Source organism: Legionella steelei (assembly GCF_001468005.1).
In the GTDB taxonomy this organism is placed as follows: Bacteria; Pseudomonadota; Gammaproteobacteria; order Legionellales; family Legionellaceae; genus Legionella; species Legionella steelei.
The window spans coordinates 1-57,671 of the sequence record NZ_LNYY01000001.1; the positions used below are offsets into that span (position 1 = coordinate 1).

The following is a 57,671-nucleotide window of genomic DNA, read 5'->3' on the forward strand; positions in this document are numbered from 1 at the left end:
CATTCAATAACTTATCAGAAAATATGGATTTTCCTTAGCGTACGTTTTCGTACCATTGGACCTCAACCCCCTACTAAAGGTCCATTTTAACATGCTTAGATAAGATTAAGCGTTTATTATTGACTGATTTTGTATCTGACTCATTGAATTCAGTAAGCCCTTTATCAAACTAATCGTATAACAAATCATTATACGATTAGTAATTAACGCATAGATTCCCAATATGCCTATCCAGCACAACAGGATAATTTGTTAACATCTTTATCAAAAGATAATGCAGCAAGTTTTACACCCTCAACTCCGGTCAGATAAGGAAATAATGTATTTGCTAAATCTTTAATGGTAAATTGTGCTTTTAATGCAATAACAATAGTCTGTATTAAGTCACCTGCTTCAGGAGATAAAATATGGGCGCCTAGTAGCTTATCGGTTTTTTTATCAGCAACGAGCTTGATTAACCCTCTTGTGTCTCTAGCCACAAAAAAACGAGGAACATGCTCAAGACCAAGGACACTGACTTTTACTTCATAACCAGCCAATTTGGCACTTGCTTCTGTATAACCAACATCAGCCACTTGTGGATCAGTAAATATTACGGTAGGCATAGTTGAATTGTCATAGCAATGCTGATTACCCTCGAGTGCATTTAATGCAGCTAATTTAGCACCATATGCTGCCATATAAACAAACATATCAACCCCTGTTACATCACCGACAGCATAAATATGATCACGACTGCTTTGCATGTACTGATTCACTCGTATGCCACCATTGTCGGCTAAAATAATGTCTGATTCGTTTAACCCAAAACCTGAAGTATTTGGAGTACGGCCTGTTGCGATAAGGACTTGCTCTGCTTCAATAATGCGGGTATCGCCGTCCTTGTCATGGGTTAGACGAATATAACCATCAATTTCCTCTATTTTCTGATAACCTATGCCCTGACACACATCAATGCCTTCTTGCTGCAGATAATGCGTAAGAGCCATACTTATTTCTGGTTCACTAGTTGGAACAAGACGAGAGCGGCAACAAATGGTGACTTTAGTGCCTGCACGTGCAAACATCTGCCCTAATTCAACGCCAACGACCCCGCCACCAATCACTAATAATGATTTAGGTTGATTGTGTAAATCCAATGCTGTTGTACTTGTTAGATAAGGAATTTGATGTATACCATCGATAGGAGGTATGGATGCTGAAGCTCCAGTCGCAATGATAACCGATGTGGGGGTATAGAGCTGATTACCTACCATTACACCATGATTCACAATGCGCGCCTGCTCTTTTACATAATTAATATTTTTATAAGCTTGCAATACATCAACATACTTGGTTACCCTTAGTGTATCCACCAGTGCTTGTTTTTGTTGAATTAATTCATACCAGTTACTGAGTTTGCCACTTGCTTCAATGCCATCAAAACGCGAGGCCTGATTCGCTTGATGTATTGTTTCTGTTGCCCTAATCATGTTTTTTGAAGGGACGCAACCTACATTAACACAGGTTCCGCCAAGGATGCCATTATCAACCATAAGGACATGTGCACCTTCTTCTGCTGCTGTAATTGCAGCGGAAAACCCAGCCGATCCAGCTCCTATAACCAAAATATCGGGTGATGTATTGGCACTTCCTATTTCATCAGGACAACTGAGGTAATCAGACATATTGTTCTCCATCATTAGGGCTGGTTGTTATTTTTTATCGAAGAGGGGTAGCCAGCATTGGTCGTTGTAGTAATCAATGACTTAATTGTTACTTTAGTTGGATCATAAGTAATTGTGGCTGATTTAGTCTTAACTGATGTTTCAACCTTATATACACCTGGTAGCTTCCCAAGACTTTTTCGCACAGTATATGGACAAGTAGAACAAAACATTCCTGGAATATCAAGAGTCACAATGCTTGTTTTCAGATTACTGCTAACTGTAATTTCCTCAGCTGCTGTGGGTGCTTGCAAACTAGAGGCAAAAGTCGATACATTACCCAATATTACGGTAATTGCTAATACGATAAATGCATTGTTCATAAATATGTCTCCTAATCGTTATAATCGCTCTAAAATAATTGGCGCCAGATAAGGATAAAGCAGCACAAGCCCTATAATGATTAACGCAATCCAGAGCATTATTTTATTGATGCGATCTGAGGCTGACATCGCACAAAAAGTACCTTGTTTGCAATCGGAATGATTGGGTTTGCGATAAACTTTCCAAAATCCAAGTGCAATCAATAGAATAGCACTAGTTAAAAAATAGGGTTTATAGGACTCCATTGCCGTTAAACTACTTATCCAAGCTCCACTTATACCCAAACTAAACAATATTAAAGGCGCAATGCAACACAAAGTCGAAGCAATCGCCGCAGCGGTTCCCGAGAGCAATATCCATTTAATACTATTACGCTTTACATACTTTGCTTCATTCATCATGTATCTCCAGGCTATATAGTGAGACAAATAAAAAGCCGTTATTCTCCTTTTGAATCAATCATATCTAATAAAGGACATTCATTAGCCAACACATTGTTTCCACTAGCATTACAAGCCATTATTAAATCTTTGAGAGCTTTTTTAACAGTCCTAAGTTCCTTTTCTTTTTCTTCAATCAGGGCAATTTTTGCTTCGGCCTGTTTTCTCACATCAGAACACTTGGCTGTATCTGACAAACGAAGATCTAATAATTCCTTGATTTCTTTTAAAGTAAAATCAAGACGCTGTACTTGTCGAATAAACTTCAGTCGCTCCAAACTAGTCTCGCTATAAAGCCGGTATCCAGCTTTTGTTCGTCCCACCGGTAATAATATGCCGAGCACCTCATAATAGCGTATTGTATCTATGCCTACACCGCCATTTTTAGCTAGTTCACCAATGCTTAGCGAAACCATAACTCTCTCCATATAAATAGTCTAGACTCTAGAGTATACCCAAGGGTCAAGGGAATCATGATAGTATTTTGAAATAATATAATTATGCGATCAGACCAATGATGATAGATCAAAACAAAACTCGCACGGAGATTATGATTTCAGAAGGTTATAAGGTGAAAATGACAGGAATTATTCGTTAGATAATATTATGGTTTAGAGGCGAAATTGTAGTAAATTAAAGCAAAGTCGTATTTCCAGTTCGCATTAGTACTGAGTCTGTAATTTAAGCCGAAATTGGATGAAGTTTTAAAGAGAGACGCTTTACTTTTTGAAAATAAAGCGATACTTAATTCAGATAAACTAACTGCTGGGCAGCTCTTAGCCTCATATCGGTCTTAATACTTATGTCAAAAAACGAGAATTACGACAACCGGCTGTCTTAACCAACAATACTTAATTGTATGAGTAGGTTAGCATTATGAGTTCATTAGTTTAGGAATTAAGCGCACATAGAACAGTTCACTTATCAACTCCACAAGTGTCTGAGTGACAATGATTGCCGGCAGTATAGGAACAGCGCCTGGTATCGCAAAAGCAAGCGGTAGGACAACAAGAGAGTTGCGAGTACTTGCGCTGAATGCTACAGATCGGCTGGAAGGCACATCCAAGCGGAAGATTCGAGCGATAAACCATCCAGCCCAGGGAGCAATAATAGCAAAGGCAATGTAGATTGGAACTACTTTTAAAACTGAGTCTGCCTCAAGACCGAGCTGCGGTACCACCGACGTAATGACCACGAATAACACAAGAGCTGTCGCTGGTACGGGCAGCAATCCAAGTGCTATTAAAACCCGTTTGCCCATCGATTTTCGATTAGCCCACGCTTGTGTAAGTGCTGCGAGCACAAGCGGAATAGCAATTATCCATATAAAGGCTTCGACAAATGGGCCAGGTTGAACCAAGTGAGCAGCGCTTTCCTCAAGGAATAGTCCAAGATAGATAGGTAGAAGCAGCATCTGTAAGATAAGAAGCGCAGGTGTCGCCACCAAAAGTAGTCGAGCATCGGCGCGTCCAATATGCGCAAAAGTTACGACATAATCAATACACGGAGTGAGCAAAACTAATAGCACACCAAGTCGTACCATTGGATCGATGGGAAGAAATTGGACTAACGCCACTACAATTAACGGGACCACCATGAAGTTCACTAGAAATAGAACCATGAGGAAACGAAACTTCACTAATGCTTGCTTAAAGTCAGCAAGCGGCACTTGTAGAAACGTTACAAACAGCATCAGAGCTAATGCAAGGTTTACACTGCTCGCAAAAACTTTCGTGGCCGGCACGAGCAAAGCAATTATGATTGCTACAATAACTGTAGAAAAATAAATTATGATTTGCTTAGCCTCTAGTAATTCTCTTATTGATTGCATGTTCATTTTTGCCTTTAATCACGTTACGAGTAAATCCGAGAGATTTGAAAGTAAACCAGTTTAATCAATCCTACCCCGTATGATTTGCTTTATAAAACCAGTGTTGGCGCAACCACAATGCAATATTTACTAGTAAAATAAGAATCGGCACCTCAACAAGTGGGCCAATCACAGTTGTAAAAGCAATGGCGGAGTTAAGCCCAAAGGTGGCAATTGCAACAGCAATAGCCAATTCAAAATTATTACTGGCAGCAGTAAATGAAGCTGCTGTTGTTTTTTGATAGTTAGCCCCGATGAGCTTCCCCATCGCAAAACTGACAAAAAACATCACAACAAAATAAACAGCTAAAGGAAATGCAATTCGAATTACATCTAATGGAAGTTGCAATACCATCGCGCCTTTCAAAGAAAACATCGCCAGTATAGTAAACAATAGGGCTATTAGAGTAATGGGAGAAATTTTTGGTAAAAAATTAGTTTCATACCACATTATCCCTTTTCTCTTTATCAGTATAAAGCGAGTCAGAAATCCTGATAAAAAAGGAATTCCAAGATAAATGAAGACGCTTTCAGCAACAGTCATAAAATCGATATGAACCATTTGTCCCGTCATGCCAACAAGGGGTGGCAAAACGGTTAGAAAAAACCAGACATAGACACTAAAGAAAAGTAGCTGAAATATACTGTTAAACGCCACTAAAGCCGCAACATATTGATTATCGCCTTCAGCCAGCTGATTCCAGACAATTACCATGGCAATACATCGAGCCAAACCAATGAGAATGAGTCCAGTCATGTATTCGGGATATCCATGTAAGAATAAAACAGCAAGACCAAACATGAGAAATGGCCCGATAAGCCAGTTTTGAATTAAGGACAACAATAGAATTCGCCAATCTTTAAAGACCAGCGGTAATTCTTCATATTTTACCCGAGCCAGGGGTGGGTACATCATTAAAATCAAGCCAAGCGCAATAGGAATATTGGTGGAACCAATCGATAGGGAATTTAAAAATTGTGGCATGTCGGTTAAAATAGATCCGATAACAACGCCTAAACCCATAATCAGGAAAATCCATAACGTTAAATATCTATCTAAAAAAGAAAGGCGACGAGTGCTGCACGTGCTCATGACAACAGCTCCTTTTTTATTTGTTGTTTTAGTTGATTAAATACCGCTTCAAATGCTGTATTTATTTTCATCTTAGATCCTTCTGCTTTAGCAGGATCAGGAATACTCCAATGGAGTTTTTTTGGTTGACCAGGGAAAATAGGACAGCTTTCACTAGCTGCCTGGTCACAGACAGTAATGACTAAATCAATAGATTCTGAATTAAATTCATTCCAGGATTTACTGCGAGGTGTATTCGGTTTGATACCATGACGAGCAAGAGTTTCTATCGCTTTCGGATGTACGTTTCCAGTCGGGATGCTGCCTGCGCTAAAAGCCAGATAGCGGCCATTCGAGTAATAATTAGTTATTGCCTCAGCCATAATGGACCGACAAGAGTTACCTGTACAAAGAAATAATAATTTAATTGGCTCAGTACGTATCAATCACAACATCCGGTTGATTTTGATTGTACATCACAGCAAGAGGTTGATGTTTTTTTGGTGGACATTGAACACGAGCCTTCAGTTGTATTATCTCCAGAAAAAAATTGAGCATCCTCCATGGTATGATAGGCTTCCCATGCAATTCCGTTAGGGTCACTCACCCATGATTTTTGTGATTTGGCATAGCAACAGGTTGTTTCACCATCGCTATGGGTTGAAATATTAGCCTCTGAAAATTGGTTTCTCAGTGCATCTAATTCAGTGGCATCATCCACTTGAATTCCCAAGTGTTCCACGCCATGTTTTCCAGCACGAGTTGAAATGGCAAAATTAATACGCGGATCTTCCAGCATCCATTTGGCATAATCGGACTTAACTTTTACGGGATCTGCTCCAAATAGAGCATTGTAAAAACGGATACTATCAGCAAGGTTGTCAACATCAATATGAATATGAAAACGTTTCATGACTTACTCCTTTTAGAATTACAGCAATCATTTAATTTTATAACCAGACAATCGTCTGTCCCAGGTTGTTGAATTTGAACTTGTTGTTTACTGCAACAATCCTGAACCATGAAGGCGATAAAATCGCGCATTAACACAAAATTTGCAGAATAAAATACATAACGCCCTTGGCGATAGGACGTGACAATTCCGGCATTAGACAAATGGCTTAAGTGAAATGATAGGGTATTTTGTAAAATACCCAACTCATCCCCAATTGCACCAGCGGATAATCCGTTTGGCCCTGCTTGAACAAGTAGCCGAAACACTTGCAAGCGAGTTTCTTGAGAAAGGGCGTCAAATATTTTTAGTGAGTTTTTTATATCCATACTTCTAGAATAGTAGAAATATTTAATTTAGTCAATCTGCCATTTAAAGTCTGTCATTTAAAGTTTAAATTTTCCTGCCAAATAAAGATAAAACTTACAGGTTATCGAAGGAGTCTCTCTTGACGCTTTCGTATTTAGGTCTTAAAATCGATTAAATTATGATATTTTAAGACCTTAAAGGAAAAAATGGCAAAAGAAGGCAAGGCTCGGGTACTCACCGAGAGCGAATTTAAACGATTGCTCATTATGGCCAAAGACAGTCCATTTGCGCTGCGCAATGTCGCCATCATTTATTGCTCCTTTGGATTAGGTCTACGCGTCAAGGAAATTGCTGCCCTTAAAATCAGTGATGTATTCGATCATCACCTTAAAGTCATGGATGAAATTAATTTGTTACGCTCAATGACCAAAGGGGAGAAACAACGACATGCCTATGTGACGAATAAAAAAGTTGCCGCGGCGCTGCAAGACCATGTAGATGAGTTACAAATGCAAGAAAAAGAAGTACTCAATAAAAAAGGGTATCTTTTTAAAACCCAACGGGGCAATCGCTTTCAACCCGACGTGTTACAAAAATGGTTTCGCAAGCTTTATGACAAAACAGGATTGGTTGGTGCCAGCTCGCACTCCGGTCGACGCACCTTCATTACGCGTTTGATTGAACAAGGAGCCGACATTAAAGCGGTGTCTCGCCTTGCGGGTCATGCCAATATTTCCACGACCTCAGAATACGTGGAAGATAATCCAACCCGCTTAAAACGCATCGCCAGCCTTGGCTCTTTTTGATGCAGATGCCTTGGTTCACCTCTCCGTCTTTTCTGCATCTGATTCATTTTTACCCTATTGAAGTCTATCATGATGCACGTTTTGAAAAAGATACTCGCTATTATGTGATTCGTTTAAGCAAAGATTTATTAGAAGACTGGGTGATTACCTTAATCAATGGCCGCATTAAATCCAAACTAGGACAAAGCCGTACTCTCGCTTTTGCTAATTTTAACGAGGCTTTTGATTACTTTTTCCTACTAACCAAAGTGCGTCACCAACGCGGTTATCAGCTTAAAACATTTACCTGCGACAATCCCCTACTGTTGCACCTGCTGCCTTTTTCGGTGCTTACTGAGAACAACAAGAAGTTAGCAGATGCCAAAACGGTTAAAAATGAAAATCGACGCACGATGCAAAGCCCTGCTTCACTGGAAATCAGCAACTTATCCCAGGTAGCTTATCAGCAAATGGGCTTTTCATTTTAGCAACAACCAAGCCATATCTGTAAATAAGGCGATACTTCATAGTTATAGGCTGGTCTAAAAGTATAATATATATGCAGAACCCTATTAAACCGTATTTTACGCGATTTTGGCGATGATTGATTTCAGACTAACTTTACCATTAGCCTGGAGTTAATTATCGAATACAAGGAAAATTTAAAGGTCGATTTTTTTTAGTTGTTCCGAAAAAATAAAAATTGGATTACTCTGTAAAAAGAATCGATACCAAATATCATTTTCGATATGATATTTAGATATTTGCATAAGTTTCAGAGCCAGCGTTAGACGTACATATCCAAACTTCCAATCAATTATTTTTCATTAGCCTTATTAGAAATCGCTGACGAGCAAATTCAATAGATTGATGTAGCTTTTTTTCCAATTCTGCTTTGGGTGGTAATGTTGTAATATTATACTCAGCAACATGAATACCACTCTTATCCAACTCTAGTAGTTCGATTTGCTCGTACGTTTTTCCACTACATAATATGATACCTAGAGGTGGATTTTCACCTGGTTCTTGTTCATATTTTGCTAGCCAACGTAGATAAAGTTCCATTTGTCCTTTATAGGCTGCGTCGAATTCTGCGAAGATGCCTATTGTAAAATAGCAGATCAATATAGTAATCACGATTGTCTATTTGTATGCGTTTTTGTCTGACAATAAAGCTGAATCCAGAGCCTAATTCCAATAAAAAATGTTCGATCTTACATAAAAATGGCATCTTCCAAGTTTTTTTCAAGGTATCGATCTTTCATACCCAGAAAAGCAAGAATGTATGGATCTTTCAAGATTAGATCAGCTGATCTGTATCAGAATCACGCAAGACCTCAATTCCATGACGTATTAATTCTTCTGGTTTTTTGGAAAGTGCTGTGCGCTCAAATAACATGGATTGGATCTGTTTTTCTAATGTACGGGTACTCCATCGCCCAATGCGACACATTTCAGCGGATCTTTGATTGGAATTAATGACCTGAAGTGAGTCCAACTCAATTCTCGTCGCAGTACAGCGATAATCTTCTCATCAAGAAACATTTATGCAAAAACCCCAATTAGGAAATACTAATATCTTTTTAATAGTATGAATAAGAATCGGATTTTTTTGCTCAATTTACTCATTATGATCAGTATAATATAAGACTCATCTTACTCAGCAGGATATCTACATGTATTGCCCGCCATTAATATCAAGATTGGCTCCCGTGATAAACCCTGATTCAGCGGAAGACAAAAAAGCCACGGCATTGGCAATCTCTTGCGGCTTGCCTAAACGGCCTACTGGGATGTGAGCGATAATTGACTTTAATATATCTTCTCTCATGGCAGAAAGCATTGGCGTTTCAATGTAACCAGGCGAGATGGTATTCACAGTAATTCCTTTGCTTGCTACTTCCTGGGCTAAGCTCTTGCTAAAACCAAATAAAGCGGCTTTGGTAGCGGCGTAATTGCATTGACCAAATTGACCCTTGCGACCATTAATGGAAGAGATACTAATAATCCGCCCAGAGCCTTGATCAAGCATGGCAGGCAACACATTACGGGTCATATTAAAGACGCTGGTCAAATTAGCATCAATAACCTGCTGCCATTGCACCGAGGTCATTTTCTTTAGCGTCGTATCACAAGTAATGCCCGCATTATTTACCAATACATCGATACGTCCATAGCGCTCCATCAATAAATCAGTGAGTTTCTCACAATCAGCAAATTGAGTGGTATCACCGTAGAGAATATCTACATCAAAACCGGCTTCTTTCTGAGTGTCTTTCCATCGTTTTGCTTCGTCATGTTTGCCGTCCTTAAAATAACACGCAATGACTTGATAATCAGCTGCAAGACGTTGACATATTGCAGAACCTATCCCACCCGTACCTCCTGTTACAACTGCGGTCATTCGTTCCATAAACGACTCCTTCGTTTTGAATGTTTATTAATGTTTTTTGGATAAAAAAATAAATGAATCGTTAGATAACCTCAACTTCTTCCGCCTGTGGGCCTTTTTGTCCTTTGCCAATTTTAAATACAACACGGGCTCCTTCAGAAAGGTTTTTAAAGCCACTCCCTTGAATGGAACTGAAATGAACAAAATAATCTTTGCCACTACTCGCAATAAAGCCAAATCCTTTGTCTTTATTAAACCATTTCACCTTTCCACGTATTTTATCGGCCATATCGGTTATCCTAATGATAAGAAAATATAGTGTAGCACTTTTTTACCCTGTTGCCATATTAGTGCATCATTGTGGCAATACTTGAATAATGACTCTCTATTTGAGCATTTTAGGGTTGATTGTAATACACTTAAAAGAAAGGATTAAGCTGGCTTACTTTTAGGATCATCATATGGGTACAGTACAGGGCAAACATCTATTGTGGCGCGGATGAAATTGCCCATCAATCTGGCGATAATATAGAGTAATTATACATATGGATGCTCGCTTATGTTGAGAAAACCTCTGGGGGAAATTCATGGTGAAATCATAGATAATATAACGCATCAAGTGGTTAGGCAGTTTAAAAAACAATCGATAGAATAAAGAGTATTACTATGCGAATCCTCGGGACATTTAAAGTGATTATTGCTTTAGTTACATTAGTTAGTTCAATGCTTCTGTTTAGCTCTTGTGCCTCATCAACAGCAGCTGGCAGTTCACAAAATACCTCACAGACTGACAAAATTGGTTATGGAGGGCACTATGAATAGGCAAAAAGAAAAGTGTATTTGTTAATGAAAAAATATCCAGATTGAATCAACAATATTCCTGCATGATCATCATACGCAAAGAAAATCATGCTCACATACGTTAGAAATATAGTATGGTGTTAACCTTGTTCCAAATCATTTAAGCGCATTTGCGCATTAGCATTTCCTTGCTGAGCCGCTTTCCGAAGCCACTTCATTGACTCCGCATCATCTTTAGGAACACCTACCCCATCATGGTATACGGCCGCAAGGGCAAACTGTGCTTCGGGAAGTCCCTGTTCTGCTGCCATACGAAAATACTGAACTGCTTTAGAATTATCTTGAAGAGCTCCTTTGCCAGTGACGTATTTCACACCAAGATTGTATTGGGCAATGGAATCCCCTTGTTCAGCTGCTTTGTTAAACCACTTAACCGCATCAACATCACTTTGCTGAATACCTCGTCCGGTAGAGAGCATAATCGCAACGCTCCGTTGAGCCAAAACATTTCCTTGTTCAGCCGCTTTACTAAACCATTTCACTGCTTTCGCATCATTTTGCTCAATCCCTAAGCCTTCAGTATACCGTGTGCCTAAGTTAAATTGAGCCAAGGCCAACCCTTGTTGTGCTGCTTTATCAATCCATTGAGTTGCTTCAATGTCATTTCGCTGTACCCCTTTACCCTCTGCATACATGAAGCCAAGATGAAGTTGAGCCATTTTCTCTCCTTGCTCCGCTGCTTTATGAAACCATTCGAAGGCCTTGGTATCATTTTGTTGCCCCCCTTTTCCGTCAACATACAATGCAGCGAGGTTAAGCTGAGCAAAGGGATCCCCTTGGTTAGCCGCTTTGTTAAACCAATTAAAGGCTTCAGTATAATTTCGCTTTATCCCCTTACCCGTGCCATACATGAGACCTAGATTGCGTTGTGCCATCGGTAATCCTTGATGTGCGGCTTTACGAAACCACTTTACTGCGTCGCTTTCATTTTTTGATATGCCTTTTCCAATAACACACATCACACCAAGATTGTACTGAGCTATGACATCACCTTGTTCCGCTGCTTTACGAAAATATTGAGCGGCTTCACGATCATTTTGCGGAACTCCCTTGCCAAATGCGTACATAATGCCAAGGTTACGCTGCGCCACGGGTAAACCATGCTCGGCTGCTTGACGAAAACGCTTCACGGCCTCCTCGTCATTTTGCGGCACATTACTACCCACAGCATAAGCTACACCACGATCATTTAAAATTGAAAAATGATCATCTGAAGCCAAATCATCGGCAATAGGGTGTTGGGATGCAGTACTTGTTTCCGCATAAGTATTCGCTGGGAGAATTGATGTCATTAGTAATAAAACCAAATAAAAATAATGGGTTCGCATTTCATCTTGGCTCTTCTCATTAAGAGCATAAATTATATAATAAGTAGGGAAAAATTGCTCTACTCACCTGCTGAATTTTATCAAAACACACAGTAAACCATCTGTCTCATTGCATCACAGTTAAACGATGAGTTACTTCAATGTGAGTAACAAATTATCTCATTGCCAACGCCAATAGTCTCAATTGGTTTCTATAATGACGGGCTTTTCATAAACCGAATGAGTGATGGTATTTAATCGTTTGATTGTGGATAGTACGTGAGAAGGGCATCGATAGGCACTTCCTTCAATGGAATGTATTTCAATATCTGTATGCCGATTCGGACTCAACGTGTAGTATCTTTTAACCAAGGTTTGATGTTTTTCAAACACAACGACATTGGCATTGAATTTTTCCCCTTCATTTTTAAGAAAATTGACATCATCTTTTTTGAGATTTTTTTCCAATCCCCAGGTAAACTGAAGCTTCATACCATGCACGTCCTTACCCGATATTTTTCCCAGCAACTTACAATTTTTTGCAATTTGTGTGTTTTGACCGTAGATAATCGTAATGTTTTTCGCATCAGGTTCCAGAGGCCTTGGCATGCAACCCACCAGAATACTTAGTGCAAAAACAATCATTGAAAAAATAATTTGATTCATCAGTAATCCTTTATAAAGCCCAACCCAAATTCGCCACAAGTAAATAAGAGTCTTTTGTTTGATTCCCGTATAAATTTTGGGTAACAGGCAGTCCAACACCTAATTGAACAATTAGTTTTTTTGAAGAAACCCATAGCGAAGGCGTTACGTAGACTACATTTCCCCCTGAATTAAAATCGATACCTCCATTGATTTTATTTCGTTGTGAATATTGTCCATCCCTTAATGTTAATAAGGTGTCTTCCGAAACCACCCTGATAAAGAAATTGATTTCCAAACTTTGTGTCATTATGCCTTGTGGTTAATACTACCCCAGGTGATGCAAATGCGAACCAATCTACATACATACGAGATAGTGTACTCCCTATAAAAAAACTTGGCGACCCAAAACCCGTTGGCGGTTGCTTTTGAGCAGAGCCCGTAGGGAGTGTAAGATTTATCACAAAGGTTGCTTGCTCTACAAAAGAAGATGTTTTTTTGGTATAGAAAGCATCTTCAAGTTGCAGAAAGGCATCTTCAAATCCTGTAGATTTTTTTTCATTCTGCACATAACTCGCAGCCATCGGTGCATTAATAAAAATCGATAAATCATCGGTAATACCATACAAAATACTGGGCATCACGTCGACAAAATGTTTTTCTACTCCGGCAAAATCATCGGCAAATAGAAATAACAATGTCTCATTTTTTTCAATAATATTTTGGCCAAAGCTGACCAAGGGACCTGGTTGTTGCGATAAAGGCAATACAAAATTTCCAATCTTTGGTGGTTCATTGTCGGACTTTGTTTCTTTTTGAACTAAATGAGTACTGGCTCCATAAATAAATGACGAAAGGAACAAAGCCATTGTGAAAACCAATAATTTCATAAACCCATCCTAGGAGAAGTCCATAGCTTGGGAATAAATGCAGGCGTTATTTTCGCATACTGTGTGTATTCTTCCCCAAACTCCCTAAAAGTTTCCTGTTCTTCTTGATGCGCCAGTTTCACATACATCGTGACCAGGATAGGAAACATAATTAAGGTCAGAATGGTCGGCCATTGCACTAAAAAACCGACCATCACGAGGATAAAACCATCATATTGCGGATGGCGAATTTTAGCATAAAGTCCTGTTGTGGCTAATTGTTGTTTTTTCTGGGCGCGATAAAGAGTACCCCATGCTGAAGCAATTATCCAAAGACCACCAAGGATGAACACAAAACTTAAGATATGAAATACATCAAAGTGTGGATCCCCTTTCAAGCCGAAAAGAGTATGGAGTAAATGGCCGCTATCATGACCATATAAATTAATTCCAGGGTAATACCTGGTAAGCCATCCCGACAGCAAATAAATGGTTAAAGGAAAGCCATACATTTCGGTAAAATAAGCCACAACAAAGGCAGAAAAAGCCCCAAATGTGCGCCAATCACGCCCTGTTTTAAATTGGGTAAAGCTGTAAGCAAATAAAATGAAAATCGCCGAATTGACAATGACCAATAACCAGAAACCATAGGCATAAGAAGTATGTTCCATCATTATTACTCCTTGTTTTCGGAGGAATGATTATCCTCATCATCAGACTTTTGATGAGGAGGCTTGTCTCCATGCCCACCATGTCCTTTATGCATGAACAGATGCATTAGTGGGCAGAGTAAGATGATCAGCAAAAAAGGTGAGGCACCTAGAAAACTGGCAATATGAGCCCCATGCTCCGTAATGAGATAATATCCGATAATGACAATAATGATTAGCGCAATCACTCCAGGAGGAGTGCGCCAAAAGTGTTGCTCTTCTTGGGGCTTTTGTTGTGGGTGATGCTGATGTTCCGATGACATGATGTTCACTCCCTTATTGAATTAGTCTTTAATATTATAGCCGCCATCCACATAGATAATTTGGCCGGTAATGGCTCGGGATTGATTGGATACAAGAAAAGCAGTGGCCTCACCAATCGCATCTATAGTGACCAGCTGATGCAGAGGGGCTTCTTGGGCGGCTTTTTCCATCAAATTATCAAAATCTGCCAATCCTGATGCCGCACGCGTATTGATTGGGCCTGGGGATATGGCATTGACTCTAATTTGTTTACTGCCAAGTTCCATGGCCAGATAGCGTACCGTTGTCTCTAGCGCTGCTTTGACTGGGCCCATGAGATTGTAGTTTTTTACCACTTTGTCAGCACCATAATAACTCATGGTGATTATTGAGCCCCCATGAGTCATCAGCGGTTCAGCGGCCTTTACCAAGCGGATGAACGAATGACACGAGATGTCCATGGCAATCCCAAAGCCATCGCGTGAACAATCCACGACACGACCTTGTAAATCAGCCTTAGGCGCAAAAGCAATGGCATGAATCATAAAATCCAGAGTTCCCCAGTTAGTTTTGATGCGCTGAAACAAGGCTTCCAATTGTGAATCATCGGTGACATCAAGGGGCATAAAGATTGGACAAGGAAGTCTATTCACTAAGGGCTGCACGTAATGTTTTGTTTGCTCATTCTGATAGGTTATGGCCAATTCAGCGCCTGCTTCAGACAACACTTTAGCACATCCCCAAGCGATGGAATGTTCGTTCGCCACCCCAACAATCAATCCTTTTAAATGAGTAGTCATCGGTTGTGTTCCTTATTGCTTTCGAGAAGAGATAGGGTATGCATCGCCATAATCCATTCTTCATTCGCCGGGATGATGCGCATTTCAAATGGCTTAAGAAAGGCTAGATGGTGTAACACCTTATCACGCACAAAGACTGAGTTTTCACCAATCCCGCCAGTAAACACAATGCCATCAACACCACCCAATGCCACCGCCATCATCCCCATCAGTTGGGCAGTTCGCATACAAAAATAATCAAGTGCAAATCGTGCCTCAGGCTCGCTACTGTCTTGCAACAGACGGACATCCTGCGTCCAGTGCGATAACCCAAGAAGCCCTGATTTATGATAAAGAAGAGATTCTGTTTCCTGAAGCGATAGATGAAGCTCACGCAGCATATAAATCACCGCACCTGGGTCAAGACTGCCACAACGGGTGCCCATCGGTACGCCATCAAGGGCAGTCATGCCCATAGTCGTATCCACACTGATGCCATGATGCATAGCACAGAGACTTGCACCATTGCCAAGATGGGCTGCGATAATTCGCCCACGTGCTAATTTGGGTTCATTTTGCTGTAAGGTATGAGCAATCCATTCATATGAAAGACCATGAAAACCATAACGACGTATACCTTGGTCACGCAGGATTTGTGGTAAGGCATATTCTGTAAACAAAGGCTCGTGATGGGCATGAAATGCTGTATCAAAACACGCGATTTGCATGATATCTGGCCTAAGTTCGCTAATCATTTTAATTGCCGCAAGGTTATGCGGTTGATGCAAAGGAGCTAAGGGACATAATGCCTCCAGTTGGATCATCACGTCCGGGGTGATGCGCACACTGCTAGTGAAGTAAGTACCACCATGAACCACTCGATGAGCCACCGTACTCACATGCCAGCGTTGATTTTGCGCTTCCATCCAGTGCAGAATAAAACGCAAGGCACTTTCAGGCGTAGCGTCAGTAGAAAGTGCTGTGGTATCTGCATGATTCTGAGTAGTGTGCCTTTCATGGGTTACTGTAAAGAAGGGTTTGCTCCCTAAATCATACACTTTACCTTGAGCAAGAAGTGGTAGTGCTGGATCCCTAGAAAACACTTGAAATTTGACACTGGATGAGCCTGCATTAATCACTAAAATGCATTCTTTTGATTGCGTCATTTAATCTTCCCTGCCTTGCGTGCCGCGGCCAACTTGACGGCCAAGGCACAAGAGAAGAGCCTGGTTCGTAAGGAATCAGCGCGACTTACTAAAATGATGGGCACGCGCGCGCCTAAAACAATACCGGCAGCATCGGCATGTCCTAAGAACGTGAGCTGCTTTGCCAAAATATTACCCGATTCAATTTCAGGGACGAGCAAAATATCAGCATCCCCTGCAACCGCTGAAACAATGCCCTTATCCTCGGCAGCCTGCTTGCTGATGGCATTATCAAATGCCAGTGGACCATCGAGAATACCATCGGTGATTTGGCCGCGATCCGCCATTTTACACAAGATCGCGGCATCAACGGTCGCCTGCATTTTAGGATTAACCAACTCTACCGCGGCAAGGATAGCGACTTTGGGCTTTTTATCTTCACCGCATAAGACACGCCACAGATTAATCGCGTTTTGACAGATATCGGCCTTCTCACTCGTACTGGGAGCTATATTAATTGCCGCATCCGTAATAATGAGTGGTTTATGATAAGATGGGACATCCATGACATAGGCATGGCTAATCCGATATTGAGTACGCAGGTTGGATGTGGTCGGCACGATGGCGGCTAACAACTCATGGGTGGTCAAAGCACCTTTCATGATGGCATCAACTTCCCCAATTGCTGCTAACTCCACCGCTTTACTGGCTGCAGCATCACTGTGTTCTGTATCAATGAGCTCCCATTGAGTAATGTCAATTTTTGCCTCGGTGGCTGCTGATTTAATTTTTTCTTTTGGGCCAATTAAAACAGGAATCATGAGTTTGGCCTTCACCGCATCAGTCACTGCTTCCAGCACATTGGCCTTTACCGGATGAACCACAGCGGTACGAACCGGTGTCATGCACTGGCACGTTTGAATAATGGCCTGAAACCGGTCATGATTATGAATTTCGACCTGGGGTAGGCTCGCTCTAGGCACTCTTATTTTTTGCGTTGGGGCCAACACCGTAGCCAAGCCTTCGACCACGATTTCGCCACGCTGATTCACACCCTTACAGTCCAAGGTGACGATGGCTTGCTTCGCCCGTTTGTCACGCACCATGAGGGTGATGGTAATCGTATCGCCAATCCGTACTGGTTTCTTAAATTGGACATCTTGCTCGAGATAAATCGTTCCAGGTCCCGGTAAGATGGTTCCAAGCAATGCCGAAATCAGGGAACCCGACCACATACCATGACCCACAATACCATGAAAAATGTCGCTTTGAGCGAATTTGGGATCCATGTGCGCCGGATTCACATCACCGGACATGGCCGCAAAAAGCTCAATGTCCTCTTGAGTGAGTGTCCTGCTGAGACTCGCCTGCTGCCCAAGGGTGAGCTCATCAAAAGTGACATTCTCCAGAAATTCCTTATCCATCATTGTTCCTTTATTTCTGCATCACATAACTGCCAGGAGCTAAAGGCAGCGCGTTATCGATGGCAGGCGGGGAAATCCGCTTGGGGGTATCTTGCCGCACCAGCCAATTATGTAAAGCGTGCCACCAGGAATCTTCTCGCTTTTCTGCTTTATTTAACCAGCGAGAAGGACTTAAATAAGCGTCACCCTTTTTGCGTTCATGAATACGATAATAACATCCGGGACGACCTGGTTCGCTGACAACCCCCGCATTATGCCCACCACTGGTCAAAACAAAAGTGGTATCGCTATTGGTCATCAGATGAATTTTATACACTGATTGCCAAGGCGCCACGTGGTCTTTTTCAGTACCTACCGCAAAAATTGGCAATTGAATGTTTTCAGCAGCAACCGGCTCGCCTTCCACAGTGAAGCGTCCTTCAGCAAAATCATTGTTTAAGAAAAGCTGTTCAAGGTATTCACTATGCATTTTGTAAGGCATACGGGTGGCATCTGCGTTCCACGCGAGCAAATCAATGGTGCCGCGGCGCACCCCGTGCATGTAATCCTGAATCATTTTAGACCAAATCAAATCATAGGCACGCAACATCTGAAAGGAGCCCGCCATTTGTTTGGTATCAAGATAGCCTTGCTCCCACATCATGTTCTTGAGAAAAGCAACTTCACTGTCGGTGACAAAAAGCATCAATTCTCCCGCTTCGGTGAAATCACCTTGCGCAGCAAGTAACGTGAGACTGTTAAGACGATTATCCCCATCGCGTACCATCGCCGCGGCTGTAATCATTGCCAATGTGCCACCTAAACAGTAGCCCATCAGATTAATTTTTGTTTGCGGCAACAAAGCAGAAACCGCATTCATGGCCGCCATTGCCCCTTGTCGGTAATAATCATCCATCCCTAAATCACGATCGTCGCCATTGGGGTTACGCCATGAAATAATAAACACGGTGTGCCCCTGACCAACAAGCCATTTAACCAGTGAATTATTGGGGGATAAATCCAAAATATAATATTTCATAATCCATGCTGGAATTATTAACACCGGCTCTTTAAATACCGTTTTGGTTTGTGGCTCATATTGAATGAGTTCAATTAAATGATTCTGAAAGACCACACGTCCTGGAGTAATCGCTACACCCTTACCGGGTATAAACTCTTCCGCGCCCGCAGGTGGTGCACCGGTTAACCTATCGAGCATGTCCTGAATCGCTAGTTCAGTGCCATGAATCAAATTAAATCCATTGGAATGAATCGTTTCGTAGAACAAATCAGGGTTAGTCCAGACAAAATTAGAAGGAGAACATGCATCAAGGAATTGGCGTGCCCAAAAAGAAACGGTGCGTTCAACCGACTTAGGTAATCCTGGAACCTGGGTTGTGGCACGTCGCCACCAATCTTCAACTTGCAGAAATTGCTCAGCAAACAACCGCCAGGGCATGGCTTGCCAGCTTTCTTTATGAAAGCGAACGTCTTTACCCCCTGCAGCACGGTCCACGCAGAGCACATTATTAATGCAATCATGCGAATGCAAAGCTGGATAAAGTGCTAACTCCAATAAGAGTCCCGGTGACTGTTCCAATTGCACTAGCCAAGAAAAGAAGGCAATCCTCAGAGCTGCTGGGCTCATGCCTGCTGTTGCCTTACCCAGATTTGCCTGAAAAAATTGAGTGAGAAAGCTAAAAAAATGAGCGAGTTCATCTGAATCGCTAACCGAGCAACACGGCATAGAGGCATTTGATGACGTCAGTTCCTTCTGGGAAGTTGGTGTCTCATCGTTGGAACAGCATTTTTTCCTTGGTTCATTCATGTCGTATATCCGTCCTTGGTATAATTATGAATCAGGATTGTAGCCTGGGTGACTCAATTGGTTCCAGCGATTCGCTTCTAATTTCTGCTCACTAAAACAAAAAAACGTTTTCGCAAATTCAATGAATCCATTAGAATCATAGCATAATCATGATGCAATAAATTCTTCTGGACCCTTCTCCTTAGTATTTATATTTAATTTATGTCGTAAATTTACGTAACGCAATATTGCGACTCGCAAATTTACGAGTTATGACGAATTAAAAAAATAAGGCTGTTGATTTGACTTAGAGCCTTTGTGATTGCCTCGATTTATTATCCAGTAATTAAAGTGGCGTAACGCTGAAGTTGTAATGATTTGTATTTTATGTGAACCTAAAAATCCCCTCTAAAGCAAAAGACTGTTGATTGTGACTTGTTGTAATATCGTTTTTATTCAGAAAAGAACTGACGTTAGAAAAATCGCGTCGAGTTTCTGCACGAAACTCAAGATTTTTAATAGGAAAATAGCTCAATGTTACAGTGAGCTCATCCCAAGTTTGAGCGACTCCCGTGCGATAACCATTCCTATCAGAAAAAATTTCTCCTCGTAAGGAGGTTCGCCATTTCTGATTCAATTGATAATTCAGATATCCAGCAATGCCTTGCCAGACTGCTTCTGCTATAGTGCCATTTGGAAGCGCGGCTTTCGTTTGTAGCGCACCATCATAGTTAATTACAAAACTTAACTGTTCCGTGATTGTGAGCGTGGCAATCAAATCAATCAGAGAGCGCTGCCCTGTAAGACCGCTTGATGTCCTTTCAGCAACACGCTGTTGACCCGAATAAGCATAAGCTGCTAAAGAAAACTGGGGGTTAAACGTATATGAGGCGCCCAATTCAATGGTTTTCTGACGACTGGTATCACGAATATTGTCCCAACCATTATTGATACCGCCTACCAAGGTGAGTTGATTGTTTGGAATATAGGAAACTCTAAATCCCGTCACGGTAAAAGGTTCTGCATAACCCCAGAGAATAGAACGAGAAAAATTACTATCATTATAAGAAAAGATATTTTCAGCACCTGCTAATTCAATAAAACTTCCTCCCATGAAAGTCAAAGAACCGCTTGCATACTGCATATAAGCTTGTGGCATTGCAAAGGAACGAATATTCCAACCATAGGGTGCAAAAATATTGGGATCACTTCCTGCTACAGGCGTCATTAAACCACCAAACCCTTGTTGCGGTTGATACGCCAAGGTAATACCCACTTGTTGGAGTGTTAATCCATTCGGGTTGATGTCAAAGACGCGATCATAGGTGCCACTAGCAAACTTATTGCTGTTTTGAAGATAATTATAGGATCCATCAGCATAACCCGAGAATTTGAAGTCAGAAGGAGTTTTCGCTGTCGAAGGAGCGTGTTGCAGCTTGGCTAAGGCTATTCCGGGTACTAAAAAAATAAATAGGACTAAAGCCATTCGCTGATGCATAGTGAATCATCCTAGTTATGAAACACCAGGACCATTTGTTGGGAAGTGTTCTGGATATTCATCATTTACTCACCGGACTCCTTTATTTCAGTTATTTTTGATTCTTGCCATATTAAAAAAACAGCCGGAATCACAATAAGTGTGAGTAGGGTTGCGGTAATCATGCCACCGACCATGGGTGCAGCAATACGACGCATGACTTCAGAACCTGTGCCACCACCAATCATGATCGGCAATAAACCACCAATAATTGCAAGTACCGTCATCATCTTAGGCCTTAGACGAAGCAGTGCCCCTTCAATCACGGCACTGCGCACATTGGCTTTGGTGAGCGCACGTCCCTCTTGCTGGGCCAGTTGTTGCTGCTTTAGGAGTGCTTGGTCAAGATAAATAAGCATAATGACCCCTGTTTCAGCAGAAACACCGGCCAAAGCAATAAATCCCACGCCAACCGCAATCGATAGATAATATCCGAGTAAATAAATAAACCATACTCCACCCACGAGCGCTAAAGGTAAGGTGCCAAGAATTATGAATACTTCCGAAAAGCGACCAAAATTTAAGTAAAGTAAGACAATAATGATAAGCAGAGTCAGCGGGATAACAATCATAAGCCGTGCTTCAGCACGTTCCATATACTGGTATTGCCCTGACCATAATAAAGAATACCCAGGAGGCAATGAGATGTTCTGTTTCACTGCCTGTTGGGCTGCTTTCGTGTATGAGCCGAGATCGCGTCCTGCGATATCGACATAAACCCAACCTGCGGGACGCGTATTCTCCGTTTTAATCATATCCGGGCCATCGGTCACCGATAAAGTTGCAACGGCCTCTAAAGGAATATGGGCACCAGTGGGAGTCACAATAGGTAATTGGCGCAATTGCGCCACTGAATCACGCACAAACTGGGGATAACGCAAATTCACTGGATAGCGCTCAAGTCCTTCAACGGTCTGCGTGATGTTCATGCCGCCCACCGCATTTTCAATCATCTCTTGCACATCGCGGATGTTTAAGGCATAACGAGAGGCTTTGAGTCGGTCAATGTCCACATTCACGTAGCGAGCACTCACTACTCGTTCTGCAAACACCGATGCAGTACCCGGCAAAGGCTTTAGTACTTGTTCAATTTTCTCTCCTATCTCTTGAATGACTTTTAAATCGGGACCAATAATTTTAATTCCCAAAGGCGTTTTAATGCCGGTCGCTAACATATCAATCCGATTACGAATGGGCATGACCCAAACATTGGTCACACCGGGTATTTGCACATGTCTATCCAACTCGTCTCTAATTTTTTCAAAAGTCATTCCAGGCCGCCATTCACTTTGTGGTTTAAATTGAATGGTGGTCTCAATCATCGACATGGATGCCGGATCGGTTGCTGTTTCTGCATGCCCAATTTTCCCAAACGCTGATTTGACTTCGGGAACGGTAAGAATTAATTTATCGATCTGCTGGATTAATTGCTGCGCTTTACCCACTGCAATCGCTGGGAACGTCGTTGGCATATACAGCAAATCACCTTCATTTAAAGGCGGCATAAATTCAGAGCCTAAGCGGGTGACTGGCCAAAAGCCAATGAGTACAAGGACAAAGGCAATCGCTAAAATCGTCTTGGGCGCTTTAAGCACCGCATGAATAACCGGTTGATAAACCGCTTGCAAGGCACGATTTAAGGGATTTTCTGTTTCCGGTCGAATACGACCGCGAATCAGATAGCCCATCAGCACAGGAACTAAAGTAATCGACAAGGCTGCCGCACAGGCCATAGCATAGGTTTTGGTAAAGGCTAAGGGTGAAAAGAGACGACCTTCTTCGGCTTGTAACGTAAATATAGGCAGAAAACTAAACATGATAATCAGCAAAGAAAAAAAGAGCGAGGGCCCAACTTGCAAGGTGGCTTCTTGAATAATTTGCCAACGATTTTCTTTGGTCACTACAGTCTGCTCAAAATGCTTATGCACATTTTCAATCATAACAATGGCAGCATCGACCATCACCCCAATAGCAATAGCAATGCCCCCTAAAGACATGATGTTTGCCGTAATGCCTTGCCAATACATAATAATAAAGGAAGCCAAGATACCGATTGGCAAGGTAATCACAATGACTAAAGCAGAACGCAAATGAAATAAAAAAGCAAAACAAATCAAGGATACTAAGACGAATTCCTCAATCAATTTATCATTCAGGGTATTCACTGCGCGTTGAATCAGGCTTGAGCGATCATAGGTTTCAACAATGCTCACACCCGGTGGCAGACTGTCTTTTAACTCCGCCAATTTTGCCTTAACATTTTGTATGGTTTTCATGGCATTTTCACCAAAACGCATGATGATGACGCCACCCACCACTTCGCCTTTGCCATTGAGCTCTGCGATACCGCGACGATTTTCAGGACCCAGCCGCATGCTTGCCACATCGGATAAGAGGATGGGCGTTCCTTGCTTCGAAACACCTAAGGGAATGTTTTCAAAATCAGTAGTTTTTTTGAGATAGCCGCGAGCACGTATCATATAATCGGCTTCACCCATTTCAATGGTTGAGCCTCCTGCCTCTTGGTTGGCATCTCGAATGGCTGCAATCACTTGGGATAGGGTTAAATCAAAAGCACGTAATTTGCTGGGATCAAGAATCACTTCATAACGGCGCACCATCCCGCCAATCCGTGCCACTTCAGAGACGCCTGGTACTTTCTGTAACTGAAACTTTAAATACCAATCTTGCAGAGTTGTTAACTGGGATAAATCATGCTGGCCTGTCGTATCCACCAAGGCGTATTCATAAACCCACCCCACCCCTGTTGCATCGGGTCCTAATGCGGTACTTGCATTCGGTGGTAACCGATTGGCAACCTGGCTTAAGTACTCAAGGACTCGGGAACGCGCCCAATACAGATCGGTTCCGTCTTTGAAAATCAAATAAATATACGAATCATCAAAGGCAGACTGGCCTCGCACCGTCACCGCCCCAGGGACTGCAATCATCTTGGTGGTCAAAGGATAGGTGACTTGGTCTTCAACAATTTGCGGGGCTTGGCCAGGATAGGTTGATTTAATAATCACTTGCACATCCGATAAATCAGGAATGGCATCCAGCGGTGTTTGTTTCAGAATATAAAGGCCTGAAAGAATTAATAAAAGGGTTGCCAGCAGGATAAAAGGCCGATTCTGGATGGACCAGCGAATAATAGCCGCAATCATGGACGATGACTCCCTGCATGGATTTTAATGTGCATTCATTTTCCCTTTTTTGCTTTGCTTGTCATTCATGCGCTGTAAACTTGCTTTTAAACTGGCCTCCGAATCAATCAAAAACTCTCCTGAGCTAACCACGCAGTCTCCTTTTTTTAATCCCGATAAAATCTCTATTCGGTCACCTGATTCAATGCCGGTGACTACGGGTTGAACTTGGAAGCGACCTTCACTCAAAGCAACAATCACATGAGCCCCCTCACCCGTTTGAATGATGGCCTCTTTGGGAATGCTCAACACCTGTTCCAAGGGTGTCAGGGACAAGGTAACCAGGGCATACATGTTGGGTTTTAAGTGATTATCCGGATTATCAAAGCGTAAGCGCACTTTAAGGGTACGTGTTTTCAGATTGAGCTGAGGGTAAACGTAGTCAATCCTACCCTTCCAAGCTTTGCCAGGAAAAGCAGGGAATTGCGCTTCGGCCAATTGCCCTACTTTAAGCCATGAGGCTTGTTGCTCAAACACCTCCACAATAATCCAGATGGTTGATAAATCAATAATACTCATCATTTTCATTTCAGGCGTTATCCGCATGCCTTCGCGAACATTTAAGGTAGCCACAATGCCATTTTGCGGGCTATAGATATCCACAAGCTGACTTGCTTTGCGCGTTTTTTTTAACTGTTGAATTTGTGTTTCGGCCATGCCAAGGGAAATTAATTTTTGCTGCGAGGCATCAATCAGGGTCGACTCCTTGGTTTCCAGCGCAATTAAATATTCTTCTTCGGCATTGACCAGGGTTCGTGAATAAAGCTGCATGAGTAATTGGCCTTGGGTCACAGGAGCTTCGGTTGTTTTGACGACAAGGTTTCGAATCCAACCATCCACATAAGCATTAATGTTACTAATGAGATTTTCGTTCGAGGTCACATAACCCACGGTGTCGATTTTTCGGGCAAGCGTTCCTTTTCTGACAGGTGCGGTGCGTACCCCAAGATTATCCACAATCTCAGGGGCTATGCGTACGGTTATTTTGCCATTGGTTGTCGCCCCTTCATTATCGGAATAAACGGGGACCAGTTTCATCCCCATGGAAGAGAGGCCTGGTTTATTGTAGCGAATCATGGGATTCATGGGATCAATCCAATATACTGGCTTTCCCTTTTCATTGGTTGCGCTTTCTTGGCCAGCAGATTTTTCAGTAGAGAAAACACATTTTTTTACTAAAAAAATGACTGCCAGTAACACAATAAGGAGTGCGACTATTTTCAGCTTCATCCTGTTTTTCCTTCTAGGTAAAGTAGTGTTACCCGTGTTTTAAGCTGCTCAATTTCAACATTTAATTGCTCCAACTGGATATTGAGCTCTCCGCTGTAGGCACGCAACACCGTATTCATGTCCGTTGTGGCACTTTGGTACGCCAGCAAGGCTGCTTTGGCATTTTGCTTGGCTTCTGGCATCAGCTTCTGCGTAAATACTGCATCGCGTCGTACGAGCTGCTCCCAGGCAGCATATGAACTGATGAGCATTTCAATTAAATCGCGAAAGTGGGCATTTCTGTCCAAAAATGCAGATTCTAAATGAAGAAATTGTTCCCTTAGACGTGGTGTTTGGCGATGCTTGGGAAAAATGGGTAAATCAACGGTAACTTGCGCGGTCAACATGTTGGAACGGGGCGTCCCATCGGGCATGCGGCCTTGTCTGACGCCATAATTGACATCAAAAACCACTCCGGGTTTAAATTGCTCTTTTGCTAAAGCCACTGCTTCGCGATTAGCCTGAATGGAACCCAAATCCGCTTTTAATAAAGGATGACTTTTTATGTTAGTTTTCAATGTACTTAATGATGAGAGGTGGGGTAACTTAGGTAACTTAGCGGCCAGCGGACGTCTTGCCTCTTCTTGCCCTATCCAACGTCCGAGTTTTGCACGCACTTGTTCTATTTGCTGGGTGATTTGAACTTGTTGTTCGTCTAATTGGGATAGTTCTACTTCCACCTGCAGTACGTCCGATTGGGTAGCTATAGCTTGCGCATATTGCGATTTGGCGACTTTAAGTAAATACACAAACAAACGACGATTCGCCTGAACAATATGGGCTGCTTGCTGCCAATAGTACAATTCAAGCCAGGCCTCATGTGCTGTACGGGCTAGAGCCAGCTTTTGTTCTTGAAATCGCGCGCGATAGACCCCCGCCTCTGCTTTAGTCCTTCGAGACTTGATAGCTAAAGAATGTCCTGGCGGAAGACGTTGCTCTAGTCCACCCATGATCATCGTCATTTCATCTTGTGTAAAGCTGAAGTTGTTGGTAGGCACGTTAATAGTCCCTGCCATCAACTTCGGATCGGGTAATTGACGGTCCGCGATGGCTTTCTGATCTAAAGCTTCCGCCTCAGTACACAAACGTTTCAGTTCAGGAGAAAATAAAATGGCAAGCCGGCCTGCTTCGGAAAAAGAAAGGGGCGTTGATAGAGTAGTGGCGTACGTATTTAAATAAAATACAGAAAAAAGGACTACGGTGATGCCACCTAGCCTTTTCTTCAATGTAATGATTGATTGAACACATAACCCCATGAAGCAAATATCCCTATCACTTATGAACCACTTTAGTGTCGCTTGAGTTACCCGAATTTCCAAATTGGGATGGTGTTTTTATGGCGTGTCCACAAGCAGCCTAAAACATTTAAATGTCCGTTTGAGTATATCATTGTAAAGCAAGGTACGTAAAATGGATTGTTTATTTAGTGCCAATAAGCGCTTCCGCACTCAACATAATAATCTGAATTTCTTCCGTAATTTCTTCTTGACGCAGCAAATTAAGATATTCTTTTAATGAGTTCTTTTTACTTTCTAAACGATCTAACGAGCTATTCAAATGAAAGAGCCTTTGATGATTTTCTGCAAAAAACGATTGATAAAAAACCGAATAACACATAGCAAATAAGTAATGATCCACAAATTCAGCTAAAAATTGCTCATGGGCTAAATTGAGCAGAGGAGGAATAGAACCATGATTTGCATCGTTGGCGCAAAATTCTTTAAAAGGTTGCATTGTCTTGGCTTGAATTTGATTGTGTTCTTCCTCATTGAACAGAATGTCCCACTGCCAGGAATGCAAGGCGATATGTCTTTGGGAGGACACTTTCTCTAAAGTTTGTAACAAGTTTAAAATCACGGCTGGAATTTCTTCAATGGCATTAGGCCCATCGATTGTGGCCATGACTCGAGCATCATCCGCCATTTTTAAGGCAAGTTTACGCCCGACCACAATGAGTGCCGGGTTAAATTCAGCATCGCGCTCTTTTAAAGTATCTAATTGATGCATCACATTATCATTAAAACTGCCGCAAAAACCTCTTTCTGAGCCGATGAGAATATAAATCGCAGGATGAGCTTCTTGTTGATTCGTGGGAAAAATAGGATAAAAGCTTAAAAAATCACGGCTTACTTCACGAAGTGTTTGCATGACTTGTTCCTGCATGGCAAGAAACTTAGTGATTTTATTCATTTCAATGAAACATAGATTTTTCATGGCGGTCATGATGTCACCAATTTCTTCTAAGGTATGAAGGTGCTCTTTTAGTTTAGTTCGTTTCGTCATAAAATCTTCCGTGAGTTAAAGGACAGGTTATGCCTTACCCATTTAACCAGCTTTTTACGGCATTCTTCCATTGTTCTCGTGAGCTTCCTAAAGTCAAGTCGGTCTTTTTTAGTTCTTGTTCTATTTTTTTGAGAACAGGTGGAATCTCTTCTACATTCAATGGGTCCAATAAACCGTCGTTGTAGGCAATAAGCCAGGCTTGCTGAAACTCAATAGGCAGCGGTGATAGCCTGTCTTGCTTCAATATTTCTCTTAAAAGTCGTCCCTTTTGAATCTGCTTTTGCATTTTGGCATCCAGTCGTGCACCAAAGCGGGTAAAAATTTCTAAATCAAGAAATTGCATGTAATCCAGTTTCATTCTCCCGGCTTCTTTTTTAATTTGCGGATGCTGGGCTTTACCACCAACGCGTGAAACGGATTTGGTGATATCAATTGCTGGAAGAAAGCCTGAAGAAAAGAGTTTTTCATCAAAAAAGATTTGTCCATCGGTGATGGAGATGAGATTGGTCGGAATATACGTTGCAATTTCCCCTTCTTTGGTTTCAATAATCGGTAGTGTAGTCATACTGCCGCCACCCATTTCAGCAGACAAGCAAGTGGAGCGCTCTAACAAACGTGAATGAAGATAAAAAATATCCGCAGGAAAGGCTTCGCGTCCAGGAGGTCTGCGCAGTAAAAGGGAAAGCTCTCGATAACTGTTCGCATGGGCACTCAAATCATCATAAACCACTAGCGTATCTAAACCCTTGTTCATCCAGTGTTCGGCAATGGCGCAGCCCGCGAATGGGGCAAGATAGAGAAATCCTGGTAATGCCGTTGCTTGGGCCACCACAATGGTTGTATAGTCTAGGGCATTAGCCTCTTTTAATAATTGAATGGTATTGCTTACGGTCGAGCGCTTTTGGCCAATCAATACATAAACACAACGTACATTTTGATTTTTTTGGTTAATGACCACATCAATGGCCAGCGAACTTTTGCCAAGCCCATTATCCCCGATAATTAACTCCCGCTGCCCTTTACCCATGGGAATTAAATTATCAATAATTTTATTCCCTGTATAAAAGGGACGATTCACAAAATCACGATGAATGATGGGTGGGGACAACATATCCAGTAAACCCTGTTCCTCACATTGAGGCATTTCACCGCAATCTAACGGATTGCCTAAAGGGTCAATCACTCGCCCAAGCAGTTTATCGCCTACAGGGAGACTCAAGGCGCGCTTCAAATGAAACATGGCGGTGCCTGCTTTTAATTTTTTCGTTTGCACCAACATAATCGCGCCCACCAAATCTTCCATGAGATGAAAAACCATCGCGATACAACAACCATCGACTGAAATTAAAATTTCATCGATGGCAGCAGTGGGTAATCCCTTAATCCAAATAATGCCATCGCCTACCGAGACAACCTGTCCTTGCTCCGAGACTCTGATTTGAAATTGATAATCCTCAATACGCTGCCGCGTTTTATCAATCAACGAAGGACGATTAGACAAGTCCATTTTTTCTCTCCGTAAAGAATTTGAGTTCATCGCGAAGATTGGCCTGCAAAACCACTGAACCCATTTGAATGGTTAATCCTGCAAGCAAAGTCGGATTTTCAGTAAAACGTGCGCTAAGTTTTTGAGGCACGAATTGTTCCATGGCTTGTATGAGATGCTGCCGTTGCTGTTCCTTGATGGGAAAGGCACTTTGGATGCATACACTGTCTTCTTCAGAGACTGCACTCATCGATTGCCATTGTTTGATTGGGAAAGAAGCGAGGTCCTCAATGGTTTTTGCAATGATTTTCTCTTCAAGACGAGCATCAGCAAAGTCGATGACGAGTTTTGCGGCAAATTTACCCGCCAAAAGCAAGGCTTCTCGTTCCTTTTTTTCAATAAGTGCGGCGAGTTGTTGCTTCTCATGGGCAAAAACCTGCTCTTTTTCTTCACGTAATTGGTGTTCAAAACGAAGCTTTTCTTCCGCTTTCCATTGTTCCAGTTCTTCTTGCAAGGTACTTTGCAGTGTTGTTTTCTCTTGTTGCCAATCGGTGAGACGATGCTCATAGTTTATTTGTAACTGGGTGGCTTCATTGTGCAGAGTTTGAGCCGTTGTTAATTGTTCTTGCACCGTTTTTTTTCTCTCTACAATGGTTTTTTGGATGGGTGCATAAAGAAAATGCTTTAAAATCCAAATCAGGATTAGAAAATTAATGACTTCTAATGAAAACGTTGACCAAGACAGTTCCATTTATTTTATCCCTGCTGATTAACAAAATAAGACAATAATGGATTTCTAAAGAGAATAATCAATACAATCACCAAACAATAAATGGCTAACGATTCAATCATAGCCAAACCAATAAATAAGGTTCTGGTGATGGATTTTTCAGCCTCCGGTTGTCGTGCCAAAGCATCCAGTGCCTGACTAATCGCACGCCCCATAGCGAGCGCCGGACCTATGGTTCCGATGGCAATCGCGAGTGCTGCTATAACGGTTGATGCTAAACTAAACCAACTAATACCATTCATAATGATTCTCCTTGCTTCTTCAGCTCGTGTGATTGAATTCCCCCAGCAATATAAATTAAAGCGAGCATCCCAAAAATATACGCCTGGATAATGGCCTCAATAATATGCAACATGAGGATGGGGATAGGGGCTAAAAATCCGGCAATCATAAGTACAATCAATGCGGTTAATTGCAAGCTCATCACATTACCGAATAAGCGTACTGCCAAGGCCAACGTTCGAGAGACCTCACTGATTAAATGAAACGGCAACAAAAAAGGCGTGGGTTTAAGATAATGCTTTAAATAATCGCGTAGCCCTTCGGCACGAATGCCAAACCAATGCACTGATAAAAAAGTCAAAATTGCAAGGGAGGCCGTCACCGATAAATCAGCAGTCGGTGCATAAAATCCCGGAATCACCCCAATTAAGTTGGATGTAAGGATAAAAATCCACAAGGTGGCCACAAAAGGAAACACCAAATCCACATGGGCAGGCAGTACTTCTTTAATTGCATCATGCATGGTGCTCAAAATTCCTTCTAAAATAACCTGGCAAGTACCGGGTTGAAGGGATGGTTTTCGCGTTGAAACCCAGGCAAAAAGAAATAAAGCCAGCATAATAAGCCAGGTAGTCAATAGGCTTTGGCTGATGTTGATCCACCCTAGTGAAAATGCAAAGCGCGCTAAAAATCCTTCTGAGCCCACCGCTATTCCTTAATCAAAAGATATACATTAACTGCACCAACAATCACACCGACAAGGATTAAATTGATGGTCCAACTGATGGAAAACCCTTTTATTTTTTCATCGAGCCAAACCCCAAGATAGGCTCCGGCAATAATCGGTAATACAAAAACAAAGCCTAAGGTCCCTAAATAAACCGTTTGGGCTAATAAAGTGGATTTACTTTTTTTTGCCTGGTTCATTTTGTGAACACTTCGTTTCACCTGTTGTTCCAGTTCCTTCTTTGGATCTTTAAATGCCATAGCCATTCTGCCGTTTTAATTCCCATAAACGTTTTAACATTGCCTCATCCAAACGATGCAAGCTGTCTTTAATGCTCAAAAGATTTTCTTCTTCAAACTGTAATTCTTTCTCGAGTGCACTGTGTATGGCTTGATACTCTTTATGGCGCACATAATGGCGTGTCACAATGTAGAGTTGATTTTTATTAAAGTAAACCACCGCGCCGGGTACAGCTAAATAGTCCGTTTCGTTCTTTTCATCACGAAACCAGGCCAAACCAAATTTTAAGCAGGTCATCATGCGGGCATGATTGGCTAAAATCCCAAACTGCCCCGAAGCATCCTCACCCACAAAACTAACCACCGTATCGATTTGTTCATATTGAGTTGCACTTTGAAGATGAATTGTAAAAAATTCCATGTCAGTCGTGTGCTCCCTTATTCATGGCGCCCATCATGTAACACTCCTCTTCTGAAAATGCATCGTAATCGCCTTTGATGAACGCTTCGCAATCAGTCAAGGTTTGCTCTAATGCAACCGATTGCCCTTCAATACCGGTTTGTTGTTTGGTTACATGGAAAGGTTGCGTCAGGTAGCGTTGTAATTTACGCGCTCTTAACACAATATTGCGGTCTTGAGACGAAAGCTCTTCAATTCCCATCATGGAAATGATGTCTTCGAGTTCTTGATAACGTGCCAAATGTTCGCGTACGGCTTGCGCAATCGCATAATGGCGCTCGCCTAAAATCATTTTATCCATAAATTTACTTTTGGAAGCAAGTGCATCGATGGCAGGATAAATGCCTTTACCTGCTTGTGCGCGTGAGAGCACCACAATCGAATCCAAATGGGTCACGATGCCGGTCACTGCGGGGTCACTCATGTCATCGGCCGGAACATAAACGGCTTGCACGGAAGTAACAGCACCTTTCGGGGTTGAGGTAATCCGTTCTTCGAGTTCGGCAATCTCCGTCATTAAGGTCGGTTGATAGCCGACACTCGCCGACATTCTGCCTAAAAGTCCTGAAATTTCACTGCCTGCTTGCACAAAACGATAAACATTATCAATGAGAAAAAGCACTTCATGAGATAGTGTATCGCGAAGATATTCGGCATACGTTAATGCCGATAATCCCGTGCGAAAGCGTACACCAGGTGACTCATCCATTTGCCCAAATATCATTAGGGTCTTATCCATGACGCCTGCGGCTTGCATTTCGTGCCACAATTCATGACCTTCACGAATCCGCTCGCCAACCCCTGCAAAAACAGACGTTCCTTGGTGCAATTGAATGATGGCATGCATCAATTCCATCAGCAGGATGGTTTTTCCAACCCCGGCACCTCCAAACAACCCTGTTTTACTGCCCCTAACGAAGGGACAAAGTAAATCGATAACCTTAATGCCCGTCTCAAGAATACCTTCCTGGGTCGTTGTCATGTCAATCGAAGTGGGCTTGTTGAGAATGTCACGATATTCCTTAGTTTCTAAGGGCAAAGCCCCATCCAAAGGTTCGCCAAAAATATTTAAGAGTCGCCCAAGACAATTAGGAGAAACCGGAATTTGCAAAGGGGTGCCTTGATCATAAACAGCTAATCCCCGTTGTAGTCCTGTGGCGCGATGTAAGGTAATGGCTCTGGCATGATGTTGGTCCAGATGCTGACACACCTCAAGTACATAACTGTCTGTATCAGTGTAGGTTTTGAGCGACTGATATAATGGGGGTAACACATCACAAAATATTTTTACAACAGGTCCATTGACTTCGACAATAGTGCCTACGGGGTTTTTATTGTCTTTGGCAACTGCAGTATTATCCATAATTGTTCACTTTAGTTCGTGTCGCACCATGTTAAACATCAAACCTTTTCCCTAATGCAATTCCATGAAACAAAAAATACTTTACATAAGAGACTTTTAAAATAATTACTTTTGAAGACGATGGCTTAGATTTAAAAAACCATCTCTAGTGGCCCCCACCTCCATGCCCACCGTGTCCTCCATGCCCTCCACTGGTGCCACCATAACCTTCTTCGGTTGTCGCAGAATTTTGTTGGGTTTTGTGGCATGCGCTAAGTAGCGCAGATAGGCTGGCTAACATAACGAAAAGGAATACAACCATCCTTGTATTTTTCATTAATGACTCCAAATTATAGAAAATGCAGTACATCTAGCGATGCTTTTAAAACTCTATCATATATTTGAGACTTATCCCAACTGTTTAAAACACCCGTATTGATATTGATATTGATATTGATATTGATATTGATATTGATACGACCTTAGAACGCGGATAACACAATGTAAATGAAGAACTCTTGCTTTTTTAACACCAGTTTTTGTACCGCTTTTCCAAATTATCCAGCTTATAATGGTGCATCATCCAATTCTGGATTATTCGCAGCAAATAATCCTGTTATTTGTCCGGAGTTTGTTTTTAATGACAGCACAAGTGCTCTGTAGATGGCTTGTTAGCGTTTCTTGATTCTTTGATTATTAATTAATATCCCTTGAGAGGATTATCCCTGTTCGAAAAGCTGTTTGGAACGTTTAACGCCCGCCGGTCCCGCCAGGTCTTTTATTATGAACATTAAGATCATGAATATTAGGATTTTTAGTTTCTGAGCAAGAGTTTGCCAATAGCATAGATCCAAAGAGACAACAAACAGCAATAACTGTTTTAAATAATTTAATCATGATCATTAGCTTCCATGTTAATCAATCTTTAATGAACAGACTTCAAATTAACCAGTACTCTCATTAAATTTATAAATAAAAAAATGGTTTAAATTAGTATAGCTCAAAAAGATTTACTAAGCATGGTATTGTCAAGTTGAGTTATTATCAAATCTATCTATGTATGGCATTAGGCCTTCTTTTATACCAAGTCTAGTACCGCCATAATTCGATGTAAGTCAAACACCTTCATCAACCCCACTCTCGATATCAATTCCAGTAACTTCCACATGGCCGGCAAAATGCGTGAGGTTAGCCATGGAGTGATGATTGTTTATTTTTGTAAAAATACTCTTCCTGGTCCACAATAGAAACTATTGAATCATTCAAAGCCGGGTGAAGCATGGATAAGCATGATACCGAAGTCCCAGATCAAATCTGGCATGATCTTTTTTCTTACCCAATAGATTATTGGCAACGCTCTGCTTTGTTTTTTGATACTTTGCGTGAACGGGCCAACAACATGATGGAACATGAAAAACAAGGATTACCGCCGCTGTTAAATTTTAAATATGAATTAGTCATGGATGGAAGAACACTGGACCCCAAAACCAATTATGCGTTAATTAAAATCCTCGAAGTAGGTGACGTGTGTTTTGAAAAATGTTTCGATCCTACTTTGTCACCAGTGATTATCGTTGATCCCAGAGCAGGTCATGGGCCAGGTATTGGCGGCTTCAAACGTGACTCGGAAGTGGGCATTGCCATGCACAGTGGCCATGCAGTGTATTTCGTTATTTTTTATCCTGAGCCCATTCCTCACCAAAAGCTCGCCGAGGTCTTGACCACCCTGCGCCACTTTGTCGAAAAAGTGCAAGCCTTGCATGAAGATAAATCTCCTATTCTTTATGGTAATTGTCAAGCAGGTTGGATGCTTGCTCTATTAGCCTCAGATTGTGTGGGCTCGGTTGGCTTAACGGTCATGAATGGCTCCCCTGTTTCTTATTGGGCAAACAATGAAGAAGAAGCTAATCCCATGCAACTCTTAGGTGGACTTTTAGGAGGCGTATGGAGTGCGCGCTTTCTCTCTGATTTAAAGGATGGAACCTTTGATGGGGCCTGGTTGGTTTCCAATTTCGAGATTTTAAATCCGACCACGGCAATCTGGGATAAATATTATGGTTTATTTGATCAAATGGATGTGGAGCAGGAGCGATTTTTAGAATTTGAACGCTGGTGGAATGGTTTTTACCAATTTAGCCAAGAAGAAATTACAGCCACCGTGAATAATCTTTTTGTTGGCGATCAATTAGAACGTGGTGAAATGCTGATTCATCCAGGATGTGTTTACGATTTAAAACGCATTCAAAGCCCCATTGTTGTCTTTGCTTCCCAAGGCGATCAAATTACCCCACCACGGCAGGCCTTACACTGGATAAGAACGATTTATCCCACGACTCAAGCTTTGAAGAAGGCCAAACAGCGCATTGTTTACCTCCTTCATCCATCAGTTGGGCATTTAGGGATTTTTGTATCCGCCAAAGTCGTGCGCCTGCACCATCGCGCCATCTTAGAACACGGTACTGCTATTGAACAATTAAAGCCTGGACTCTATGAAATGGTGATTGTGAATCCAACGGGCGACCCGGATTGCAGCAAAGAGCAATATCATGTGCGTTTTGAGGAACGTGATATTACCGAGCTGTGCACGAGTAGTCCAACACAGCCTTTTGAAAAGGTTCGGCAAGTGTCTGAAGCCAATGATTTGCTGTATCAGTCTCTGATGCAACCATTGGTGCAGGGCATCAGCAATCCCTTTTTATCCTGGTGGCTTGAGAAAACCCATCCCATGCGCTGGAGTCGCTCTATTTTTTCTGAAAAAATAAATCCACTCATGAAGCCTATAGAATTATTGGGGCAATCCATTAAAGCAAATCGCCAAATAATCTCAGAGAGCAATTATTTTAAAAAAATAGAACATGAAATGGCTGAAACGATAAGGGATTCGTTGGAATCGGCCAGAACAATGCGTAATGAGTTCATGATTAGCTTATTTGACACGCTGTATAAGGACCACGATTAACCTATAGACAGTTAATTAATTGAGCGTATCACATCAAATTCATCATCTAAATCATGATTATTGTTTCGATGAATGGCTTCACGTGGATTCGCTTCATCAAGATAAACGTTATCTCTCTTTGTTTTTTCTTCACGTTCATTCTGTTTCAAACAATCCCTCACCTGAGTATTCATCACCATTACTTTTACTGATTCTCTGATTAAATTGACAACGATTGTGGACTTTATGCACTATTCATTAAAGAAAAATGAAAAAGGGATGCATCTGAAAAAGCAAAACCAGGGTGAGCGTCTCATTGCCTCACCCGCAGGCCTCTAATTCTATTTTTAAATACATCCAATGCTCTTTAATCTTAATAGAGAATTTATTCCCCTTTCATCATCGAGCATCCCATCATTCCATTGTCCATCATCATTTTTTGCCTATCCATCATCATTTGCATCATCGTTTGCATCATCTTCATGCGTTTTCCCATCATTTCCGGATTGGTTGCCGTCTCACCACCCATCTTTTGCATGATGTCCATGCCATGTTGTATCTCTGGCATTTGAGTTTTCAGTAATGCTTTCTTTTCTTCTGGTGTCTTAGCATTCATCAGTTGATCGTGCATCTCCTGCAATTTTTTCATTTCTTCTTGCATTTGTTGCATTGGCGCGGATTGCTGATCGTTATTTTGCATCGTATTGCCAGACGTAGTATTCATCATATCGTCCTCTGCATAGAGGGTTGGAGTCACCACGCTCAAAGTAGTCAAGATAATGAGTGCATTAAGTTTCAACATACAACCTCCTTGTTATTTTAGATAAGTAACCATACGTTACGTTCGAAAGTATATACCATTTTTCAAGGTATTGGTTCATTCAGATTAGGCAAAAACATAGCAATTATAAAAATTCAGAGTTATATTATACTGATGTATGGCTTCCTCTTCGGGTGTCACTAGAGACCATAATTAGCCCCAGGAAGATGAATCGATGATAACGACCCTCAGAACTCTTATATAAGCAATCAGGTTATGAGTAATGAGATGATGGAGCGCAACGGATATTATTAAATGAAATGGATGCCAAACGAAAAAGGTTTGCCCACATCGATGTCTCGAGGTAAAAAACGCGATGTACTTGAGTCGAATCGATTGCATGCGACCCTGCATAGCCCATGTATATTCGGTTGCCGAATAGCAATGAAGGTCACGTCACTCATAATGGTGATGATCATGGGGATAACGCCCTCGTCCGTATTCGCCCTGTCGCCAGCGGAACACGCAGCACACCATCAGAGCAGTAATAGCACCACGTCCACATTACCTCCCATTTCAACAACTCCGACTCCAACAAACGCAACGACGCAATCCTCAGAACATGCAGCGCATCATAAAGGTGGTGCTGGCGGAAATATGATGGCTCCGTCTTCCGCCAAGCCAGGCCCTGCTGGCTGTTGTGGGGAGATGGCAACTGGCGGAAAGCCCTTTTATGCTTCGCTGATGGATTTTCCAGAACTCACTGATGAAGCGCGCCAATACATCAGAAATGAGGCCGTAGCCCGTCTCGGTTTAGGCGTGCAAATCATCACCGCAATACAAACTGAGCTTCATCGTGCCTTATCAACCAATGATCCTGCGGCCGCGCAAACTGCTCTAAAACAGGTGCGCGAGGGACTATCATTTGCTGCCAGTGGAGCCAGTGCGCTACAGGCCTTAAATGAAACGCAACCACCACCTCAAATCGCGCTCACTTGGTTTAAGCGTGAAATGAATATTGAGGATAACATGGGTAATGAAATGAACGGCGGTTTTCGTGATCTCTCTTGGCTTCATTGGATGGTGATGTTCCTCTTGGTGGCTGCGCTGATGATGGCTCTTCTCGTTCAGCGGGCACGACATCGTCGGATTAACTCCCTGATTCAACGCCTAACACCTGGCAGTGAACCAGTAAAGCCTAGTACGAGTAACAGTCCTAAACCACCTGAATTGGAAGCATCTCCTCCAAAAACAGAGCCCCCTGCGCCCATACGGTGGTCAGGTATCTTACGCACCACGGCAATCTTCGATGAGACCCCAAACGTTAAAACCTTTCGGCTGATGGAGCCCAATCTTGGCCAAATACCGTTTACATTTTTGCCCGGACAGTACGCCACCATTACTTCAGTCATTAATGGCCAAAAAATACGTCGCTGCTATACTATCTCTTCATCGCCAACGCAACACGATTACATAGAGCTTACCGTGAAACGTGAGCAGTATGGAGTGGAATCGCGCCATCTTCACGATCACATCAACACCGGCGATTTGCTCGAGGTCTCTGCACCGGCCGGTGAGTTTTTCTTCACCGGTAAAGAAGCCAACGGCATCGTGCTCATCGCCGGTGGGGTGGGCATCACGCCCATGATGAGCGTCTTGCGCTACCTTACCGATCGCTCCTATCCCAAGGACATTCATCTGCTCTATGCTGCGAATTCACCCACTGATATCATCTTTCGTGAAGAATGCACCCATCTCGCACGTCGCCACCCGAATGTCAGTGTGGATGTGATTGTGCAAACCACCAATGGCGCTGACTGGACAGGTCCTGTGGGCTTCATCACGCCCGATTTTATCGAAAAGGCGATTCCAGACATCGTCCATCACCGGATCCATCTTTGCGGTCCCGTGCCGATGATGGATGCAGTCAAAGCAGCCCTTCTGCAACTTAAAATTCCATCTGAGCAAGTGAAGACAGAGCACTTCGCACCACCCAAAGGGGGGCCTGTATTTACTACTGAGCCACCTATTTTTTCCTCTACCGCAAAAACACCAGAAGCGCCAACGGACGTCTCACCGATGATGCCCCCTTCAGCGCATGCAACCATCAATTTTTCAAAGTCAAACAAATCAGGGCCACTCGCGCCCAATCAGTCGGTGCTTGAGGCGGCTGAGGCGCTCGGTGTTTTTATTGACTTTGAATGCCGAACAGGCATTTGCGGGCGCTGTAAAGTGCACCTTTTAGAGGGCTCAGTGAACATGGAGGTGGACGATGCATTGTCCACAGATGAAAAAGCGGCTGGCGTTATTCTTGCCTGCCAAGCGAAATCACCCAGCGATCTGGTAGTGGAGGCTTAATCCATGGCTACCGAAGCTGAGAAAGTCATCGTAGGCGGTCTTTTAAGCGCATTAGCACTGATGGTTCCGATGTTTCTTTTTCACGTGGCACCTCAGTTTCCGGGCAGCTTTATAGGTTTTCTATTTGGAGTTGCTGCAGCCACTTTATTTGTGCTACTCCTCGCTTATTCCCTCGTCAAACGATACCCTTGGATTAGAGAGCGCTTTAAAAGAATGATTTCAATAGGCACCGTTTTATCCTTCCACGTTTATGCAGGTACCCTTGGAGCACTTCTTGGGATTATTCATTCAGGACATAAATTTCAAAGCCCCTTAGGCATTACACTGATTATTCTGATGCTCACGGTGGTCGCCACAGGATTTGTAGGGCGATATTATCTGGCACAAATCGGACTTGAGTTGAGTGATAAGCAAAAAGAACTCACTATTCTGCGTAACCGTTACGACAGCCTTGTGCACAGTGCGCGCAATTTAGAAAATCAAGCGGTGGTTGACCCTTCCGGGATCGCCTTGACTCATTTGCTTGGAGCAATTTCAGACCTCGAGTTTTCCATTACCGCCCAAGACCTGCTGAAAAAAGCATTTGGGCGTTGGCTCATCGTGCACATTGTCACCGCTATAGCACTGTACGCGGCCTTAGCCTTGCACATTTGGAGTTCAATCTATTATGGCCTACGGTGGCTCCCATGAAATCTCTTGCCCTGGCAGGATTGTTTGTTGCACTCCTCATCATCATCTTCACTATCGTTGCCCCTTCCACTCAATCCAGTGGTGATGAGCTATCGGTCTGGAACGCTGCCGTCAATCCTGGTCCGCTTTCAGCAGCGCACACCTTCTTAAGCAATAAATGCGAAAGCTGCCATGCTCCCAACCGAGGAATTGTGGCGGAGAAATGCATCACGTGCCACGCTTCATCACCCGAACTGTTAATGAATCCTGTCGATTCGTTCCATGCACATCTAAGCGATTGTCGCGGCTGTCATGCGGAACATCAAGGAAACAAGGCGCGCCCCATCCACATGGATCATGGGCAGCTCGTGAAAATTTCTCTAAAATATGTATTGGAAACAGAAGGCCCTGCGCAGACCGACTCCCCTCATCCCACCCGATTAGACTGTCATTCTTGCCATGTTTTTCAGGATAAGCACCAAGAATATTTTGGCAAAGAATGCGCTACCTGCCATTCGGAAAAGAGCTGGAAGATTCCCGGCTACTTACATCCTAGTCCCACATCTACCAATTGCGTCGAATGCCATAAAGCACCACCAAGTCATCGCATGGAACACTTTGGGATGGTGGATCAGTCGGTTACTGGGGAAAAAGAAGCGCGTATTGACCAATGTTATCGGTGTCATCAAACGGACTCCTTCAACGATATAAAGGGCGTAGGCTGGTTTAAGATGCACTGACCTTGAGAATATCGTCTCTATTGATGGTCTATTGAATTTAAGAGACAATAGATAATTATAGGGAACCGAGGGGTATGACGCTTAAAGCCTCCTCGAGAAATCAATACTAGGGAGATTCCACCATGATAGAAATCCTACCCAATTGGCATCCTATCTTTGTTCATTTTACCGTGGCTTTATTTACCACCGCTTTTGGTTTCTACCTACTTGCTTATTTGGCTCCTTATATACGATACATTCCCGCAAAAATGGCTTTAGAATTTGAAGTGGTTAGCCGTTGGTGCTTATGGAGTGCTGCTGTTGTGACTGTATTGACCGTCCTAGCAGGTCTTTATGCCTACAATAGCGTCGCACATGATGAGGCAGGACATATGGCCATGACTGATCACCGTAATTGGGCCTTGTCTACGGCTTTTGTCATGGGGTTAGTTGCCATTTGGTCGGTATGGCGCTACGCCAAGCAGAAGACAGTGACCATCACGTACCTAATCGCCATGCTTCTGGTGCAAGGTTTACTACTCGCTACAGCATGGCGTGGCGGTGAGCTTGTTTATCGTCATGGGTTGGGCGTCATGTCATTACCCAAAGCAGAGGGAGAAAAGCAACATCATCATGAGGACAATATCATGATTGAAAGCCCTCTTAAGGCCCCGGCCAAAAAATAGAACGAGAAACCTAATCGAAATAGTAAGGGAGAATGGATTCGGTGAAAAAAATAATTACATTACTTTTTATCGTATTGTTTGTATCCAATGTGTTTGCTGCAAAGCGAGTAATCAATTTGGTCGTAGGATACAAAACAGTTTACTTTGCAGGGAAACCCCGAAAGGCCATTGCGGTGAATAATCAAATTCCCGCACCCACCTTGCATTTTAAAGAAGGGGATCAGGTTACCATCAATGTGACTAATCATCTTGATAAAGGAACGTCAATCCATTGGCATGGTCTTTTAGTTCCTTGGCAAATGGATGGTGTAGAAGAACTGAGTCAAAAAGAAATTCCCCCTGGTGGCGTTTTTCATTATCAATTCACCTTGGAACAAGCCGGCACTTATTGGTATCATGCCCATGCAGGCCTACAAGAACAACAAGGTTTATATGGCGCATTTCTCATCGATCCGCCTAAAGCACCTCATTATCATTATACTAAAGATTTTGTGGTTGTCTTATCCGACTGGATTAATACAAAACCAGAACGAGTTTTAGCGAACCTTAAAAAAGCTGGAAATTACTACGCTCCTCGTTTTCCCCTTCAACCTTCGCTGGTAAAATTTATTCATGATTATAAAAGAGGTTCTGTTGAAGAGCGGAAAAGTTTAATCGCAGATTACAAAATGATGCAGCAAATGCGTATGAGTATTTATGACATCAGTGATGTCGCCTATGATGCCTTTTTACTCAATGGCCAACCCAAAGCCAACCCTTGGACTGCCTTGGTCAAAAAAGGAGACATCGTCCGCTTACGCTTTATTGGCGCAGGCGGGGGCACCATTTTTCATGTAAAAATTCCTGGTACGACCCTGCAGATGGTCCATGTACAAGGTAATGATGTGAGCCCTTATACAATCGATGATTTTACAGTAGCGCCTGGGGAAACCTATGACGTATTGGTCAAAATTCAAAAAAATGCACCCTATATTATTTATGCCGAATCATTCGATACCGTGGGTGCTGCTTATGGGGCATTAGTCACTTCAGCCCATCAACCTGTTCATTACCGTGAAGTCACTCCATTCCCTGAACCATTACCTGTTACCAGAGAGATGATGGCATTGATGATGGGTAAGATGAACCAAGGCTCATTACCTATAACAATGAATCCATCGGGTATGACAAAAACAACACCCTACACCCATACTATGAAGACGAATTCCGACATGAAGATGAATTCCGACGCGAAGACAAATTCCGACATGAAGACAAATTCCGACATGAAGACAAATTCCGGCATGAAGACGAATTCCGACATGAAGACGAATTCCGACATGAAGATGAATTCAGACATGAAGATGAATTCAGACATGAAGATGAATTCCGACATGAAGATGAATTCCGACATGAAGATGAATTCAGACATGAAGATGAATTCAGACATGAAGATGAATTCAGACATGAAGATGAATTCAGGCAAGAAGATAGATTCAGGCATGAGGATGGATTCAGGCATGAGGATGGATTCAGGCATGAAGATGGATTCAGGCATGAAGATGGATTCAGGCATGAAGATGGATTCAGGCATGAAGATGGATCATGCTCAATCAATGAAGATGAGTATGCCCACTGAACCATCCATTATAGGCGACAAGCTGTCTCCTCCCAGCTCTTATTACAAAACCTCAATAGGAACAAAATATCAGCCGATGGTCCCAACGATTAAAACCAACGATCCGAATAAACCTGTGTTCAAGGTGATCAATATGGATTTGTTTGGCTACATGGATCAGTTCATTTGGTTTATAAACGGCGTGCCTGCTTATAAAGCACATCCAATCATTTTAGAACCTAATAAACGGTATCGTTTTGTGATCACCAATACATCAATGATGCATCATCCCATGCACATTCACGGCCATTGGTTTATTTTACGTAAGGGAAATGACGCTTATGATCCCTTGCTGCATACGATTGATGTTCCACCTGGAGCCACCATGACTGCAGATGTGGACACGGATGCAAGCGGTCAATGGTTTTTTCATTGCCATTTTCTCTACCACATGGTGGCGGGCATGTCGCGAATGTTTCAGTATTCTACCTTAATTGAAATCACCAAAGGGGAAAGGAAACCGCAAGACATTGTGAAACAAACCCCCTATTATAATCGTCCCATTGTAAGAGTCGATGAAGCAAGACCCATCGATCTCTCTCTGGCTAAGCATCCCATGGTACATCCTGCAGGATTATGGATGGCTTCACTCATCGATGTAGGAGCAGATCCCTTCCATAATGCGCAACGCCTCAACTATAGGGGATTATATGGACCTGATTACAATAAATTGCAGTTATTCGTCAATGATGCCGAACTGTATAAGGGAAATCTTGAAAATGCAGACATTGATATTTTTTACTGGCATTTAATCAGTCAATTTTGGGCGATTAAAGGTGGTGCCAATTACACCAATAAACCGGCGAATACGCCTTATTGGCAACCAGGAATTGGACTTGAAGGAATAATGCCTTATTTTATTGATACCAATCTTAGAGGCTATTACTATAATGGTAGTGCGAAATTAGATCTTGAGTTATCACGCGATACGCAAATCACTAATAATTTTCTCATCAGAGCAGGAATACGAAGCATCCTCGCTTCAAAAACGGTAACCCAAGCGGATATCGGCAGTGGGCTGAATCAAATGCGTTATATTGTACGACCTTATTACCGCTTAATGCCAGCCTTAGACCTGTTTGTTGAGTACGAACATGAGCATAGTTATGGGGCATTTAAGACCATTCAAGTCAATCAAGGGGAAGCACCGACCCAAGACACAGTAACCTTTGGCCTTGTCTTGTTACTTTAATGAAGGAGAGTGATAATAAACAATGACGATTCACGATTCCCTTACTTTTGTCTGCTCTCCTGACGAAGACAACTGTGCTATGTACATTCTGGAATGGCACAATGATGTCGCATAAGAGCAGTATGAATCGAGAGGCTCATACGGCTCTATGATAAGCTAAGAAGAAAGACCCTTGGCTTATCAGTTAATATCGTTAACACGATGAAGCACTTATTTTTTCACACTCTTGAGCGCAACGAATACTCGCATCAGCACACCATTTACAATGCTCCATGTGACTTGCACGTTCTCTGCACGCTTTAGCACAAAGGGCACAGATTTCTTGAACGTATTGCGATCCTCTGGCCATCATTTCAGCGGCTAGAGCACAGAATTGTGCGCAATCCTTCCTATCCACCTCAAAATGACCAACCCTATCCTTGTCTTTATCCTCATTGCGACAAGCTGTTCCGCAACATTCACATTGAGCAGCACAAGCCAAACAGGCTTCGATACACATTTGATATTGTTCATAAGCCATAATCATTTCCCTATTATATAGATAAGATTCCAATTCTAAATATAGTATAATTTTACTGTTTACAACGATAGGCTTTGCCCTCTAACCCATGTCGATCAACCAAGTGCGTTTTCGGATTGCCTGTAAATAGTGACTGATGTTGGGTAATCATAAGGGTATTTGCTCCTAAAAGAGCCGACTTATTTTTTAAAATATTGAGTTCATCTTGATACAAATGCTCATGGGATTGATACGATTGTGAAACTCCATTCACATCGTAAGCAGATATTTTGTCCAAATACTGACAACTTCGGCTGAGCTTACCTGCTTTGACTACTTTGATTTGAGCTCCTTCTGAAGTGAGCGCTACATTTTTACTACAACTTGAAAGCCCAACTAAGAGCGTAACTAATAGACAGTAGCTCGTCTTTTTTCTCATTTAATGCTCCTTGTTATTCTTTATTCTCTTCTAATTTAAAATGAGTGATACTCTAGGTGCACGCTCGCTAAAACCTACTCAGCTAATCATAAATCATGAATGCATCTCATGCGTCATGGTTAAAGGAGGCATAGCAACTCCTTTATAATGAACCAGGGTCATCATCCCACCTTCTTGATGATACAGCATATGACAATGCATCATCCAATTACCCGGATTATCCGTATCAAATTGCACCTTCACGGTGGAATGAGGCAAAACCAGTACGGTATCTTGGATGGCGCCGTTTTTAATGGCTTTTCCATCAATTTCAGTCACTTCAAACACATGACCATGTAAATGCATGGGATGAGCCATAGTGGTCTGATTGTGAAACACCATCTCTACCCGTTTATTGGAAGTTACTTGCAAAGGTTTTATATAAGGCCAAACTTGTTTATTAATGGACCACGAATAACCCATCATATCACCCTCCAGATTGACAACCAGCGTTTGCCCAGGATTTTGTGGTTTTAAGGGATTTACTGCCTTGAGCTTGAGTTCCTGGTCGTAATTGAGTGCACCCGCTGTTGAATCCGCTTGCTCTTTAAGGACAGGAATAGTTACTTTTGGTGTGGCAAGAATAAGGCCCGTTTGCATGGACGTGCCCTCACCTTGTGCAAGGATAGGATAAGCTTTTTCACCGACAGGAATTTTAACCAGTACATCCAGGCGTTGTCCTACTGGTAATTGAAACTGATTGGATTTCACAGGCTTAATCGGCTGACCATCAATGGCAATGGCCTCACCCTGTAACTGTCCCGTGTTGAGAAAAAAATTAGTCATCGCAGAGCCCGCTATAAAGCGCAAGCGTACGGTATCGCCAGGACGAACAGAGACGATTTCAGGATTTTTAAGGGTGCGGTAATTAGTAAGAAAGGCATCATAGGCCACATCATTTAAATCAAGCGATGCCTGCTTGCCATCCACGGAAGCCGTTCCTCCGCCATGGTGCATGTGCGCCATCTGACCGTGTTTTAATTCGGCAAAAATGAGCTCCGGTTTTTTATAACTAAAATCACCAATAAATAACGTGACGTCCTTAGAGCTTTGGACCTCATCCGGATCGGATATAATGAATGGAGCCGATAAAAACTGTTGGACTTGCAAGTCATGATGTGAATGCATCCAATAAGTCCCAGATTGTTTTAAAGGAAAATGATAATGGTATTCACCACCTGGCGGAATAGGAGCCTGAGTGATGTAAGGCACGCCATCTTGATCATTAGGAACAATCAAGCCATGCCAATGAACCGCCGTAGGTTTATCCGTCTGGTTTTTTACAATAGCGTCAAACATCTGTCCCTTTACTCCATGAAAACCCCAAGTCCCATCGGGCTGTTCTATTTTAAACAGTTCACTTGCTTTACCATTGATGGTGGTCGTGTATTTTTTGATAAGGAGTACGGTGGATTTCGCAGGTTGCGACACAGGCGCGTTAGCGCCTGCAATTAGATTATTTAAAGCTAAAACAGTGAACAATAAACTGCGAACAACTAACATCATAACAGCTTCCTGGATTAATTAGGGGCAACAGGAGTATACAGCGCGCGTAGCTGCGCTAACACCTTTTGTAATTTTTGCCAATTGGTTTGTGTGCCTTCTTTATCCTTGTTATCGCCTGTTTTGTCAAGACGAGTGGCCAATTGGTCAACATAGCTTAAATTGTTTTGCAGTGTTTTTTTCTGCTCCTCCGATAAGTCCTTGCTTAATGCAGGTAACGCGTTGACTAAATCACGAATGGCAAACGCATGTTCGTGTATGGAGGTCAGCTGATTATCGGTTATCGCCTTCTCGATGGACGCAGCATGCTTATCTACAGCCTGCCAAATGGCTGGAATGGTTTTAGGAATGACTTCAGTTTGCTCTTCAGTCGGGTTAGCAAATACCTGGGAGTAGCCACAAACCATCAAAACACTGGCTATAAGCCCCAACCAAAAGTGTTTTTTTTGTTTCAAAGTACGGTGCATCATGTTTTTTCTCCTTGAGTAGTTTCATTAAAAGCAGTACGTTTTTCTCGCCACACTTCGATGGCGTTATACACGGTAGGCACTACAAACATATTTAAGACCGTCGATGTAAATAATCCACCTAAAAGCACCTGAGCCAAAGGACGCTCCAATTCTTTACCTGCAGGTGAGCCCCATAATAGAGGAAATAACCCCAGTGCGGCCGTTGCGGCAGTCATTAATACCGGCACCAAGCGGTCCATAGTACCATCAAAAACCACTTGTTCTCGAGTTTTGCCCTGCAAGCGTAATTGATTGTAATGACTCACCAAAATGATTCCGTTTCTCGCAGCAATACCAAACAAAGTAATAAAGCCGATCATAGCCGCCACACTCATCTCACCGCTAACCACAAACAACGAAATGACCCCACCAATGAGTGCTAAAGGCAAATTAAACATCACCAATAACGCTTCTCTAAAGGTGCCAAAGGCTTTATGCAGTAAAATCAGCATGATAAAAATCACCAATCCACCAAAGGCCAAAATAACTTTGGACGCCTGTTGCTGGCTTTCAAACTGGCCACCGTATTGAATAAAATAACCGGTGGGGAGTTTAATTTTTTGTTGTACTCGCTGTTGCACCTCAGTAATCACACTGCCTAAATCGCGGCCCTGCACATTAAAGCCAATGACTAACAAACGTTGCACCTTCTCACGATTAATGGCAAAAGGTTGCGGTTTCAATTCAATCTCAGCCACGGCGCGCAGGGGTATTTGCGCCGTGCTGTTTTCCCCCACCCCATGCGCATCAATGAGCATGTTTTGAATGGCTTTAACGCTATCACGCCCTGGTTTATCCATCCGCAGATATAAATCAAAGGTTCGTTGTCCCTCTAAAACACTGGATACACTGACGCCATTCAGCAACACCTGCACGTCTTCAGAAATCTGCCCAACATTGACTCCATAACGCGCTGCTTTTTCGCGATCAAGCTTTATCACCAGCTGCGACACTTTAATCTGCTGCTCTTTATTTACATCCACCACCCCGGGTACTGATTTTAAAAGGGCCTCCATCGACTGCCCTAACTCATTGAGCGTGGATAAATTATCCCCAAAAATTTTAACGGCCACTTGAGCTCGAACGCCGGAAAGTACCTCATCCATGCGGTGGGCGATGAATTGGCCCACATTAAATACCGTGCCTGGAATATTGGCCAAATCCGCACGGATACGACGCAGCAGTTCATCCGGTGGCATGGATTTGTCTTTAGCAAAATCAAGGCGCACATCAAACTCACTGACATTAGGTGGCAAGGCATCCTCATCCAATTCACTGCGTCCTGCACGCTGCGCAATGGAAATCACTTGCGGGTAGCGAAGTAAAACCTTTTGCACCTGTTGGCCTAAACGCATGGATTCATCCAGTGAGGTTCCAGGCAAGGTACTCATTGCGACAATAAAGTTGCCCTCATGAAACTCCGGTAAAAAAGAAGTACCGAAAAAGGGAAGTAACGCCAAAGCAAAAATAAACGCAGACAGGGCCAGGGCGAGCACTATTTTGCAGTGCGATACGGACCATTGGAGTGCGTTTAAAAAATGTTTTTTTAGCCACAAGACAAAACGAGTTTCGGATTCAGCCTCGTGATTCGTTTCGCGCTCAGCAGTATAATGTCGCTCTTTTTGCGATAGGGCATGCAAACTGACTTCGGCATCGTGTTGTTTTTCTTGGCGATGTACCAGCATCAGGTAGCACAAAGCGGGTACCATGGTGATGGAGACCACCAGAGAACCTAATACGGAAGCAATGTAGGCAATGGCTAAAGGACTAAAAATGCGCTCAGCAATGCCTGACAAAAAGAAGATGGGTAAAAAGACGAGACTAATAATCATCGTGGCATAAACCACCGAGCTTCGAATTTCAAGTACTGCATCAAAAACCACTTCAATGGTGGGTAAGGGATGAGCTTCCTGTCGATTAATCCGTAAGCGATGCACTACGTTTTCAACCGTAATGATGCCGTCATCAACCACTTCGCCAATGGCAATCGCCATACCACCTAAGGTCATGGAATTAATGCCAATGCCAAAATAATGAAGGACTAAAATACCAACCACGAATGAAACCGGCATGGACAAAAAGGTAATAAAAGAAGCACGCCAATTCATCAAAAAGACAAAAAGAATCGCAATGACAATCACCGCACCTTCAAGCAGGGCCCGTGTTAAATTGTGAATAGCGGATTCAATAAAATTAGCCTGGCGAAATACATTGGTCATTAAGGTTACATCTGCAGGCAGTGCTCTTTTAATTTCTGCAAGTGCCTTTTCTACTTTAGCTGTAGTCGTGACCGTATCGGCCCCATAGGCTTTAGAGACGGTACCAATCACAGCATTTTGGATATTATAGCTCCCATCACCGCGTTTAATCTCACCACCAAAAGCAACGTGCGCAATATTATTAATGGTAATGGGTACACCATTACGAACAACAATCAACGTTTTTTTAATGTCTGCTAAGGATTGAATACGCCCCATGGTACCCACCACCATTTCAGTTCCTGCCTGATGCAAAAAAGCACCAGGCACATTTTGATTGGCAGAAGTCAAGGCTTGGCGTACCTCTTCCACGGTGATTCGATACGCTAACATGCGCTCGGGAATAAGACGGACCTGATATTGCTTGACCTCGCCACCAATAGATACCACAGAGGCCACGCCGCCTAGTGCCAGAATCCGTGGTCGAATAGTCCAGTCCGAAATAGTACGCAAGGTTTCAGGGCTTGCGGTATCACTGACCAAAGCGTATTTAACCAACCATCCCACGGCAGAGGTAACCGGTAACATCACCGGCGAACCAACCCCTGGTGGCAAGCGATTAGTTACTTGCTGAATGCGTTCATTCACCAATTGGCGATTACGGTAGATGTCGGTTTGGTCATCAAATACGACCGTGATAGTAGAAAGACCGACAGACGTTTTAGAACGTACACTATCCACCCCTGGCGTGCCGTTAATTGCACTTTCCAAAGGATAGGTAATTAAGGTTTCCACATCCTGGGTTGCCATACCTGGAGCTTGGGTTTGTACCACCACTTGCGGTGGGGCAAATTCAGGAAACACATCCACAGGCATTTGTTTTAAGGTATAGCCACCTAACAAACACAAAACCAAGGTGAGTGCCAAAATTAAAAGACGATTATGCAAAGACCAGGCAATGAGGTGCGTAAACATTAATGGGGCTCCTCATGACCTAATCGGGATTTGCCACCGCTAGTTAAGGATAAGGTATACAGTTCCTGATTGCCCTGGATGACCACCTCATCACCGGGTACAAGTCCTTCTTTTATTTCCGTATAACTGTCGTCACTGGCACCAACACGCACATTAACCCGCTCATAGTTATTGCCTGTGCGTACAAAGACAAACGAGACATTATCCACCTCAAGAATCGCGTTGCTTGGTACAGTCAGTGCCGCATTGGCATAGCGTAAAACAAGATTAGCCCGCACAAACATACCTGGCTTTAATACGTTGTCTTGATTATCCAAGCGGATTTGGACATTAACGGTACGCGTTAAAGGATCCAAATTGGGCTCAATGAGTGTCACTTTGCCTGGAAAAATCTGCTTGGGATAACTTAATGCATGAACATTAACCTTCTGCCCTACTTTAACGCGGCTTAAGTCTTCTTCATATACTTGCGCCACAACAAGCAACTGGTTCCGATTACTGACATGAAACAAAACGGTATTAGGCTCCACTGCCTGTCCCAAATTAACATTACGTGCATCAATAACCCCATCAATCGGGGATTTAACCGCCACACTAGGCGGTGGGTTGCCAATTAAACGCGATTGCACCGTAGCCAAAGCCTGGTCTTTAACTACTTTATCGCCTAAATTGGCATTAATGGCCGTCACAGCCCCACTGATTCGTACACTGACATCGGCTTGAGCATCGGGCAACAATTGAATTTGGCCATTAAGAGTCAGCAATTCTGCCATAGGACGAGGGGTCGCATCAGCCACCTCAATACCCAACATTTGAGTTTGCTCCTTGGTCAATTGTACAGGTCCTGCTTTTCCCCCCTCATTGACCTCAATTTCATCCCCATGTGCACTTACTGAAGGTGCATTTAAGAAGAGGAACAAAACAATCGCCCCACTCAGTCCTGTTTTAATCTTTTGTTGCCAAGTCATAACCATTGTCATTCCTCTGATAGGCTAAATATGAACACAGTCCCTTGGGTTGATCTGTACCCATTGCAGTACATAATGCAACATACACCTGAAAATATTTCTCTAATGTATTTAAATAAGCATTCTGTAAATCATTTTGTTGGCGCTGAATTTGCAATACATTTAACAGTGAAATTTGACCATTCTGATAGGCATCTTGTGCCAATTTTATATTCTCAATACTTAAACGAAGGGAGGTGTTTTTGGCCTGCACAAGACTGGCGTGCAAGGCTTTAAGTTGCGCATAATTGCTGGCTACTTCCGTTTCAATCGCAAGATTTAAAGCGCGTAACGCCATGAGGGCTTGGGTTCCTGTGGCGGCTGCCTCAAGGATTCGCCCCTGATTGGCATTTAACAAAGGCAGGGGAATGGAAAGAGTGATCCCTAAAGTGCGATCGGCTGGCTGTGGCGGTCCATTTTCTACAACAATCTTATCTTGTTGAACGCCAAGACCCAAAGTCCAATCGGCAAAGCGTTGGGCTTTCGCAAGACGCCTGTCGGCATTGGCTCTACCCACCGCCAACCAAAGACTTTGTCGGTCAGGGCGATGCTGTAAAGCAAAGGACTGCAACGTTTGAAGTTTAAGGAGCTTGAGGTGGATTGGTGTCTCTAATTGGATCCTCAACGGTTGATTGGCTTTCCGACCGAGTAATTGATTCAAGGTAGCATATTGACTGATGCGAAGGCTGTGCAAAAGATGCTTGTCTTGCTCAATGCGCTGGTATTCAATACGCGCCGAATTATCATCGAGCTTGGAAATTTCAGCAGCATGATAACGATCATGAATCACGTTCACTAACTCCCGATTAATACGCAGTAAATAATTGGCTTGTTGCAAGCGCTTCTCAGTAACCACAAGTGCATAAAAGGCAATAGCTACTTTAGCGCTTAACTGACGTTCCGCTTCTCGAATTTCAGCCCTGGCGCGTTCTACATCAATACGGGCTACCGTTTTTTGTTTGGCAATACGCCCAGAAATAGGAAACGCTTGGGTAAAGGCCGCGCTTCGAGAATATTCGCCTTCATTATTAAACAGTCTGTCGTCGTTATTCGACACATTAAAATTGGGGTTTGACCAAAGCCCTGCTTGCACTAATCGACCCGAGGCAATAGAGACATTGAAACGCGCTGCCCTTAAATCTTTGTTGTGGTCTATAGCCAGTTGGGTTAATTCCTTAAGGCTTACAGCAGGCTGAGCGCTCACAACAAAAGAGCAAAACAAAAGTATTAAAATGAGTAAACAACGCTCATTCACCCTGATTAAATGCTTCGCTTGCCCTAAAAAAATTCTTTTTAGGGGTAAGGAACAGGCTGGTATGAGTGGATAACCCCAAGAACCGTTCATACGTGTAACCACCGTAGGCGAAGCGCATTCCCAATGACGGATACCGAGCTCAATGACATGGCAGCAGCAGCAATAATTGGGCTTAAAAGCATCCCAGTCATAGGATACAAGACCCCTGCAGCAATGGGCACACCTAGTGCATTGTAAATAAATGCAAAAAACAGATTTTGGCGGATATTGCGCATCGTCGCTTGCGATAAACGCCTGGCCTTTAAAATGCCATTTAAATCACCACGCAATAAGGTAACCCCTGCACTTTCTATCGCCACATCCGTGCCCGTCCCCATGGCAATACCAATGTCTGCTTTGGCAAGTGCTGGCGCATCATTGACCCCGTCTCCTGCCATAGCAACAATACGACCTTTAGCCTTCAATTCACCCACAATACGACTTTTATCTTCAGGCATGACTTCAGCCATCACGTGTTTTATGCCCAATTTAGCGGCAACTGCTTCACCGGTTTTTTTACTGTCCCCAGTCAGCATAAAAATTTCAATCCCATCCTCCTGAAGTTCACGAATGGCATCGGGTGTTGTGGCTTTAATCGGGTCTTCGACAGCCAAAATCGCTGCCGCTTTACCGTCCACCGCCATGAACATCACCGTAGCTCCTTCGGCCCGTAGCTTATCAGCTTTTGCCACTAACAGATTACTGTGAACACCAAGCTCTTGCATCAACTTAGCATTGCCGATGCCAATGGAACGCCCCTCGATTATTCCTGTCACCCCTTTGCCCGTCGGCGCATTAAATTCTGAAACAGGAGCTAAAGTCAGCTTTTTCTCTTTTGTTGCGGCCACAATGGCATGGGCCAGCGGATGCTCACTGTTGTTTTCTAATGCCGCAGCCCAAGCCAATGCCTCATCTTCTTCAAACTCATCGGCCGTGATAATTTGTGTCAGCTTTGGATGTCCTTCAGTTAATGTACCCGTTTTATCAACCACTAAAGTATTCACTTTCTCCATGTGCTCCAACGCTTCTGCATTTTTTATCAGTACTCCATTTCTCGCCCCAAGTCCAACCCCGACCATAATAGACATCGGAGTGGCAAGGCCCAAGGCACAAGGACAGGCGATAATGAGCACCGAAACTGCCGCGATGAGCCCGTAGCTGAATGCGGGTTGCGGGCCATAGAGTACCCAGACACTAAAGGACACCACTGCAATCAAAATAACAATAGGCACAAACCAAGAAGACACAGTATCAGCCAAACGCTGGATTGGGGCGCGACTTCGTTGTGCCTCACTCACCATCTGTACAATGCGCGCCAGCATCGTGTCACTGCCAATATGCAAGGCTTTCATGACAAAACTACCGGTCTGATTTATTGTCGCACCAATGACTTTGCTACCCACATCCTTAGCTACAGGCATAGGTTCACCAGTAACCATCGATTCATCTACATGACTATGACCATCTTGTACTTCGCCATCAACCGGTATTTTCTCACCAGGCCGTACGCGCAGCAAATCCCCTTCCTGGACTGCATCAAGTGATACTTCCTCTTCGCTACCGTCTTCCCTCAAACGATGTGCACTCTCAGGGGCTAGTTTCAGTAAGGCACGAATCGCACTACCCGTTTGTTCGCGCGCTTTGAGCTCCAACACTTGTCCTAACAAAACCAAAGTAGTAATCACTGCAGCTGCTTCAAAGTAAACGGCCACCACGCCTTCTTTACGAAAGACTGCTGGGAATAATTGTGGGAATAAGGTGCCCACTAAGCTGTAAACCCAAGCTACACCGATACCCATGGCAATCAAAGTAAACATGTTCAGCCGCGTCTTTAGCGATTGAAATGCCCGCTCAAAGAAAGGCCAACCTCCCCACAAAACAACAGGAGTTGCCAGCACCATCTGCATCCACGTGGATTGACTTGCAGAGAGGTGAGATATTCTTCCATGCCCACTCATTTCTAGAATAAAAACGGGCAGTGTCAAAATGAGGGAGACCCAAAAACGACGGCGCATATCCCGATATTCAGGACTAATTTCCTCCATGATTGTCGCAGTAACTGGCTCCAGGGTCATGCCACAAATCGGGCAGTTACCTGGATGAGATTGGCGAATTTCTGGGTGCATGGGGCATGTGTACATCACCGCTTCACCTTCTTTGGAAGCAGCAGGCTTTCCTTGATGCGAGTCTTGCTTGGGATGACAACACGTATGCTTCTTTGCGCCTTCAGTGGGTTTTGCATTATCCTGTTCGTGTGGCATAGTTCACCTATTCGTATTTTTTGAGTAGTTCCATAATCTCATGGATGCGTTCCACCCTGAGTGATTCATCCTGACAGCAAGAAGCATCGGCAATGCACTCAATGATATGGGTTTCAAGCACACTAAGCTCTATGGATTTAATGGCGTTTCGAACAGCACGCAACTGAGACAAAATATCAACACAATACTGTTCCTGTTCAATCATGCGCTTAATACCTTGAAGCTGGCCCACAGCACGGTTGATGCAAGAACGCTCTTTGGTATGTGAAGAATGGTCTGGCATAGCTTAATATCCTTTAATAATTCCCACCGAAACATTCGCTAAACAGGAGTATCCAAACATGAATCATATGGCCGATTGAGCGAATGGATGCACTATTAAGAATTCTAAATAGTTCCCATTATGTATCGCTTCACCCAATCTCTGTCAAGTCATACCCTGGGGGGGTATAATGAATAACCCTTTGTTTCGATAATAGTTTATCCAGCATGAGCTTGTAACTTGCACTATACTCAATAAAAAAGGACTCATCATGATGAAATTAACGTTCCTAGGCGCCACAGAAACTGTAACGGGCTCTAAGTACTTAGTTGAGGCAGACCATAATAAAATCTTAGTGGATTGTGGGTTATTTCAAGGGTATAAGGAGCTTCGCCTTCGCAATTGGGCATCACTACCTATTAACCCCTCATCCATTAACGCAGTACTTCTTACTCATGCACACATCGATCACACCGGTTATTTACCCTTATTAGTAAAAAATGGCTTCTCTGGTCCTATTTACTGCACACCCGGTACCAAAGATTTATGTGCCATCCTTTTACCCGATAGTGGTCATTTGCAAGAAGAAGAGACCAAAAATGCCAACAAGTACGGCTATTCCAAACATCATCCGGCCCTACCTCTTTATACAATCCAGGATGCAGAAACGGCGTTAAAACAATTCCGAACCAAACTCTACGATACCCTTTTTGATCCTTTTAAAGACATGGAGGTTCAATTCATCCGTGCGGGTCATATTATTGGCTCATCCTTTGTTCGCATGAAGAACCATAATACGTCCCTTTTATTTACTGGCGACATGGGAAGGCCTCATGATTGTGTCATGCAAGCGCCAAGCCTCATTGAAGACATTGATTATCTGGTGATTGAATCAACCTATGGGAATCGCCTCCACGACAAGACTCCTCCTACAGAGCTTTTAAAAAACATCATTAATAAAACCGTGCGACGAGGGGGTTCCATCATTATTCCAGCCTTTGCCGTGGCGCGCGCCCAAAGCATACTCCATTACATCGCACTATTAAAACAAGAGCAATCCATCCCGGATATTCCTGTATATCTTGATAGCCCCATGGCCATCAATGCAACCCATATTCTGTGTCACCATCAAGAAGACCACCGTCTGTCGGAACAGGAATGTAAAAACCTGTGTGACACGGCAACCTACATCAGGACCCCTGAGGAATCCAAACAACTCGATAGCAATCAGTTTCCCAAAATCATCATTTCGGCCAGCGGTATGGCAACAGGAGGTCGTATTTTATTTCATTTAAAAGCCTATGCCCCTCACCATAAGAACACTATCCTTTTTGCCGGCTACCAAGCAGGTGGAACGCGTGGTGCCCGTATGATTCAAGGTGAGACGGAAATTAAAATACACGGGCAGATGGTTCCTGTTAAAGCACAGGTTGAATCCTTAAGTAACCTTTCTGCCCATGCAGATTACGAAGAGCTCCTGCACTGGTTAAGCCATTTTCGTAAACCACCTAAAAAAGTTTTTATTACCCATGGCGAACCTCAAGCGGCAACTTCATTACAGGCGAAAATAGAACAGCAATTTGGCTGGACCTGTGTGGTCCCTCACTACCAACAAACGGAAGAGCTCACGTGAACACCACTCATGCAGCATTAACACTTACCCATATAGGGATTAACTCGTCAAAAATGGCGATTATTTACATGCGCGAAGACTGTCACATCTGTCGCTCAGAAGGGTTTGTGGCCGAGGCCCGCGTAGAAGTCACACTTAATAACCAAACCATCATCGCCACCATCAATACCACTGAGGTAACATCCAATTTACTCAAACCCGGCGAAGCAAGCCTCTCGAGCTATGCTTGGGATTTGCTCTCAGCAAAGATAGGCGATAAAATTTCTATTGCCCACCCAAAGCCACTTGACTCATTAAGCTCTATTCGCTCCAAACTTTATGGGAATGAATTAAAAAAAGATGAAATTAACCACATTGTGGCGGATGTCGTGACAGGACAACTCTCCGATGTTCAGATTGCTATGTTTCTTGCAGGAAGTGCGGGAAGTCGATTGAACACCAATGAAATCCTTGATTTAACGAACGCCATGGTGCAAACCGGAAAGAAATTGCACTGGCCCTCACCGTTTATTGTGGATAAGCACTGTGTTGGTGGCTTACCCGGCAATCGCACTACCTTAATTGTAGTTCCTATAGTTGCAGCCTTTGGACTCATGATGCCTAAAACCTCCTCCAGAGCCATAACCTCACCCGCAGGAACAGCCGACACCATGGAGGTTTTTGCGCCCGTTAATTTAGACATCAAAACCATGCAAAAAGTCGTGGAGCAAGAACATGGGTGCATTGCTTGGGGTGGTGCCGTTGCTTTAAGCCCCGCGGATGATTTACTCATTCGCATTGAACGTTCCATCGATTTAGACAGCGAAGGACAAATGGTGGCTTCCATTCTCTCTAAAAAAATTGCCGCGGGCTCGACCCACATTGTCATTGACATTCCAATTGGTCCTACTGCA

55 protein-coding genes and 1 pseudogene (1 of these 56 running past the window's edge) are annotated in these 57,671 nt (G+C 43.0%); 10 read left to right on the forward strand and 46 right to left on the reverse strand.

From position 1 onward, the window contains the following. Positions 1-227: 227 nt before the first annotated feature. The 9 genes from merA to Lste_RS00045 form a co-directional block, all read right to left on the reverse strand. Entirely contained in the window at positions 228-1,667 is a 1,440-nt protein-coding gene (merA, locus tag Lste_RS00005; protein ID WP_058509053.1) for a mercury(II) reductase, read from the reverse strand. A 14-nt stretch (positions 1,668-1,681) separates the two neighbouring features. Next, entirely contained in the window at positions 1,682-2,029 is a 348-nt protein-coding gene (locus Lste_RS00010; RefSeq protein WP_058509054.1) for a cation transporter, read from the reverse strand. 18 nt (positions 2,030-2,047) lie between these two features. Beyond that, complete coding sequence (locus tag Lste_RS00015; RefSeq protein ID WP_068310821.1) at positions 2,048-2,431, reverse strand: mercuric transporter MerT family protein; 384 nt, start codon at positions 2,429-2,431, stop codon at positions 2,048-2,050. A gap of 38 nt (positions 2,432-2,469) precedes the next feature. Beyond that, positions 2,470-2,886 (reverse strand): heavy metal-responsive transcriptional regulator, encoded by a 417-nt coding sequence (locus Lste_RS00020; protein WP_058509056.1) that lies wholly within the window; start codon positions 2,884-2,886, stop codon positions 2,470-2,472. Positions 2,887-3,344: 458 nt separating this feature from the next. Beyond that, a complete protein-coding gene (locus Lste_RS00025; protein ID WP_202814154.1) occupies positions 3,345-4,307 on the reverse strand; it encodes an arsenic resistance protein in 963 nt (320 codons plus the stop codon). A 64-nt stretch (positions 4,308-4,371) separates the two neighbouring features. After that, positions 4,372-5,433, reverse strand: a complete 1,062-nt coding sequence (arsB, locus tag Lste_RS00030; RefSeq protein WP_058509058.1) for an ACR3 family arsenite efflux transporter — start codon at positions 5,431-5,433, stop codon at positions 4,372-4,374. Then, a complete protein-coding gene (locus Lste_RS00035; RefSeq protein ID WP_265703875.1) occupies positions 5,430-5,858 on the reverse strand; it encodes an arsenate reductase ArsC in 429 nt (142 codons plus the stop codon). Before Lste_RS00035 ends, arsB begins: the two co-directional genes overlap by 4 nt. Then, the gene (locus Lste_RS00040) at positions 5,855-6,325 is read right to left on the reverse strand and encodes an ArsI/CadI family heavy metal resistance metalloenzyme (protein ID WP_058509059.1); all 471 of its coding nucleotides are present in this window, start codon (positions 6,323-6,325) and stop codon (positions 5,855-5,857) included. Before Lste_RS00040 ends, Lste_RS00035 begins: the two co-directional genes overlap by 4 nt. Further along, positions 6,322-6,693: an ArsR/SmtB family transcription factor gene (locus tag Lste_RS00045; RefSeq protein WP_058509060.1), complete on the reverse strand. Its 372-nt coding sequence runs from the start codon at positions 6,691-6,693 to the stop codon at positions 6,322-6,324. The genes Lste_RS00040 and Lste_RS00045 overlap by 4 nt, the downstream gene beginning before the upstream one ends. A 186-nt stretch (positions 6,694-6,879) precedes the next feature. Here Lste_RS00045 and Lste_RS00050 point away from each other — a divergent pair, with 186 nt between their 5' ends. Together Lste_RS00050 and Lste_RS00055 are read left to right on the forward strand one after the other, a co-directional pair. Continuing rightward, a complete protein-coding gene (locus Lste_RS00050) occupies positions 6,880-7,479 on the forward strand; it encodes a tyrosine-type recombinase/integrase (RefSeq protein WP_058509061.1) in 600 nt (199 codons plus the stop codon). A 5-nt stretch (positions 7,480-7,484) separates the two neighbouring features. After that, a complete protein-coding gene (locus Lste_RS00055) occupies positions 7,485-7,946 on the forward strand; it encodes a hypothetical protein (protein WP_157070668.1) in 462 nt (153 codons plus the stop codon). Positions 7,947-8,271: 325 nt separating this feature from the next. Here the strand turns inward: Lste_RS00055 and Lste_RS19735 are convergent. The 26 genes and pseudogenes from Lste_RS19735 to Lste_RS19335 form a co-directional block, all read right to left on the reverse strand. After that, positions 8,272-8,689 (reverse strand): annotated as a pseudogene (locus Lste_RS19735) (PDDEXK nuclease domain-containing protein). Positions 8,690-8,758: 69 nt separating this feature from the next. After that, on the reverse strand, positions 8,759-8,956 hold the full coding sequence (locus Lste_RS19745) for a hypothetical protein (protein ID WP_237760389.1): 198 nt from the start codon (positions 8,954-8,956) through the stop codon (positions 8,759-8,761). A gap of 174 nt (positions 8,957-9,130) precedes the next feature. Continuing rightward, positions 9,131-9,871 carry an acetoacetyl-CoA reductase gene (phbB, locus tag Lste_RS00065; RefSeq protein WP_058509063.1) on the reverse strand — a complete coding sequence of 247 codons (741 nt, stop codon included), beginning with the start codon at positions 9,869-9,871 and terminating at the stop codon, positions 9,131-9,133. A gap of 61 nt (positions 9,872-9,932) precedes the next feature. Further along, entirely contained in the window at positions 9,933-10,139 is a 207-nt protein-coding gene (locus Lste_RS00070; protein ID WP_058509064.1) for a cold-shock protein, read from the reverse strand. A gap of 652 nt (positions 10,140-10,791) precedes the next feature. Continuing rightward, a complete protein-coding gene (locus Lste_RS00075; RefSeq protein ID WP_162264114.1) occupies positions 10,792-12,003 on the reverse strand; it encodes a tetratricopeptide repeat protein in 1,212 nt (403 codons plus the stop codon). Positions 12,004-12,219: 216 nt separating this feature from the next. Then, a complete protein-coding gene (locus tag Lste_RS00080; protein WP_058509066.1) occupies positions 12,220-12,684 on the reverse strand; it encodes a DUF4156 domain-containing protein in 465 nt (154 codons plus the stop codon). Positions 12,685-12,878: 194 nt separating this feature from the next. Further along, positions 12,879-13,553, reverse strand: coding sequence for a hypothetical protein (locus Lste_RS00085; RefSeq protein WP_058509067.1), 675 nt, complete (start codon positions 13,551-13,553; stop codon positions 12,879-12,881). Beyond that, positions 13,550-14,203 (reverse strand): methyltransferase family protein, encoded by a 654-nt coding sequence (locus Lste_RS00090; RefSeq protein ID WP_058509156.1) that lies wholly within the window; start codon positions 14,201-14,203, stop codon positions 13,550-13,552. The genes Lste_RS00085 and Lste_RS00090 overlap by 4 nt, the downstream gene beginning before the upstream one ends. Positions 14,204-14,208: 5 nt before the next feature. Next, complete coding sequence (locus Lste_RS00095) at positions 14,209-14,505, reverse strand: DUF2933 domain-containing protein (RefSeq protein WP_058509068.1); 297 nt, start codon at positions 14,503-14,505, stop codon at positions 14,209-14,211. Positions 14,506-14,526: 21 nt separating this feature from the next. Beyond that, positions 14,527-15,285 (reverse strand): enoyl-ACP reductase FabI, encoded by a 759-nt coding sequence (gene fabI / locus Lste_RS00100; RefSeq protein ID WP_058509069.1) that lies wholly within the window; start codon positions 15,283-15,285, stop codon positions 14,527-14,529. Then, on the reverse strand, positions 15,282-16,430 hold the full coding sequence (locus Lste_RS00105) for an acetate/propionate family kinase (RefSeq protein ID WP_058509070.1): 1,149 nt from the start codon (positions 16,428-16,430) through the stop codon (positions 15,282-15,284). Before Lste_RS00105 ends, fabI begins: the two co-directional genes overlap by 4 nt. Next, positions 16,427-17,833, reverse strand: a complete 1,407-nt coding sequence (locus tag Lste_RS00110; protein ID WP_058387909.1) for a bifunctional enoyl-CoA hydratase/phosphate acetyltransferase — start codon at positions 17,831-17,833, stop codon at positions 16,427-16,429. Before Lste_RS00110 ends, Lste_RS00105 begins: the two co-directional genes overlap by 4 nt. Positions 17,834-17,843: 10 nt before the next feature. Next, positions 17,844-19,640: a PHA/PHB synthase family protein gene (locus Lste_RS00115; protein ID WP_058509071.1), complete on the reverse strand. Its 1,797-nt coding sequence runs from the start codon at positions 19,638-19,640 to the stop codon at positions 17,844-17,846. A 364-nt stretch (positions 19,641-20,004) separates the two neighbouring features. Then, the gene (locus tag Lste_RS00120) at positions 20,005-21,117 is read right to left on the reverse strand and encodes an outer membrane beta-barrel protein (RefSeq protein WP_058387911.1); all 1,113 of its coding nucleotides are present in this window, start codon (positions 21,115-21,117) and stop codon (positions 20,005-20,007) included. Between the two features lie 65 nt (positions 21,118-21,182). Further along, on the reverse strand, positions 21,183-24,323 hold the full coding sequence (locus tag Lste_RS00125) for an efflux RND transporter permease subunit (protein WP_058387912.1): 3,141 nt from the start codon (positions 24,321-24,323) through the stop codon (positions 21,183-21,185). 24 nt (positions 24,324-24,347) lie between these two features. Then, entirely contained in the window at positions 24,348-25,592 is a 1,245-nt protein-coding gene (locus tag Lste_RS00130; protein WP_058387913.1) for an efflux RND transporter periplasmic adaptor subunit, read from the reverse strand. After that, positions 25,589-26,887 carry a TolC family protein gene (locus Lste_RS00135; RefSeq protein WP_058387914.1) on the reverse strand — a complete coding sequence of 433 codons (1,299 nt, stop codon included), beginning with the start codon at positions 26,885-26,887 and terminating at the stop codon, positions 25,589-25,591. The genes Lste_RS00130 and Lste_RS00135 overlap by 4 nt, the downstream gene beginning before the upstream one ends. Before the next feature lie 163 nt (positions 26,888-27,050). Next, positions 27,051-27,914, reverse strand: a complete 864-nt coding sequence (locus Lste_RS00140) for a F0F1 ATP synthase subunit gamma (protein WP_058387915.1) — start codon at positions 27,912-27,914, stop codon at positions 27,051-27,053. A gap of 34 nt (positions 27,915-27,948) precedes the next feature. Further along, complete coding sequence (locus tag Lste_RS00145) at positions 27,949-29,421, reverse strand: F0F1 ATP synthase subunit alpha (RefSeq protein WP_058387916.1); 1,473 nt, start codon at positions 29,419-29,421, stop codon at positions 27,949-27,951. After that, entirely contained in the window at positions 29,408-30,151 is a 744-nt protein-coding gene (locus tag Lste_RS00150; protein WP_058387917.1) for a F0F1 ATP synthase subunit delta, read from the reverse strand. The genes Lste_RS00145 and Lste_RS00150 overlap by 14 nt, the downstream gene beginning before the upstream one ends. A 5-nt stretch (positions 30,152-30,156) precedes the next feature. Next, positions 30,157-30,432 (reverse strand): F0F1 ATP synthase subunit C, encoded by a 276-nt coding sequence (locus Lste_RS00155; RefSeq protein WP_045097765.1) that lies wholly within the window; start codon positions 30,430-30,432, stop codon positions 30,157-30,159. Beyond that, the gene (locus Lste_RS00160) at positions 30,429-31,118 is read right to left on the reverse strand and encodes a F0F1 ATP synthase subunit A (protein ID WP_058387918.1); all 690 of its coding nucleotides are present in this window, start codon (positions 31,116-31,118) and stop codon (positions 30,429-30,431) included. The genes Lste_RS00155 and Lste_RS00160 overlap by 4 nt, the downstream gene beginning before the upstream one ends. 2 nt (positions 31,119-31,120) lie before the next feature. Continuing rightward, positions 31,121-31,399 carry an AtpZ/AtpI family protein gene (locus Lste_RS00165; RefSeq protein ID WP_045097937.1) on the reverse strand — a complete coding sequence of 93 codons (279 nt, stop codon included), beginning with the start codon at positions 31,397-31,399 and terminating at the stop codon, positions 31,121-31,123. Beyond that, complete coding sequence (locus Lste_RS00170) at positions 31,389-31,799, reverse strand: F0F1 ATP synthase subunit delta/epsilon (RefSeq protein WP_058387919.1); 411 nt, start codon at positions 31,797-31,799, stop codon at positions 31,389-31,391. The genes Lste_RS00165 and Lste_RS00170 overlap by 11 nt, the downstream gene beginning before the upstream one ends. Before the next feature lies 1 nt (position 31,800). Then, on the reverse strand, positions 31,801-33,201 hold the full coding sequence (atpD, locus tag Lste_RS00175) for a F0F1 ATP synthase subunit beta (protein ID WP_058387920.1): 1,401 nt from the start codon (positions 33,199-33,201) through the stop codon (positions 31,801-31,803). A gap of 145 nt (positions 33,202-33,346) precedes the next feature. Next, positions 33,347-33,517, reverse strand: coding sequence for a hypothetical protein (locus tag Lste_RS19335; RefSeq protein ID WP_167344181.1), 171 nt, complete (start codon positions 33,515-33,517; stop codon positions 33,347-33,349). Between the two features lie 942 nt (positions 33,518-34,459). Here Lste_RS19335 and Lste_RS00180 point away from each other — a divergent pair. Continuing rightward, entirely contained in the window at positions 34,460-36,139 is a 1,680-nt protein-coding gene (locus tag Lste_RS00180) for a DUF3141 domain-containing protein (protein ID WP_058387921.1), read from the forward strand. Between the two features lie 11 nt (positions 36,140-36,150). Here the strand turns inward: Lste_RS00180 and Lste_RS19020 are convergent, their stop codons facing one another. Both Lste_RS19020 and Lste_RS00185 read right to left on the reverse strand, forming a co-directional pair. After that, on the reverse strand, positions 36,151-36,288 hold the full coding sequence (locus tag Lste_RS19020; RefSeq protein ID WP_157070669.1) for a hypothetical protein: 138 nt from the start codon (positions 36,286-36,288) through the stop codon (positions 36,151-36,153). Between the two features lie 215 nt (positions 36,289-36,503). Then, a complete protein-coding gene (locus tag Lste_RS00185; protein WP_045097760.1) occupies positions 36,504-36,920 on the reverse strand; it encodes a hypothetical protein in 417 nt (138 codons plus the stop codon). Positions 36,921-37,193: 273 nt separating this feature from the next. On the opposite strand from Lste_RS00185, the gene Lste_RS00190 reads away from it, so the two are divergent. The 5 genes from Lste_RS00190 (at position 37,194) to Lste_RS18620 (ending at position 44,159) form a co-directional block, all read left to right on the forward strand. Next, entirely contained in the window at positions 37,194-39,236 is a 2,043-nt protein-coding gene (locus Lste_RS00190; RefSeq protein WP_237760390.1) for a 2Fe-2S iron-sulfur cluster-binding protein, read from the forward strand. A 3-nt stretch (positions 39,237-39,239) separates the two neighbouring features. Beyond that, the gene (locus Lste_RS00195; protein ID WP_058509072.1) at positions 39,240-39,926 is read left to right on the forward strand and encodes an iron reductase; all 687 of its coding nucleotides are present in this window, start codon (positions 39,240-39,242) and stop codon (positions 39,924-39,926) included. Positions 39,927-40,117: 191 nt separating this feature from the next. Further along, entirely contained in the window at positions 40,118-40,645 is a 528-nt protein-coding gene (locus Lste_RS00200; RefSeq protein ID WP_237760391.1) for a class III cytochrome C family protein, read from the forward strand. A gap of 122 nt (positions 40,646-40,767) precedes the next feature. Next, positions 40,768-41,310 (forward strand): DUF2231 domain-containing protein, encoded by a 543-nt coding sequence (locus Lste_RS00205; protein ID WP_068310826.1) that lies wholly within the window; start codon positions 40,768-40,770, stop codon positions 41,308-41,310. 32 nt (positions 41,311-41,342) lie between these two features. Next, positions 41,343-44,159 carry a multicopper oxidase domain-containing protein gene (locus Lste_RS18620; RefSeq protein ID WP_083503879.1) on the forward strand — a complete coding sequence of 939 codons (2,817 nt, stop codon included), beginning with the start codon at positions 41,343-41,345 and terminating at the stop codon, positions 44,157-44,159. 193 nt (positions 44,160-44,352) lie between these two features. Here the strand turns inward: Lste_RS18620 and Lste_RS00215 are convergent, their stop codons facing one another. The 9 genes from Lste_RS00215 to Lste_RS00255 form a co-directional block, all read right to left on the reverse strand. Further along, positions 44,353-44,679, reverse strand: coding sequence for a four-helix bundle copper-binding protein (locus Lste_RS00215; RefSeq protein ID WP_058509074.1), 327 nt, complete (start codon positions 44,677-44,679; stop codon positions 44,353-44,355). A 52-nt stretch (positions 44,680-44,731) separates the two neighbouring features. Next, positions 44,732-45,097: a DUF4156 domain-containing protein gene (locus tag Lste_RS00220; RefSeq protein ID WP_058387927.1), complete on the reverse strand. Its 366-nt coding sequence runs from the start codon at positions 45,095-45,097 to the stop codon at positions 44,732-44,734. Between the two features lie 93 nt (positions 45,098-45,190). Next, entirely contained in the window at positions 45,191-46,642 is a 1,452-nt protein-coding gene (locus Lste_RS00225) for a multicopper oxidase family protein (protein WP_237760392.1), read from the reverse strand. A gap of 14 nt (positions 46,643-46,656) precedes the next feature. Beyond that, positions 46,657-47,109: a hypothetical protein gene (locus Lste_RS00230; RefSeq protein WP_058509075.1), complete on the reverse strand. Its 453-nt coding sequence runs from the start codon at positions 47,107-47,109 to the stop codon at positions 46,657-46,659. Next, a complete protein-coding gene (locus Lste_RS00235) occupies positions 47,106-50,321 on the reverse strand; it encodes an efflux RND transporter permease subunit (protein WP_058509076.1) in 3,216 nt (1,071 codons plus the stop codon). The genes Lste_RS00230 and Lste_RS00235 overlap by 4 nt, the downstream gene beginning before the upstream one ends. After that, entirely contained in the window at positions 50,321-51,289 is a 969-nt protein-coding gene (locus Lste_RS00240; protein ID WP_058509159.1) for an efflux RND transporter periplasmic adaptor subunit, read from the reverse strand. The genes Lste_RS00235 and Lste_RS00240 overlap by 1 nt, the downstream gene beginning before the upstream one ends. Further along, positions 51,267-52,673: a TolC family protein gene (locus tag Lste_RS00245; RefSeq protein ID WP_083503880.1), complete on the reverse strand. Its 1,407-nt coding sequence runs from the start codon at positions 52,671-52,673 to the stop codon at positions 51,267-51,269. Before Lste_RS00245 ends, Lste_RS00240 begins: the two co-directional genes overlap by 23 nt. Beyond that, entirely contained in the window at positions 52,670-54,883 is a 2,214-nt protein-coding gene (locus tag Lste_RS00250; protein WP_058509077.1) for a copper-transporting P-type ATPase, read from the reverse strand. Before Lste_RS00250 ends, Lste_RS00245 begins: the two co-directional genes overlap by 4 nt. A 7-nt stretch (positions 54,884-54,890) precedes the next feature. Next, positions 54,891-55,166: a metal-sensitive transcriptional regulator gene (locus Lste_RS00255; protein WP_058509078.1), complete on the reverse strand. Its 276-nt coding sequence runs from the start codon at positions 55,164-55,166 to the stop codon at positions 54,891-54,893. A gap of 253 nt (positions 55,167-55,419) precedes the next feature. Here Lste_RS00255 and Lste_RS00260 point away from each other — a divergent pair, with 253 nt between their 5' ends. Both Lste_RS00260 and Lste_RS00265 read left to right on the forward strand, forming a co-directional pair. Further along, positions 55,420-56,778 carry an MBL fold metallo-hydrolase RNA specificity domain-containing protein gene (locus tag Lste_RS00260; RefSeq protein WP_058509161.1) on the forward strand — a complete coding sequence of 453 codons (1,359 nt, stop codon included), beginning with the start codon at positions 55,420-55,422 and terminating at the stop codon, positions 56,776-56,778. Further along, on the forward strand, positions 56,775-57,671 hold the 5' portion of the coding sequence (locus tag Lste_RS00265) for a thymidine phosphorylase family protein (RefSeq protein WP_058509079.1). It continues 621 nt past the right edge of the window; 897 of the gene's 1,518 nt are visible here — the first part of the coding sequence; it begins with the start codon at positions 56,775-56,777; its stop codon lies off the right edge, out of view. The genes Lste_RS00260 and Lste_RS00265 overlap by 4 nt, the downstream gene beginning before the upstream one ends.

What these genes read in the sequence shown, in the direction of transcription:
- Lste_RS00190 (WP_237760390.1), top strand. Translation starts at nt 37,194, where the DNA reads ATGAAATGGATGCCAAACGAAAAAGGTTTGCCCACATCGATGTCTCGA.
- Lste_RS00145 (WP_058387916.1), bottom strand. Translation starts at nt 29,421, where the DNA reads ATGGACTTGTCTAATCGTCCTTCGTTGATTGATAAAACGCGGCAGCGT.
- Lste_RS00050 (WP_058509061.1), top strand. Translation starts at nt 6,880, where the DNA reads ATGGCAAAAGAAGGCAAGGCTCGGGTACTCACCGAGAGCGAATTTAAA.
- Lste_RS00110 (WP_058387909.1), bottom strand. Translation starts at nt 17,833, where the DNA reads ATGGATAAGGAATTTCTGGAGAATGTCACTTTTGATGAGCTCACCCTT.
- Lste_RS00180 (WP_058387921.1), top strand. Translation starts at nt 34,460, where the DNA reads ATGGATAAGCATGATACCGAAGTCCCAGATCAAATCTGGCATGATCTT.
- Lste_RS00195 (WP_058509072.1), top strand. Translation starts at nt 39,240, where the DNA reads ATGGCTACCGAAGCTGAGAAAGTCATCGTAGGCGGTCTTTTAAGCGCA.
- Lste_RS00085 (WP_058509067.1), bottom strand. Translation starts at nt 13,553, where the DNA reads ATGAAATTATTGGTTTTCACAATGGCTTTGTTCCTTTCGTCATTTATT.
- Lste_RS00170 (WP_058387919.1), bottom strand. Translation starts at nt 31,799, where the DNA reads ATGGAATTTTTTACAATTCATCTTCAAAGTGCAACTCAATATGAACAA.
- Lste_RS00095 (WP_058509068.1), bottom strand. Translation starts at nt 14,505, where the DNA reads ATGTCATCGGAACATCAGCATCACCCACAACAAAAGCCCCAAGAAGAG.
- Lste_RS00255 (WP_058509078.1), bottom strand. Translation starts at nt 55,166, where the DNA reads ATGCCAGACCATTCTTCACATACCAAAGAGCGTTCTTGCATCAACCGT.
- Lste_RS00155 (WP_045097765.1), bottom strand. Translation starts at nt 30,432, where the DNA reads ATGAATGGTATTAGTTGGTTTAGTTTAGCATCAACCGTTATAGCAGCA.
- Lste_RS00215 (WP_058509074.1), bottom strand. Translation starts at nt 44,679, where the DNA reads ATGGCTTATGAACAATATCAAATGTGTATCGAAGCCTGTTTGGCTTGT.
- Lste_RS00020 (WP_058509056.1), bottom strand. Translation starts at nt 2,886, where the DNA reads ATGGTTTCGCTAAGCATTGGTGAACTAGCTAAAAATGGCGGTGTAGGC.
- Lste_RS00015 (WP_068310821.1), bottom strand. Translation starts at nt 2,431, where the DNA reads ATGATGAATGAAGCAAAGTATGTAAAGCGTAATAGTATTAAATGGATA.
- Lste_RS18620 (WP_083503879.1), top strand. Translation starts at nt 41,343, where the DNA reads ATGGATTCGGTGAAAAAAATAATTACATTACTTTTTATCGTATTGTTT.
- Lste_RS00010 (WP_058509054.1), bottom strand. Translation starts at nt 2,029, where the DNA reads ATGAACAATGCATTTATCGTATTAGCAATTACCGTAATATTGGGTAAT.
- Lste_RS00125 (WP_058387912.1), bottom strand. Translation starts at nt 24,323, where the DNA reads ATGATTGCGGCTATTATTCGCTGGTCCATCCAGAATCGGCCTTTTATC.
- Lste_RS00045 (WP_058509060.1), bottom strand. Translation starts at nt 6,693, where the DNA reads ATGGATATAAAAAACTCACTAAAAATATTTGACGCCCTTTCTCAAGAA.
- Lste_RS00230 (WP_058509075.1), bottom strand. Translation starts at nt 47,109, where the DNA reads ATGATGCACCGTACTTTGAAACAAAAAAAACACTTTTGGTTGGGGCTT.
- Lste_RS00090 (WP_058509156.1), bottom strand. Translation starts at nt 14,203, where the DNA reads ATGGAACATACTTCTTATGCCTATGGTTTCTGGTTATTGGTCATTGTC.
- Lste_RS00140 (WP_058387915.1), bottom strand. Translation starts at nt 27,914, where the DNA reads ATGACGAAACGAACTAAACTAAAAGAGCACCTTCATACCTTAGAAGAA.
- Lste_RS00025 (WP_202814154.1), bottom strand. Translation starts at nt 4,307, where the DNA reads ATGAACATGCAATCAATAAGAGAATTACTAGAGGCTAAGCAAATCATA.
- Lste_RS00135 (WP_058387914.1), bottom strand. Translation starts at nt 26,887, where the DNA reads ATGGGGTTATGTGTTCAATCAATCATTACATTGAAGAAAAGGCTAGGT.
- Lste_RS00185 (WP_045097760.1), bottom strand. Translation starts at nt 36,920, where the DNA reads ATGTTGAAACTTAATGCACTCATTATCTTGACTACTTTGAGCGTGGTG.
- Lste_RS00040 (WP_058509059.1), bottom strand. Translation starts at nt 6,325, where the DNA reads ATGAAACGTTTTCATATTCATATTGATGTTGACAACCTTGCTGATAGT.
- atpD (WP_058387920.1), bottom strand. Translation starts at nt 33,201, where the DNA reads ATGGATAATACTGCAGTTGCCAAAGACAATAAAAACCCCGTAGGCACT.
- fabI (WP_058509069.1), bottom strand. Translation starts at nt 15,285, where the DNA reads ATGACTACTCATTTAAAAGGATTGATTGTTGGGGTGGCGAACGAACAT.
- Lste_RS00070 (WP_058509064.1), bottom strand. Translation starts at nt 10,139, where the DNA reads ATGGCCGATAAAATACGTGGAAAGGTGAAATGGTTTAATAAAGACAAA.
- Lste_RS00250 (WP_058509077.1), bottom strand. Translation starts at nt 54,883, where the DNA reads ATGCCACACGAACAGGATAATGCAAAACCCACTGAAGGCGCAAAGAAG.
- Lste_RS00055 (WP_157070668.1), top strand. Translation starts at nt 7,485, where the DNA reads ATGCCTTGGTTCACCTCTCCGTCTTTTCTGCATCTGATTCATTTTTAC.
- Lste_RS00245 (WP_083503880.1), bottom strand. Translation starts at nt 52,673, where the DNA reads ATGAACGGTTCTTGGGGTTATCCACTCATACCAGCCTGTTCCTTACCC.
- Lste_RS19335 (WP_167344181.1), bottom strand. Translation starts at nt 33,517, where the DNA reads ATGAAAAATACAAGGATGGTTGTATTCCTTTTCGTTATGTTAGCCAGC.
- Lste_RS00220 (WP_058387927.1), bottom strand. Translation starts at nt 45,097, where the DNA reads ATGAGAAAAAAGACGAGCTACTGTCTATTAGTTACGCTCTTAGTTGGG.
- Lste_RS00120 (WP_058387911.1), bottom strand. Translation starts at nt 21,117, where the DNA reads ATGCATCAGCGAATGGCTTTAGTCCTATTTATTTTTTTAGTACCCGGA.
- Lste_RS00225 (WP_237760392.1), bottom strand. Translation starts at nt 46,642, where the DNA reads ATGATGTTAGTTGTTCGCAGTTTATTGTTCACTGTTTTAGCTTTAAAT.
- Lste_RS00205 (WP_068310826.1), top strand. Translation starts at nt 40,768, where the DNA reads ATGATAGAAATCCTACCCAATTGGCATCCTATCTTTGTTCATTTTACC.
- Lste_RS00130 (WP_058387913.1), bottom strand. Translation starts at nt 25,592, where the DNA reads ATGAAGCTGAAAATAGTCGCACTCCTTATTGTGTTACTGGCAGTCATT.
- Lste_RS00080 (WP_058509066.1), bottom strand. Translation starts at nt 12,684, where the DNA reads ATGAATCAAATTATTTTTTCAATGATTGTTTTTGCACTAAGTATTCTG.
- Lste_RS00235 (WP_058509076.1), bottom strand. Translation starts at nt 50,321, where the DNA reads ATGTTTACGCACCTCATTGCCTGGTCTTTGCATAATCGTCTTTTAATT.
- Lste_RS00105 (WP_058509070.1), bottom strand. Translation starts at nt 16,430, where the DNA reads ATGACGCAATCAAAAGAATGCATTTTAGTGATTAATGCAGGCTCATCC.
- phbB (WP_058509063.1), bottom strand. Translation starts at nt 9,871, where the DNA reads ATGGAACGAATGACCGCAGTTGTAACAGGAGGTACGGGTGGGATAGGT.
- Lste_RS00165 (WP_045097937.1), bottom strand. Translation starts at nt 31,399, where the DNA reads ATGGCATTTAAAGATCCAAAGAAGGAACTGGAACAACAGGTGAAACGA.
- Lste_RS00150 (WP_058387917.1), bottom strand. Translation starts at nt 30,151, where the DNA reads ATGGAACTGTCTTGGTCAACGTTTTCATTAGAAGTCATTAATTTTCTA.
- Lste_RS00240 (WP_058509159.1), bottom strand. Translation starts at nt 51,289, where the DNA reads ATGACTTGGCAACAAAAGATTAAAACAGGACTGAGTGGGGCGATTGTT.
- arsB (WP_058509058.1), bottom strand. Translation starts at nt 5,433, where the DNA reads ATGAGCACGTGCAGCACTCGTCGCCTTTCTTTTTTAGATAGATATTTA.
- Lste_RS00260 (WP_058509161.1), top strand. Translation starts at nt 55,420, where the DNA reads ATGAAATTAACGTTCCTAGGCGCCACAGAAACTGTAACGGGCTCTAAG.
- Lste_RS00075 (WP_162264114.1), bottom strand. Translation starts at nt 12,003, where the DNA reads ATGACATCAATTCTCCCAGCGAATACTTATGCGGAAACAAGTACTGCA.
- Lste_RS00115 (WP_058509071.1), bottom strand. Translation starts at nt 19,640, where the DNA reads ATGAATGAACCAAGGAAAAAATGCTGTTCCAACGATGAGACACCAACT.
- merA (WP_058509053.1), bottom strand. Translation starts at nt 1,667, where the DNA reads ATGTCTGATTACCTCAGTTGTCCTGATGAAATAGGAAGTGCCAATACA.